The organism is Acinetobacter sp. YH12117, from assembly GCF_013418865.1.
Lineage (GTDB): Bacteria > Pseudomonadota > Gammaproteobacteria > Pseudomonadales > Moraxellaceae > Acinetobacter > Acinetobacter indicus.
The window spans coordinates 173,014-230,684 of the sequence record NZ_VPBF01000001.1 but is presented as its reverse complement, the minus strand read 5'-3'; the positions used below and the strand labels follow the sequence as shown (position 1 = coordinate 230,684).

Genomic DNA, 57,671 nt, shown 5'->3' with positions numbered 1-57,671 from the left:
AGATGGCGCAGAAAAAGGCAAAGGCTATAACCCGAAACGTGGTGAGAAAGTTATCGCATTCGCGAAAAACTTCCTGGATGAAACTTTCCCGTTGGCGCAAGGTTCACACGCAGATGCAACAAAATATGCGGTTGAAGGCAATGCACTGGTTGTTAGCCTGAAAGATGGCTCAACTACGACTGTTGCAGATGCTGCTAAATTTGTCGGTTATAACGGCGAAGCGGCTACACCAACTGAAGTTGTGCTGAAAAATAACGGCCTGCACGTCATCATCCAGATTGATGCCAACAGCCCAATTGGCCAAACTGATGCTGCTGGTGTTAAAGACGTAGTTCTTGAAGCTGCAGTAACAACAATCCAAGACTTGGAAGACTCTGTTGCAGCGGTTGATGCTGAAGAAAAAGTAGAAGGCTACCGTAACTGGTTAGGCCTGATGAAAGGTACACTGGAAGAGTCGATTGAGAAAAATGGTAAAACCATTACCCGTAAACTCAATGCTGACCGTACCTTCAAAAATGTTGAAGGCGGTGAAACCAAGGTTCATGGCCGTTCATTGATGCTGCTTCGTAACGTAGGTCACTTGATGACTAACCCGGCGATTCTGGTCGATGGTGAAGAAATTTATGAAGGCATCATGGATGCATTGGTAACACCTCTGCTTACCGTGGCTGACATCCGCGGTGAAAACACGATCAAGAACTCGCGTAAAGGTTCAATGTACATCGTGAAGCCAAAAATGCATGGTCCAGAAGAAGTGGCATTTGCAGTTGAGTTGTTTGAACGTGCTGAACAGGCGCTAGGCTTACCTGCGAAGACTTTAAAAATTGGTATCATGGATGAAGAACGTCGTACTTCTGTGAACCTGAAGAACTGTATTGCACAGGCGAAAGACCGTACCATCTTCATTAACACAGGCTTCATGGATCGTACTGGTGACGAAATCCATACCTTCATGGAAGCGGGTCCATTCGTTCGTAAAGGCGAAATCAAAGGCCAAAAATGGTTCCCAGCGTACGAAAACCGTAACGTGATGGTCGGTCTGCAAACCGGTTTACGTGGTAAAGCACAGATTGGTAAAGGCATGTGGCCTAAACCAGACATGCTGCTAGACATGTACAAAACCAAGACTGAACATCCAGAAGCGGGCGCAAGCTGTGCATGGGTTCCATCACCAACAGGTGCAGTGGTTCACGCGATTCACTACCATCAAATTAATGTCGCGAACCGTCAGCAGGAACTGCTTGCGACTGAAGCGCTGCCATTAGATGACCTGTTAACGCCACCACTGGCAACAGACACCAACTGGTCTGACGAAGAGAAACTGAAAGAGCTTGAAAATAACTGTCAGGGTATCCTAGGTTATGTGGTTCGTTGGGTTGACCTGGGTGTGGGCTGTTCGAAAGTTCCAGACATCAACGATGTTGGCCTTATGGAAGACCGCGCAACTTTACGTATTTCTTCTCAGCACGTTGCTAACTGGTTACGTCACGGTATCGTCACGCGTGCACAGGTTGAAGAAGTGATGCAACGTATGGCGAAAATTGTGGATGAGCAAAATGCCAACGATCCATTGTACACGCCAATGGCAGCAGACTTTGCCAACAACGTTGCATTCCAGGCAGCGTCTGACCTGATCTTCAAAGGTGGCGAGCAGCCAGCAGGTTATACCGAGCCGCTATTGCACGCAGCACGTTTAAAATTAAAAGGCTATACAGGTGACTAATCCTGAATTTGCCTGATCTAAAAAAGCCTTCTTCGGAAGGCTTTTTTTATGGCAATAATTACACACCGAATAGCACTAGAACTTTCTGTGCAGACCTTTTAGAGTGAGGGAAATCATCAAAATCTGGAAGATGTTATGGGCGCGTATCAATTTCTTGATCAACAGTTTATTGCTGGTGAATGGATCAAGGGCACTTCAACCCGAATCCTGGACAATCTGAATCCTTATACCCAAGAAAGCATTTTAAAATTACAAGGTGCCAGTATTGTCGATGTCGACAGTGCCTATGCGGCGGCTTTGGAGTATGCTGCAAGGTGGGCAGACAGTTCAGCTGAAGCACGAAAAAACCTGCTGCTGCGTGTGATTGAGATTATTCAGGCGCGTCGGGAGGAAATTATCGACTGGCTGATTCAGGAATCGGGCAGTACCCGTTTAAAAGCCAATATTGAAGTCGATGCAGCAATAGGCATTTTAAAAGAAAGCTCGACTTTCCCGGAGCGCATGTTAACTCAGGAACTACCATCTCCCGATCCGACCCGTCAAAGCTATGCGGTACGTAAACCGCTGGGTGTGGTGGCGGTAATTAGCCCATGGAATTTTCCTTTTCATTTAAGTATGCGTTCGGTGGCTGCAGCACTGGCGCTGGGCAACACTGTGGTACTGAAACCGGCCAGTGATACGCCAATTACCGGTGGCCTGCTACTGGCGAAACTGTTTGAAGAAGGCGGTGCACCAGTGGGCAGCCTCAGTGTGCTGGCGGGTGCAGGTAGTGAAATTGGTGATTATTTTGTTGAACATGAAGTGCCGAAACTGATTTCCTTTACTGGTTCTACCGAAGTGGGCAAGCGCGTAGGGCAATTGGCAGTGGGTAGCCCGAATTTAAAACGGCTGGCGCTGGAGCTGGGCGGAAACGCACCTTTGGTGGTGCTGGATGATGCCGATCTGGACTTGGCAGTAGAACTGGCGGTGATGGGGCGCTTTTTGCATCAGGGCCAGATTTGCATGAGTACCAACCGCATTATTGTCGATGCAAAAGTGCATGACAGTTTTGTTGGTAAATTGGTTGAACGCAGTAAAAGCATTCCTTTTGGTGATCCGAATGAAGATACTACAGTGATTGGCCCAATTATTAACCGCGATCAGGTGCAGAAGATTCAGCATATTATCCAGCAAGGACAAGAGGCTGGCGCGACGCTGGTACTGCAAGGTGCCACGCGCGGTCATGTGATTCCACCGCATATTTTTATTGATGTTGACCCGGCGTCGAGTCTGGCGCAAGAAGAAAGTTTTGGGCCGGTACTGCCCGTGATTAAAGCACAAAATGAGGCCGAAGCACTGATGCTGGCCAATGCCACACGTTTTGGCTTATCGAGCGCGGTCTGTAGCGCCAATATTGAACGTGCCAAAGCTTTTGCTTTAAAGATTGACGTCGGGATGACGCATATCAATGCCATTACCGTAGCCGATTATCCGAATGCACCTTTTGGTGGTGAGAAAAATTCAGGTCTGGGACGTTTTAATGGTCAATGGGTGTTGGAGGAGTTTTGTCGCACCCACTGGTTAACGCTACCTAGTTAAAGCGTAGGCGCAACTTAACCGCCTGAAGGCGTATAATAAAGCTGTCTAAACTGAGCAGCCATATTGCTATGTGTGCCAACTTTAAACCGCTTACGCCACAACAGCGACAGGATTTAAATCTCCCGGATATTCCTTTTGAATATGAAGATGAGGTCTATCCGGGCTATCACTTGCCGTTGCTGTTCAAATCTGAACAGGGACTGGAATGGCGTAAGGTGATGTTTGGTTTGGTACCCAAATGGGCGGAAGATAAGAGCATTGCCCATAAAACCTATAATGCCCGTAATGAAACCCTGTTACAGAAACCCAGCTTTCAGGAAGCGGTGCTGAAACGCAAGTTTGGGGTCATTCCGGTAACGGAGTTTTATGAGTCCAAATATATTGACAATAAACCGCAGCGCTGGGGCGTGCGCCGTAAAGATGGGCAGGCATTTTATATTGCGGCTTTATATGAAATTTGCAAAATTCAGGATGAGATTATTCGTTCCTGCACCATGATTACCATGGATGCAATTGACCATCCAATGATGAAAGACTTTCATGAGCCGGGCAATGTCAAACGTTCGGTAATTGTGATTCCACATGCACGTTTGCAGGAATGGCTTGGTCAAACTCAGCCGGATATTCAGCGTTTTGTCGAAGGTTTTCCGGTTGAAGAATTTGAATGCTCGCATGTACCAAAAATAAAAATCGAAAAAGTTAGTCCCCAACTGAACTTTTTCGATTCTTTGTCATAAGCAGTGTGCAGAATGCTGGATGATTAACGCGATAAGTTATTAAAAATATGACGCAAACTGTCCATCATTTTTTCAATCTGTAGGGGGGTTAAGCCTTCAAAGGACTGTTCCAGTACCACACCGGTCAGATCGTTAATTTTTTCGGTCATGGCATGGCCCTGATCGGTCAGAATAACCCGGGTGATGCGCGCATCATCTTCACAGGAGTAGGTCTCCACCAGGCCTTCTTCTTTTAGGCGATAGACAATTTTGGTGGTGGTCGACATCTTTGACACCACCATATCTGACAGGTCGGAAACGCTGGCATTCGGTTTGGCTTTTAGCGCAATCAGAATGCGGCGGCGTGAGTTATCCAGACCATATTTCTTGAGTGCATGATCGACATTTAACACATATTGAGCATGGACTTGGGTTACCCAGTAATAAGGAAACTGCTCAATATTGAAGTCTTCAGTAGAAGGCAGAAATTTGGAATATTTCTTGGTCATTTAGTTATTCCTTGCATTTTTAATTGTATTTGTGTGAAATCCCATCACATTTTATTTGAAATGTCATATGCTTAGCAAGTCGTTTTAATCGTATTCGTCAATAAAAGGCTCAGTCAAAGCGTTTTTATCGGGAGATCAGCTGGCTTAGACTGGGATAGTTAGGGAGAGATCATCCCTATTTTAGTCCTGATAAATGGTCACAATCTTCTGTGTAAACTTCAGTATTTCATCTTAAAGATGCGTATTTTTAAAGTGGTTTAGATGAGTAATGAGGATGAAGGTTTTATCCAGCAATCATTCAGCCTAAAACACCCCAAGGTCTTGTCTCCTAAAAAAACAACCATTTTCACTTGATCTTAATTGGCTGTTTTTTTCTGCTTGAAATAGCGACTGATAGGGCGTTACACCTTTCTCGCGAAGCACTTTGATAAACGTATATTTGTTGTATTGTCATATATTTTTATTCGTTATTTTTTGCATGAAAATGATCATGATGATGATGTTAAGAGTGAAGCATTGAGGTTAGGGACTTGCTTATCTTTCTTCAGGATTTACTTTCAAACCGTTTAAGTAAAAGTAACAAATTGAAAACTGGGCTACATTTATCTCAATACTAGAAATTTGAGTCTTTTAGATAGAAAAATAATATCTTGGAATTTATTTTTTAATAAAATAATAAAAATCATATATTTATATTTAAGTTGTGAAATCTAGCCCCGATTTTTGCTCTGATTGCAGTCATTTATCTCTCTTTGGAAGTTTTAATAAAACCTGAAATTTAATTACAAACTTGTACTTTTTTTAAGCAGAAAACTTGGCTTAATTTAACCAATACAGGAATTTACCAAAAAAATTCCGAAAAAATGATTACAAAAATAGAAGATTATGCATAATATTTTTATCTACAGTTGAAAAGGTTAAATTTATGGATCCGTCGCCGGGCCCAGGTCTACATTTCGAATTACACGCTAACCCTATCGGAGAGATGAACTAATGGAGTTTTTATTAGATCCGGGAATTTGGGTTGGTTTAATAACACTTATTATTTTAGAAATTGTTCTAGGTATTGATAACCTAGTCTTTATTGCCATTCTGGCAGAAAAATTACCTCCTGAGCAGCGTGATAAAGCCCGTGTGATTGGCTTGTCTTTGGCTTTGCTCATGCGTTTGGGGTTATTATTCGCAATCTCTTGGTTAGTCACCTTGACTCAACCGCTTATTTCGATATTTGATTTAACATTCTCAGGGCGGGATTTGATTCTCCTGTTCGGTGGTTTGTTCTTGGTCTATAAGGCCGTGACCGAATTGCACGAGAAGATGGAAGGCAAGCCGGAAGTTAAAGTGACCACCAATGTGGTTTATGCCAGCTTCACCGCAGTGGTTGCCCAGATCGTAATCCTGGATGCCGTATTCTCTTTAGACTCTGTTATTACCGCAATTGGTATGGTCGACAACATCTATGTGATGATGGCCGCCATGATTGTAGCAATGGCGGTCATGTTACTGGCGTCTAAACCGCTAACAGCCTTTGTTAACCGTCATCCAACCGTGGTAATCTTGTGTTTAAGCTTCCTGCTGTTGATTGGTATCAGCCTGATTGCAGAAGGTTTTGGTTTCCACATTCCGAAAGGTTATATCTATTCAGGTATTGGTGTAGCCATTGCCATTGAAGCCTTTAACCAGTTTGGGCAGCGTAATGCGGCAAAACATGAAGCGAAAATTCCGCTGCGTCACCGTACTGCAGATTCGATTCTGAAGTTAATGGGCGGCCGTATTGAAACTACGGACATGCATTCAAGCGAAGCACAAGAAACCTTTGCGCATGAAGAGCGTTATATGATTGGCGGCGTATTAACGCTGGCAGAACGTTCGGTTGCGTCGATTATGACGCCGCGTAACCAGATTTCCTGGGTGAACATTGAAGATACACAAGAACAGATTCGTGAGCAGGTATTGTCGGTACCGCACAGTTTATTCCCGGTGTGTCGTGGTAGCCTCGACAAAGTTATCAGTATTGTTCGTGCCAAAGAGCTACTGGATGTGCTGGATGATGAAGAAGCCTTTAAGGCGCTGGTGAAACGTCACCGTCCAATTTACATTTTTGAAAAAATGAAAGTCATTGATGCGATCAATACTTTGCGTACTTCAAAAGGTTCATTGGTATTGGTGAGTGACGAGTTTGGTAATGTGCAAGGTCTGATTTCGCCGCTGGATGTGTTTGAAGCGATTGCCGGTGAGTTCCCGGATGCCGATGAACAGCCAGATTTAATCCGTGTTAACGAGACCACCTGGAAAGCGACCGGTATGCTGGACGTTTATCAGCTTGAGCTGGAACTGGGTATGCTGGATCTGGTGGAAGAAGATGCAGGCTATATTAGTGTTGCCGGCTTAATCTTGGATAAAACCCAGGGCGATGTACAAGTCGGTACGCATCTGGACTATCAGGGCGTACACTTTGAAGTCACCGAGCTGGAAGGTAACCGCATTAAAACCGTGATGATTACCTACGCTTAATTGCCAAAAGTTGGTAAATCAAAAAAGCCTCACTGATGTGGGGCTTTTTCTGTTCTGGTGTTTATTTAAAGCTCATCTTTTTTCAAGAGAGTTGCAGTTTTAGATACGTAACTCGGCCGCAATCACCGGCCACAGGTTCTGGTGAGAGCGTTTAAACATCAGCATATGACCAATTGTTTTATGACCATACTGCTGTGGTTTTAGTTCAATCATCCGGGTAGGAGCATTGGGATAAAGGCGCAGTAAATCTTTGACGTTGGCTTCAGTGGCAATTTCGTCATCGGAACTCCAGAGTACGCTCATCGGGCTACGGATGTCAGCATGAAAATCTTCAAATACACTTTTACCAATAGCATTGATCACATAACCGGGTTTGCCGCAAAACTCTGCCCATTGCCGGGCCACATTTTTCGGTAAATTTTCACCCATACCAATAGCCTGGGTCGGGCCATATCCATGGGTGATACGAGCAATTGGGAAAATGACCTGAAACATCAGCGGCGCCAGTAATTTGGTGCGTCCCTTAAGACCTTTGACATGACCAGTCGAACCCGATACCGCTACAACTTTGGCTACCTTGGCATGGTTGGGGCAAATCCCCAGCAGCTGGCCGCCAGCACTATGTCCCAATAAAATCACCTGTTCGGCCTGGCTGAGTTGCAATACATGCTCGATACCGGCTGCAATATCCAGTTGTCCCCAATCGACAATACTGGCTTGCGAGTGCTTTAATTTCCCTTGTAAAGAGCCGCCAATACCGCGAAAATCAAAACTGAGCACGTCATAACCTTGCTGGCTTAACCACTCGGCAAAAGGATGATAAAACCCTTGAGTAATACCGGTGGCGGGACAAATTAGAACTGGGTAAGGCTGCTTTTCAGCCTGATGGGTATAGAAGCGGCCACTCAGCTGATAGCCATCTGCGCAGGTGATATGGACGGGATCAAACGAAGTCATAGGATGAATATTAAAAAAGTGAATGACTCTAATGTAAAGGAGTTTGCTGTGAATGCGGTTGCAATCTCTGACTTCGGGGTCATGCAGTAAGGCAATTCAAATAAGGACAAAACGAAATGAATGCAATGGATCTTGATGTTGCGGTGAAAGGGGCGATTCTGGCCAGCGGTATATTTTTATGGGTGGGCATGCTGACTGGGGTGTGGAAATATTGGCAGATTCGGCATTCACCGCAGGCGCGTGCTCATTATTATGTCGATATTGCGCATCGTAGCAGTTTGCTCTATGCGCCGGCCAGTCTGATTCTGGCGGCTATGGCTTATTTTTCGGTGTGGTCAACAGAGCTGAATTTATTGCTGGTGGCAATTAACCTGTTTTTCTTTGCTTTTTCAATCTTGAGCTATGCGCTGCATGGTTATTTAAAGGACACCACCAATCAGTTTAAAACTCCGCATCAGTTGGGCAAATGGCATCTGCCAAAAAGTTTAATGAGTCTGGCGATGTTACTGCTGGTACTGGGTGAAGTGCTGGCCACCTTGCTACTGGTGGTGGGTGCGGGATTATATTTATGGGCTTAAGGGTGTGTTGCCAAGCAGTATAAAAAGCTATTTTTCTCATTCTGAGCAGATGGATGAAGGCTCATCCATCTGGGTCGGTTAAAAATTAAGAGTTGTGCTGATCAATGGGAGCCGGCTGTCGATATTTTTCATCGACCACAGCCCAAATATAGAAGGCGATACAGACGATTAGTGCGTAGATAAAGTATGCCGGTTTCAGGTTACCCTGAATCAATCCTTGAAAGACCAGCGTCAGCAGCAGTGCAAAGGTGGTGCTGAGGAAAGTTACTAAATTGTTATTTGCCTTCAGAGCGTTAATGAAGACTTGCTTATTGAAATGTAATGATAACATCTCCATCCCTCCTGTATTTTGATCAAAAACAGACTATTTTGATCGGATTAGTTTGTTTAGTTGTACTGCGAATTGCAGTGTATTTCAAGCGCCTATCGCAATATTTTGAAAGAACATAGTGTGTATAAATAAATGCTCAAATTCAGTTCATTTATTTACGGAATATTAGGGCATCACTGTAAAGAAGTGAGTAAAGATGTAGCATTATTTATGCCAGCTTAACAATAGGGCAGCTATTAGGCTTTGGTAGAAGGTATGCAAAAAGAGGGTAAAGAGCAGCATTGCGCTGAATTGAAGGTTTCAGAGAATGAGGAGAAGCGAAAGTGGATGAGCTTACTTCAATTGACCTGGAAGTTGAGCAAGATTGAGCTAAACCAGACTGAAAGAAAGTGACACAATAAGAGTCAGTTTGGGTAAAACTTGACCATTATTGAGCAATTTAAAATCGGGTTTGGGTAAAACCAGACTTTAACGACTCGGGTTAAGGCTTAGTGTTTAACCTTGTCGATCACAATACAAATCAGCAGGACAATGGTAGATGGAATCAGCCAGGCCAGGTTTTGCGCGCTTAACGGTAAGTTCAGTAAAGCTTCTGGTAAAAAGCCATCTAACCCCGCCACTTTTAAGCCATCAATCACGCCAAAGAATAAGGCTACTGCGGTGACCGGACGAATTACACGCGCTGGAGAATGGAAGTTTTTCCAGAAAAAGCCCAGTAAGATCACTACAATCGCAGGCGGATAAATCGCACTTAATATCGGCACTGAGAGTGCAATCAGTTTGGTCAGACCGAGGTTGGAAATCACCAGCGAGAAACCGACTAATACAAATACCCAAGTACGATACCTAATGCGGGTAATTTGCGAGAAGTATTCTGCACAGGCACAGGTCAGGCCAATCGCGGTTACCATACAGGCAATGAAAATCATGGCACTTAAGAACAGGGAACCTAAGTCACCAAAAGCATGTTGCACATAGGCATGCAGGATCACTGCGCCATTGGTTGCATTCGGTGCTACTTCATGACTGCCCAAGCCCAGTTTGAACAGGCTTAAATACACCAGGGTTAAACCGATACCAGAGATCAGTCCGGCAATCATGGCGTATTTGGTCATCAGCTTTTTATCGCTGACCCCACGCGAACGCATGGCATTAATAATCACAATACCAAATACCAAGGCACCCAGGGTATCCATGGTTAAATAACCATTGACGAAACCTTCAGAGACTGGACTGTTGATATAGTTATTAATGGCTGGCGGAATATGACCCGCGGGAATGAACGTTGCTGCAACACCCAGAATAATTAACGATAAAATTTTCAGGGGCGACAGGAAATAACCCACCGTATCCAGAATCTTGTTGGGATACAGCGCAACAATAGTCACCACAATAAAGTAGATCAGACTGTAAATCAGCAAGCTGCTCGGAGCTGCACCAAAATAAGAAGAGAAACCAATTTCATAAGAAACGGTTGCGGTACGGGGAATGGCAAATAAAGGGCCTACCGCTAAATAACACACCACGGTCAAAATTAGACTGGCTGCTTTGCCCAGTGGCGAACTTAAAAGCTGGATCGAACCTTCTACACGAGACAGGGCAATAATGGTCAACACCGGCAAGCCCACGGCTGTAATTAAAAAGCCGAAAGCTGCTAACCAAACGTGTTCACCTGCCTGCTGTGCAACAATAGGCGGAAAGATAATATTGCCGGCACCGATAAATAGTGCAAAGGTCATTAAACCTAAGGCAATAATATCCCGTGTACGTAAACTCGTCATAAGGGAGATAGATCGGTTAAACAAAAGAAAGCGATTCTAGAACATGGCAACTGCTTTGGCTAATTTATTTTATAAATCTTATGAATTATTTTTATATCTTGGCGTGGGAAATTGATCGGGTTGTCAAAAATCAGTGAAACTATATCGTTGATTTAATTTTTAAAAGATGAAAACTGTTAAATATCAAAAGATAAATTTGAAAAAACAGTCAATAAATATAAAGGTTTTTAATTGTTGAATATTTAAGCAGTAGTGGGTTTGTGGCAGATGGAACCGCTTGTGATCAAACAAAAGTCACTGAAAAGGACTATACTAAGCAAATGTTTCATAGGGGATTTTAAGCATGAGAGCGTCTGCCGTATCGATTAAAACCGAGCAGGATTTAGAAAAATTACGTGTTTCAGGTCGTTTGGCTGCTCAGGTTTTGGCGATGATCGGGGAGCATATCAAGCCGGGTGTAACCACTGAATATCTAGATGACCTGTGCCATGACTATATTGTCAATACCTTGCAGGTGATTCCGGCCAATGTCGGCTATTGTGGTTATACCAAAACCACCTGTATTTCACCGAATGAAGTGGTTTGTCATGGTATTCCATCTGCGTCGGTTGTGCTCCAAGATGGTGATATTATCAATATTGATGTCGCGGTAATTAAAGACGGCTACTACGGCGATACCAGTCGCATGTATTACGTTGGCACGATCAAGCCAGAAGCGAAAAGACTGGTGGAAACCACCTATGCGGCAATGGTCGCAGGGATTCATGCGGTGAAACCGGGTGCGACTTTAGGCGATGTTGGTCATGCAATTCAAACTGTCGCGCAGCAGGCCGGCTATAAAGTGGTGCGTGAATATTGCGGGCATGGTATTGGTAAAATTTATCATGAACAGCCAAGTGTACTGCACTATGGCCAGCCGGGTCAGGGGCTACAACTCAAGCCAGGTATGGTGTTCACGATTGAACCGATGGTCAATGCCGGCGGCTCCAGAGTCAAAGAGCTCAATGATGGCTGGACCGTCGTGACCACCGATAAATCACTTTCTGCACAGTGGGAACATATGATTGCCGTGACTGAAACCGGCTTTGAAGTGCTGTCGCCGTGGCCGGAAGGTACTGGAGAATACCCGGAAATCTAGCTATAAAACGGCTTATTTATACTTTAAAAGTATTAAGTGATATAAATTAGCTATTTGTTAATGCTGTCTTTTGTACATATTATGTATTTATAGATTCCTGCTGTAGTTTCTAGTTTTTATAGCTTATCCATCCCTGGATAAGCTTTTTTTTGCCTGAAATTTGAGAGTTGGCTTTAACGCTATGACAGTTTTTCCACCAGAAAATCAATAAACACCCGTACTGCCGGTAATAGCCCGCGACGGGATGGATACACGGCATGAAAAACCCCGTGCGGCGCACGCCAGTTCGGTAACACACGTACCAGTTCGCCTGACTGAATATAGGGCTCCACAATATTGTCCGGGAGCAGGGCAATCCCACAGTCCTGACGGGCCAGTTGTGCCTGTAGCATCAGATCCGAACCCATTACGGTCGGGTTGACTTTAATTTTCTTCTGCCGCTGATGTTCATCATAGACCACAATATGCTGATCGACATGATCATCAGCCATACTGAGAATATGATGCTTGGCCAGATCTTCCGGCTGTTTCAGGTCGCCGTGCTGGTTTAAATAGGCCTGACTGGCAAAGAGATGCTGTTCAATGGTTTCAAAGGTACGAATCACCAGATTCGGATCATCATCCAGATTGCTGCGTACACGCAAGGCCAGATCAATCCCTTCATTAATCAGATCAACCCGGCGGTTACTGACCAGAAGCTGGACTTTAATTTCCGGATAGGTCTTTAAAAATTCCGGCAGAATTCTGGACATTTCATTCTGGGCAATGGAGACCGGCACGCTAACTTTAATCAGGCCGCGCGGCTGAATACTCAGATGATCAACCAGATCATGCGCTGCCTGTGCTGCATTGGCCATCACCTGTGCATGTCGATACACGTTCATGCCAATATCGGTTACGGCAAAATGGCGGGAATTGCGCTGAATCAGGCGCACGCCCAAACGTTCTTCCAGATTGTGCACACGGCGGCTCAGTTTGGATTTGGGGATATCGGTTGCACGTTCTGCGGCGCTAAAACCGCCATGCTCAACCACCTGGGCAAAGCAGTAAAAATCATCGAGGTCCGAAAGCATGTGTAGTTATTCCATTTATGCAACGATAAGCAGATTAAATTATGATTGTTCTGGGCTGTCAATTTGATTTGTGCGGTTTTTGCAGCGTCTCTTTTCGCCTTTGTGATGCGTGGCGAGCTTAAGTTATGGCTACAAATCCTTTACACTAAGGATAAAGTCCATGAGATGATCAATACATGTCTTATCAACTGATTCAACAGCCCGATGCCGATGCCAACGTGATTTGTCCTTGCTGCCAGCAGGCGATTATTGACTGGTCACAAGAGCAGTATATTCAGCCCTGTGAGCATACGCTGTTTGTGGCGCTGGATTTGGGTTTTGAATATATTGCCGATGTATTTGAAGCAACCATGGCGCGTAGTGTCGATGAAATTCACGCACATGATGATCAGCTCAATATGTTTCAGGAACTGACCACAGCCAGCTTTCCGCATTATCTGATCATTCGCACCGATTTGGGCGTGCAGGATTTATCACGTTATATCGGCATTGCTGTGCCGGAATCCAATTAAAAAAACAAGCTCCCGAAGGAGCTTATTTTTTATCATAAAGATCAGGCTGGTTTAGCCTTCAATTTCTTCCTCGACATCATCATCAGCACTGTCCATGCCCAGTTCTTTCAGCTTGCGGGTCAGGGTATTACGTCCCCAGCCCAGCAGTTCAGCGGCATGGCGTTTGCGGCCACGGGTCTGTTGCAGCGCGGCATTAATCAGGGTGCGTTCAAACATCGGTGTGGCGATGTCCAGAATTTTCATTTCGCCGTTTTTCAGTTTCTGTACGGCCCATTGACCTAGCAGCTCATCCCAGTGATGGATCGAGACGCGGTCTAAATGCAGATTGGACGGTACATCGCCTGATTTTTCAATTGGAATCTGTTTCAGTTCCGAAGGTAAATCTTCCGGATAGACTTCACGGCCGGTAATCATGACAGTTAACCAGCGGCAGGTGTTTTCCAGCTGGCGCACGTTGCCTTGCCAAGGCAGTTGCTGCATATACTCCTGGGTTTCCGGACGCAAGATTTTCGGACTCACGCCTAGCTCTTTACCGGCACGCGCCAGGAAGTGCTGCGCCAGCATTGGAATATCTTCACTACGATGCGCCAGTTTGGGAATATGAATCCGGATCACGTTCAGACGGTGATACAAGTCTTCACGGAAACGGCCTTCGTGTACCAGCTTTTCCAGATCTTGGTGCGTTGCAGCAACAATACGCACATCTACCTTCACCGGAATATGGCCACCAACACGGTAGAATTCACCATCGGCTAAAACACGTAATAAACGGGTCTGGGTTTCAAATGGCATATCGCCAATTTCATCCAGGAACAAGGTGCCGCCATTGGCTTGTTCAAAACGGCCCTGACGCTGGGTGTTGGCGCCGGTAAAGGCACCTTTTTCATGACCAAATAATTCGGTTTCAATCAGGTCTTTCGGAATGGCGGCCATGTTGAGCGCAATAAACGGTTTGCTGCTACGCGGTGAATGGCGATGCAGGGCATGTGCCACCAGTTCTTTACCGGTACCCGATTCACCATTAATCAGTACGGTAATATGCGATTGCGATAAACGGCCAATGGCACGGAATACTTCCTGCATTGCCGGTGATTCACCAATAATTTCGGTCGACTGAATGGGCTGTGCGGTTTTGGCTGATTCCTGTTGCTGTAATTTGGTGATATGCAAAATGGCACGATTCACCAGCGCTAGCGCTTCATCAATATCAAACGGTTTTGGCAAATATTCAAAGGCACCAGTTTGATAGCTCGACACTGCAGATTCCAGATCCGAATGTGCAGTCATGATAATCACCGGTAAATCTGGATAGCTGGCTTTGACTTTACCGAGGAAGGTCAGGCCATCAATACCCGGCATACGGATATCGGTCAGGATTACATCCGGTGCATCGACACCCAGTTGCTCCAGGGCAGATTGGGCTTCTTCAAAACTGGTGACGTCAAAACCTTCTTCCTTGAAGGTTTTTTCCAGTACCCAGCGCATGGCACGATCATCATCAATTACCCAAATTTTATTTCGCGACATGGTTAGACTCCCAAGGTATATATAAGCTAAATATTGTTTTTCCTGGAACAGATTGGCACTCAATCATTCCGTTGTGTTGATGCATAATATTCTGTGCGATGCTCAGGCCCAGTCCGGTGCCTTTGGCGCGCGCCGTAACCAGCGGATAGAACACCGATTCAATAATTTCTTCCGGCACACCGGGGCCGTTGTCTTCAATATCAATCCGTACCACCGAGCGATGAATCACGCCATTAATGGTGACCAGGCGCTGAATACGGGTTCTTAAAATCAGTTCGGGCTGATGTTCTGCAAAGAATTCCTTGTTTTCCATCATGGCCTGTACCGCATTGACGCTAATATTCAGCATGACCTGAATCAGCTGGTCACGATCCGCCATGACTTCCGGCAACGACAGGTCATAATCTCGAATGATTTTGACTTTTTTCTTGGTCTGGTTGGCAATTAGCGAGCGCACGCGTTCCAATGGTTCATGAATATTGACCAGTTCATAGCTTGGTAACTGACGTGAACCGAGCATGGTATCGGCCAGATTTCTGAGCCGATCGACTTCATTAATAATAATGTCGGTAAACTCTGCATATTGAGAGTCATTCAGACTGCGCGCCAGTAGCTGGGTTGCACCGCGAATGCCGGCCAGCGGGTTTTTAATTTCATGCGCCACGCCGCGCACCAGCTGCCGCGCCACCTGATGCTGTTGAATCAGATTTTCTTCTTTGGAAATTTTCAGCATCCGGTCAATCGGATTCAGTTCAATCAGCAATAAAGGATGATAGCTTTTGCCGGCATTCAGCTGCGAAGCGGTGTAATCGACATGAATGTCTTTAAAGTTGACATTAATGGTAGCTTCACGGCGGGTATAAGGCTGTCCGGTGCTTAAGGTATTTTGTAGCGCTTCGTAGGTATTAAATTCATCGGTCGGGAGATGCAGTAAATTCATTACCGGCTGTCCGGCAGCACGCAATAAACTGATATCAAACAGCGCCTCACAAGAGGAATTGAGGTAAAAAATATTCAGGTTGCTGTCAACCAGTAAAATGGCAGTGGTCAAATTGTCCACTAAAAGGCGATAGTCGATAGCCGGGCTTTGATCCATTAGCGGTGGCATCCTGTATTAAAATAGCGCAATGGCATCTTCATAAAGCAATAGGTTTCTGAATTAAGAACGTTAATGATGCAAATTAAGCAAAATGCACGCCAACTTTGTTCAAATTCCTGTAAATCAAGCCAATTTATGAGAAAAATGCGCTGAAATGGACGGGTTGATTCAGGTATAGCGGATAACGCCAGTGCTGTAAACCAAAAGTGAATCAAAATGGTGCAATATTGTGTATAAGCCGGCTTTAGTGGTTGTATTTTGGTGCATTATGCAAAGAGTGGGCTATTTCTCTATTTTTATGGCCAGAAAAGTCATACAATACGCGCATTCTAGTGGAGCGCAGATTCATGAAGTCCCCCAAAGTCGGTTTTGTTTCTTTAGGTTGTCCTAAGGCATTGGTAGATTCTGAACGAATTTTAACTCAGTTAAAGACTGAAGGTTATGATGTCGCATCGGATTATGACGGTGCTGATTTAGTCGTGGTTAACACCTGTGGTTTTATTGAATCTGCAGTACAAGAGTCTTTAGACGCCATTGGCGAAGCCATGAATGCCAATGGTCGCGTCATTGTGACTGGCTGTTTAGGTAAAGACGAAGACAAGATTCGTCAAATGCATCCGAATGTCTTAAAAGTGACTGGTGCAGCAGCCTATGAAGAAGTTATGGATGCCGTGCATCAGTATGTGCCGGAGCCACCAAAGCACAATCCGTTTATTGATCTGGTGCCAGAACAGGGGATCCGTTTAACCCCGAAACATTATGCTTACCTGAAAATATCAGAAGGCTGTAACCACCGTTGTACTTTTTGTATCATCCCGAGCATGCGTGGTGATTTAGTTTCCCGTCCGGTCGGTTCTGTTCTGGAAGAAGCCGCAGCGCTGAAACGTGCTGGTGTAAAAGAAGTTCTGGTCATTTCTCAAGATACTTCAGCTTATGGTGTGGATACCAAATACAAGCTAGATTTCTGGAACGGCCAGCCGGTTAAAACCAAATTCTATGACATGTGTGAAGCCCTGGGCCAGCTGGGTATCTGGGTCCGTTTGCATTATGTCTATCCTTATCCGCACGTCGATGCTGTGATTGACCTGATGGCGCAAGGTAAAATCTTGCCGTATCTGGATATTCCATTCCAGCATGCCAGTCCGAAAATCCTGAAACTGATGAAACGTCCGGCGCACAGTGAAAATACACTAGAGCGCTTAAATGTATGGCGTGAAAAATGTCCGGATCTGGTGATTCGTTCCACCTTCGTGGTTGGCTTCCCGGGTGAAACTGAAGAAGACTTCCAGATGTTGCTGGACTGGTTGAAAGAAGCGCAGCTGGATCGTGTCGGTTGCTTCACTTATTCACCGGTTGAAGGTGCAACCGCGAATGATCTGCCAGACCATGTGCCGGAAGAAATCAAGCAGGAACGTTATGAACGTTTCATGCAGGTGCAGCAGGAAATTTCAGCCGCAAAACTGCAAAAACGTATTGGTCAGACCATGACTGTGCTGGTGGATGATCTGGAAGAAGAATTCCCGGTTGCCGTTGCGCGTTCTTATGCAGATGCACCTGAAATTGATGGTAACGTGTTTGTTGAAGATATCGACAAGTCAAAAATTAAAGCAGGCGATTTGCTTGAAGTCGAAATTACCGATGCAGATGAATACGATTTATTTGCCAAGCTGATTGCGATCAAATCTGCTTAAGTACTGATATACAGAAAAAATTTAAATTAAATACTTTGGAGTTTGATGATGTTGGATTCTAAAAAGCCACGTTATGAACGTATTTTGCTGAAGCTTTCAGGCGAGGCACTGGCGGGTAACAAGGATATGGGGATTGATGCCCAAATCCTTGATCAGATGTCTTTGGCAATTGCGCACCTAGTCGGTCTGGGTGTGCAAGTGGGTATCGTGGTTGGTGGCGGTAACCTGTACCGTGGCAGCCAGTTACAAAAAGACGGTCTGGTCGGTCGTGTGACTGGTGACCAGATGGGTATGCTGGCGACTGTGATGAACGGTCTGGCCATGCGTGATGCTTTAGTACGCCGTAACATTAAAACACGTCTGCTTTCAGCACTGCCAATTGGTACCGTTGTAGAATCTTATTCAAGCCGTGATGCAATTCGCCACTTAACTCAAGGTGAAGTGTGCGTATTCGTTGCCGGTACAGGTAACCCGTTCTTTACCACAGATACGGCAGCCTGCTTGCGTGGTATTGAAATTGAAGCCAATCTGATTCTGAAAGCCACCAAGGTAGATGGCGTTTATAACAAAGATCCTAGCAAATACGAAGATGCGGTGAAATATGACACCCTGACGTTCGATCAGGTGTTAGATGAAAAGCTCGGCGTGATGGATTTAACCGCAATCTGCTTATGCCGTGACCACAATGTACCGTTACAGGTATTCGATATGAATAAAGCCGGTGCTTTACTTTCAGTGGTTATGGGTGAAAAAGAAGGAACTCACGTTACGAACTAATGTACGTGGGCCTGAAAGCTCTTTATACTACACGCTATTTTAGTAATTACATCTTTAAGAATTAAGTAAGGAAGATCATATGATTAACGATCTTAAAAAAGACAGCGAACAGCGTATGCAAAAGACTTTGGAGTCTTTGGAGCAAGGTTTTGCCAAAGTTCGTACCGGCCGTGCCCATCCATCAATCTTAAACGGTGTGATGGTTCCTTACTATGGCTCAGATGTGCCGTTAAACCAGGTGGCGAACGTGGGTGTTGAAGATTCACGTACTCTAATCGTACAGCCATTTGAACGTACCATGGTGTCTGCAATTGACAAGGCGATTCGTGAGTCTGACCTCGGTCTGAACCCGATTACCGCTGATTCGATTCGTGTGCCGCTACCAGCTTTAACCGAAGAAACCCGTAAAGACATGCAGAAAGTTGCGCGTTCTGAAGCGGAAAATGCCAAAGTGGCGATTCGTAACATCCGTCGTGACGTCTTGGGCGATATCAAAGCATTGTTGAAAGAAAAAGAAATTTCTGAAGATGATGAACGTCGTGCAGGTGATGATATCCAGAAAATCACCGACAAATATGTTGCTGAAGTCGACAAGCGTTTGGCTGCTAAAGAAGCTGAGTTGATGAAGGTCTAATTGTCGATGACCACATCTGAAGACTGTCAGACGCTTCCAAAACATGTTGCCATCATCATGGATGGCAACAACCGTTTTGCCAAGAAAAATCAATTGCAAAAAGGCGACGGTCACCGTGAAGGTAAAAATATTCTAGATCCGATTGTTGACTATTGTCGCAGCAAACACATTCAGGCACTCACCGTTTTTGCATTTTCAAGTGAAAACTGGAATCGTCCGCAATATGAAGTTGATTTACTCATGCAATTGCTGGAAGACACGATTCATGAGCAAATGCCGCGCATGGAAAAATACCAGATTGCCTTGCGTTTTATTGGTGATCGCAGCCGTTTATCCCCACATCTACGTGACTTGATGTTGCATGCTGAACAAAGGACTGCTAAGTTCAGTAGCATGACTTTAACCATTGCCATCAGTTATGGTGGCATGTGGGATATGGCAGAAGCAGCCAAACAGATTGCGGCTGATGTGCTGGCCAATAAAGTCGCGCTGGAACAGATTGATAGCACGCTGTTCGGTCAATATGTGTGCCTGGGCGATTTACCGCCTGTGGACCTGTTGATTCGTACGGGTGGTGATTATCGGCTGTCCAATTTCTTGCTTTGGCAGGCCGCGTATGCCGAACTGTACTTTACTCCGACCTTGTGGCCAGAGTTTAGTGTGGAAGAGCTGGATGATGCGTTTCATGTGTTTGCAGGACGCGAACGTCGCTTTGGAAAAACTTCAGAGCAAATCCAACAAGAGAAACTTGAGAATTAATACATGTTAGAGCGGATAATTACCGCATTGGTATTGGTCGCTGTGGTGCTGAGCTGTATGTTTGCAACTCAGTCCCATTATCCAATGTTTGTGCTGATGATTTTTGCAGCAGGGGTTGCGGGCTATGAGTGGTTCAAACTCATGCCAAGAACAACAAAATATGTCATCAAGCCCATGGCTTGGGGTTATGGTCTGGTGACCGCCGCTCTTTCCGCGCTTGCTTTATATTTTAGTGATATTGCGTTATTGCTGTGGTCAGCCTCGATTTTAACCTGGCTGCTCAGCCTGTATTGGGTGAAATCCTATCCTGAATATGATGGCTGGTACAATCCAAGCCTGAACTTTATTGGCTTTGTGCTCATTTCTGCCGCCGTGACTGCCATTTATGTGGTCTGGACCCATTCACCGTGGTGGCTGATGTATCTGTTCCTGCTGGTTTGGGGTGCAGATTCTGGCGCTTATTTTGTCGGACGCAAGTTTGGTAAAAAGAAACTGGCACCACATGTCAGTCCAAACAAATCGGTGGAAGGTTTATATGGTGGCGTGTTTACCGCCATCCTGATTGTGCTGTTTGTAGAAATTGTCTATCTGGACTTAAGCCTGACCCAACATATTTTATTCCTGATTCTGTCCATGATAACCGTGTTTAGTTCGGTACTGGGCGATCTGTTTGAATCCATGATCAAACGCCGTGCCGGAATTAAAGACTCTGGTCGTATTCTGCCAGGACATGGTGGAGTGCTGGACCGCATTGACTCCTTGCTCGCAGCGGCTCCAATCTTTGCTGCAAGCATGTATGTACTGAAACTTATTGGCGTAGATTTATAGATGTTACAAGCTGTTTGTATATTGGGTGTTACAGGTTCAATTGGTCAAAGCACCTTAAAAATACTGCAACAACATCCTGAAAAATATTCGGTATATGCCGTAACGGCTCACAGTCGTATTGCTGAGCTGGTTGAAATATGCAAACAGTTTCATCCCAAAGTGGCCGTGGTACCTGCTGCACAGGTCGATTCCTTAAGACAGCTGTTACAGCAGGCCAATCTTGCCGATATTGAAATCCTCTGTGATGAAGCTGGTTTAATAGCTGTGGCTTCACATCCTGAAGTGGATGTGGTGATGGCGGCAATTGTTGGTGCCGCAGGTTTAATGCCAACGTTGGCCGCAGTGCAGGCCGGTAAGCGCGTGCTACTGGCCAATAAAGAAGCTCTGGTGATGTCCGGTGACCTGATGATGCAGGCAGCGCGTGATCATGGCGCTTTATTATTGCCGGTCGATTCCGAACACAATGCAATTTTCCAGTGCCTGCCGCAAAACTATTTTGAGGTCGAGCGTAATGGTCAACCAAAACTGGGTGTGCAGCAGATTCTGCTGACCGCATCGGGTGGGCCATTTTTAAATCATAGTCTGGAACAGTTACACAGTGTGACCCCGGCGCAAGCCTGTAAACATCCCAATTGGTCTATGGGTCAAAAAATTTCCGTCGATTCCGCCACCCTGATGAACAAGGGTCTGGAGCTGATTGAAGCCTGCCATTTGTTCGCAGTAAAAGAACAATTTGTTACAGTGGTGGTGCATCCACAGAGTATTATTCACTCCATGGTTCAATATGTCGATGGAACAACTTTGGCGCAAATGGGTAATCCGGATATGTGTACGCCAATTGCGCATGCGTTGGCTTGGCCGGAACGTCTGCAGACGCATGTTCCGCCGCTGGATTTATTTATCCATTCACAGCTGAATTTTCAGGCACCGGACACCACGCGTTTCCCGGCCTTAAAGCTGGCGCGTCAGGCCATGCAGGCAGGTGGTATTGCACCGACCTTGCTAAATGCGGCCAATGAAATTGCAGTGGCATCTTTCTTGCAAAACCAGCTTGGGTTTACCCAGATTCCAGAAATTGTTGAACAGACCCTGAATCATCTGGCCAATCGCGCCGCAGATTCAATTGAAACCATTCTTCAGGCAGACCAGAATGCCCGTGCTTTTGCACAGCAGTGTGTGATTCAGACAGGAAGCTAAGACATGAGTGCCTTATTTATTATTGTTGCGGCCATTCTTTTGTTGGGGCCGTTAATTGCAATTCATGAATTTGGGCACTACTTTGTTGCACGCAAACTGGGGGTCAAAGTCCTGGTTTATTCTATTGGTTTTGGCCCGACAGTGCTGAAATGGACCTCGAAGAAATCCGGTATTCAATATCAGCTCTCGGCTTTGCCTTTGGGCGGCTATGTCAAAATGCTGGATGAACGTGAGGGCAATGTGGCAGAAGAAGATCTGCCTTTTGCTTTTAACCGTCAGCATCCGTGGAAACGGATCGCGATTGTCGCGGCAGGTCCTTTAATTAATCTGGTTTTTGCGATTGTACTGTTCTGGATTCTGTTTTTACCGTCTCAGGAACAGCTGAATACCCGTGTTGGGAAAGTCTTGCCACAAACGCCTGCGGCTGAAGTGAATATGCAGCCGGGTGACCGGATTACCGCAGTCGATGGTACCCAGGTTAGCACCTGGGAAAAACTGAATTTTGCTTTGGTCGATCGTGCCGGTGAAACAGGCACCATTCATATTCAGGCCAACCGTGATGGCCAGCTCCAAAACTTTCAATTACCGATTCAAGATTTCTTGAAAGATCAATCTCAGTCACCGCTTGAGGTACTGGGTTTCACGCCATATCGTCCGAATATTCCAGCGGTGGTCAGCAAACTGAGTGAAGATGGTGCGGCCATTCGTCAAGGGATGAAAGAAGGTGACCAGATTTTGGCGATTGACGGTGTTGTCATGAAAGACTGGTACGATGTGGTACAAGTGGTACAGGCATCGCCAGAGAAATTATTAAAGATTGATGTGTTGCGCCAAGATCAGCGGGTACAGCTGGAAATTATGCCGCAGGCCAAACGCGACAATATGGGCAACACCACCGGTATGTTAGGTGTACAAAGTGACCCTGGAAAAATAACAATTCCTGAAGAATATAAACAAACCATTCAATATAGTCCTACAGAAGCCTTAATGATGGCGGTCGATAAAACCGGTCAAATCTCCTCGATGATTTTGAACTCCATCGTCAAAATGGTGCGTGGTCTGATTGGTTTAGATAACCTATCTGGCCCGATTACCATTGCCAAGGTGGCAGGACAAAGCGCTGAAATGGGCTGGCAAACTTTTATTTCGTTTATGGCCCTAATGAGTGTAAGCTTGGGTATTCTAAATTTACTGCCAATTCCAATGCTGGATGGTGGACATTTGGTTTATTATTTTATAGAACTAATTCGTGGTAAACCTGTTTCTGAACAAATACAATTAGTTGGTTTAAAAATTGGTATGGTATTGCTCGGTAGCATGATGCTTCTGGCATTATTTAATGATTTTATGCGTTTATAACAACGTGGATAGGCAATAAATTTAACATTGGAAAAGACTGGCATGCAGCACACACATTTATTTATGCCTCTGGCACTGGTTAGTGCTATGGCAGCAGTACAACAAGTATATGCAGCAGATGAATTTATCGTAAGAGATATACAAATTGACGGACTTGTTCGTTTAACGCCAGCCAATGTTTATGGAATGATTCCTGTAAATAGTGGTGATCGTGTCAACGATGCCACCATTGCAAATGCAATTCGCAGCCTGTATGCCACAGGTTTATTCGATGATATTAAAGCTGCCCAGCAAGGCGATACCTTGGTATTTCAGGTGGTGGAACGTCCGATCATTTCGAAAGTCGAATTTAAAGGCAATAAATTAATTCCAAAAGAAGCCCTTGAAGAAGGCTTAAAGAAAATGGGCGTGGCTGAAGGTGAAGTGCTGAAAAAGTCTGCTTTGCAAACACTAGAATCGGAACTTGAACAGCAATACATGCAGCAAGGCCGTTATGATGCCGATGTCAAAGTCATTACCACAGCACGTCCGAATAACCGCGTCGACCTGACCATCGAGTTTATTGAAGGTAAAGCGGCCAAAGTTTTTGATATTAATATCATTGGCAATACCGTCTTTAAAGACAGCGAAATTAAACAGGCCTTTGCAGTCAAAGAAAGTGGCTGGGCTTCTGTGATTTCACGTAATGACCGTTATGCGCGTGAGAAAATGGCAGCAAGCTTGGAAGCTTTACGTGCGCTGTATTTAAACCGTGGTTATATCAACTTTAATATCAATAACTCCAGCCTGAACTTAAGTGAAGACAAGCAGCACATCTTCATTGAAGTGTCGATTGATGAAGGCGAACAGTTCAAATTTGGTCAAACCAAATTCTTGGGTGATGCTTTATATGCACCAGAAGAATTAAAAGCGCTGCAAATCTATAAAGATGGTGAAACCTATTCGCAAGAAAAGGTCAATGCGGTTAAGCAGCTGCTGCTTCGCAAGTATGGTAATGCCGGTTATTACTATGCAGAAGTGAATGTGGTGCCACAAATTAATGAAGAAACCAAACAGGTTGATCTGAACTATTACATCAACCCGGGTCAGCAAGTCACAGTACGCCGCATTAACTTCAGTGGTAACACCAAAACTGCCGATGAAGTGCTACGTCGTGAAATGCGCCAGATGGAAGGTGCATTGGCCAGTAACGAAAAAATTGATCTGTCTAAAGTCCGTTTAGAACGTACTGGTTTCTTTAAAACCGTGGATATTAAACCGGTGCGTGTTCCGAATGTACCGGATCAGGTTGATCTTAACGTTGCGGTGGAAGAACAGCATTCAGGTACCAGTACCTTGGCGGTGGGTTTCTCGCAAAGTGGCGGTGTAACTTTCCAGGCCGGTTTAAGCCAGACCAACTTCCTGGGTACCGGTAATGCCGTGTCGATTGACTTGTCGCGTTCTGAAACACAGGACTACTATAACCTAAGCGTAACCGATCCGTACTTTACCATTGATGGTGTGCGTCGCGGTTATAATATGTACTACCGTAAAACCAAACTGGATGATGACTATAACGTTAACAACTATGTGACCGACAGTTTTGGTGGCGGAATTAACTTTGGTTATCCAATTGATGAAAACCAGAGCATTAGTGCGGGCTTAAATATTGATAATACTGAAGTGACAACTGGTCCTTATGTATCGACTTATGTGGCAGATTATTTAGAAAGCCATGGTGGTCGAGAAACACAAAGAGGCGATCATTGTCCAGCAAATATCAATGCAGATGGGGAGTGTGTGGATGAAAATGGAACTCTAGTTCAAACCATCCCATATGGTCGAGAGTTTAAGGGTGACTTCCTGACTTATAACCTAAATTTAGGTTGGTCATATAATACCCTTAACCGTCCGATTTTCCCAACAATGGGGATGTCGCATCGGGTGAATGCAGAAATTGCTTTACCGGGCAGTGATGTGGAATATCAAAAAGTTACCTATGATGCACAGGCCTATTATCCGCTGGGCAAAGATTTTGTGCTGCGTGGCTATGGTAAGGTGGGTTATGGTAATGACTTACCATTCTATAAGAACTTCTATGCCGGTGGTTATGGTTCGGTACGTGGTTATGACAACAGTACCTTAGGACCAAAATATCCAGGTGTTTATTTCTCTGATATTGGAAAGACTGATCCATCTCCAGAAGAAGTGGGTGGTAATGCTTTAGTACAGTTTGGTACTGAACTGGCTTTGCCGGTACCATTTAAAGGGGACTGGGCACGTCAGGTTCGTCCGGTGATTTTTGCTGAAGGTGCACAAGTATTCGATACTCAATGTAATGTTTCTAATAACGATATTTTCGTAAATGGGGATTCAGTAAGTAGTAAACAGTACTGTGAAGATAACTTTGGCTTTGACTTTGGCAATATGCGTTATAGCGTCGGTGTAGGCTTTACCTGGATTACCATGATTGGCCCATTGTCCTTAAGTTATGCATATCCGCTGAATGAAAAACCAGGTGATGAAACCAAGAATATCCAGTTTGAAATTGGCCGTACGTTCTAAGTACGGTCTGTTCATGGATGCTTGAAATAGGGATAGATCAAGATGAAGAAGATACAACTGGCTGTTTTAGGTTTTACACTGTCCTGTGCCGCAGCGGCACAGGCGGCAGGTTATGGTGTGGTCAGCTTAGAGCGTGTGGTTGAAAGCAGCAGCTATTTAAAACAGCAAAATAGTGCATTGCAACAATCGCTTAAACCTCAAACCACTAAACTTGAACAGCTGGGTAAAGAGCTGGAAACATTACAGCAACGTGCTCAGCAGTCAGCAAATTTATCTGAAGCCGATAAACAGAAATTATCGGCGCAGTATCAGGCCAAGTTAAAAGAATTTAATACTTTACAGCAAGGTTTGCAGACCAAAGTGCAGGCTGATCTGCAAAAAATGAATGACAATTTTGAGCAGCGTATCAAGCAGGCAGCAGAACAATTGCGTAAAGAAAATAATTTAGATGTGGTTTTGAACAAAAACTCAGCACTTGCCTATGACCCTAAGTATGATTTAACTGATAAAATGATTCAAAAGGTTAATGCAATCAAGTAATCAATGAGTTATCAACATTATCGCTTAGAAGAACTTGCTCGTCTGGTCCAGGGCGAGCTGGTCGGTCAGGCCGATTTAGGTCTCCAGGGTTTAGCGAGCTTGGAGCTTGCTGAACCGCAGCACATTGCTTTTGTCAATGCTGACAAGTATGTGGAGCAGGCAAAAGTGTCTAAAGCGGGTGCTTTAATTGTCACGCCCGAGTTACAGCAGCAGCTTGATACGCATCAGAACTTTATTGTGGTGGCAAATCCCTATTTGGCGTTTGCAATTTTAACCCATGTCTTTGAGCGTAAGCACACTCAAACCGGTATTGAAAGTACCGCACAAATTCATCCCTCAGCGATCATTTCCGAAAGTGCTTATATTGGCCATTATGTGGTGGTGGGTGAAAATTGTGTGGTGGGTGATAAAACCATTATCCAATCGCATAGCAAAATTGATGATTTTGTTGAAATTGGTAAAGAATGTTTTATTGATTCGCATGTCACCATCACTGGTGAAGCCAAAATTGCTGACCGGGTCCGCATTCATGCCAATACCGTGATCGGGAGTGAAGGCTTTGGTTTTGCTCCGTATCAGGGCAAATGGCACCGCATTGTACAGTTAGGTTCAGTACAGATTGGTAATGATGTACGAATTGGTTCGAATTGTAGTATTGACCGTGGTGCGCTGGATGACACCATTTTGGAACATGGTGTCATAATTGATAACCTTGTGCAAATCGCGCATAACGTGAAAGTGGGGGCCAATACTGCTATCGCTGCAAAATGCGGTATTGCCGGCAGTACCATCATTGGCAAAAACTGTATTCTGGCAGGCGCATGTGGGGTCTCTGGTCATCTTTCTATTGCCGACAATGTGACTTTAACCGGAATGTCAATGGTCACAAAGAGTATTTCTGAACCAGGAACCTATTCTTCGGGCACCGGTGCATTACCAAATGCGCAATGGAAACGCGCGGTGATTCGCTTCAGACAATTAGCAGATGTGCCATTGACCCAATTGCAGAAAAGACTCGATCATATGCAGACTCAAATTGAGTCCCTTGAATCAACTTTAAAATTGCGTAAATAATTATGATGACTGAGTCGAATACCCCAACATTTACGAAACCTGAATTGCCAATGCATATTCAAACCATCCGTGAATATTTGCCACATCGTTATCCATTCTTATTGGTAGATCGAATCGTTGATGTAACTGACAACGGGATTGTGGGTTATAAGAACGTTTCGATTAATGAAGAGTTTTTACAAGGACATTTCCCTGAATATCCAATTATGCCAGGGGTGTTGATTGTAGAAGCGCTGGCACAGGTTTCAGGCGTGCTTGGCTTTATTATGAATAATCAGAAACCGACTGCGGGTGCATTATTCCTATTTGCCGGTGCCGAAAAAGTTAGATTTAAAAAACAAGTGGTTGCAGGCGACCAACTTGTATTAAAATCAGAATTAGTAATGCAGAAACGTGGTATTTACAAATATAATTGTATCGCCACGGTCGATGGCATTGTTGCAGCAACCGCGGAAATTATGATTTCGCATCAGAAAACAGAGCAAGCATGAGCAATAACCCCCTCATTCACCCCACCGCTATAATTGACTCCTCTGCAGTCATTGCGCCTGATGTGCAAATTGGACCTTATAGTATTATTGGTCCGAATGTCAGCATTGGTGCGGGTACAAAGCTGCATTCACACGTGGTGGTGGGTGGCTATACCCGTATTGGTGAGCATAATGAGATTTTCCAGTTCGCAAGTGTCGGCGAAGTCTGTCAGGACCTGAAATATCAGGGTGAAGAAACTTGGCTGGAAATTGGTGACTATAACCTGATTCGTGAACATTCCAGCTTGCATCGCGGGACGGTTCAGGACAAAGGCATCACTAAAATTGGTAGCCACAACCTGTTGATGGTCAATACACATATTGCACATGATTGTATCGTGGGTGATCACAATATTTTTGCTAATAATGTTGGTGTCGCAGGGCACGTGCATGTCGGTGATTATGTGGTGGTGGGTGGAAACTCGGGTATTCATCAGTTCTGTAAAATTGACTCTTACAGCATGATTGGCGGCGCATCTTTAATTCTGAAAGATGTACCGGCCTATGTGATGGTTTCGGGTAATCCTGCGCATGCTTTTGCTATGAATATTGAAGGTATGCGTCGTAAAGGCTGGTCGAAAAATGTGATTCAAGGATTACGGGACGCCTTTAAACTGATTTACAAATCAGGATTAACCACTGAAGAAGCCATTCAGAAAATCCGTGCAGAGATTCTGCCAGAAGTGCCAGAAGCACAGCGTTTAATTGATTCACTAGAACAGTCTAAACGCGGGATTGTACGCTAACACGCTGTTTGAAGCTGATTCAAAAAACTGCTCCAATTGGGGCAGTTTTTTTATATCCAGATTTTGAGGTTTCTTGAACATCAGATACAAATTTCTACTCGTGCTTGGCCCGGATTTTGCTCATATTCAAGCTATACAATAAAAATTATTGCGGGAGAGCGGCACTTGGTGCTCGCCGAAGGAGCAACGACCCCGGAAACTCTCAGGCAAAAGGACCGTAATAATTCAAAAATCTGGAGAGAAGCACGCGCAGTGCTCACCGAAGGGGATGGTTGGGCTGAACATCAGTTCAATCGAAGCTCTCAGGTACCCTGACAGATGGGGCATCACGTCTGGAACAGCTGTTCCAAGGAGCGTTTTATGCCGCATGTTGTTGTCATTGGTGCAGGAATTACCGGGGTCACTTCAGCCTATGAGCTGATGCGTTTGGGCTATCAAGTCACGGTGATTGACCGGCATTTATACCCGGCGATGGAAACATCGTATGCCAATGGTGGCCAGTTATCAGCCAGTAATGCAGAAGTCTGGAATCAGAAAGCCACTGTACTGAAAGGCCTGAAATGGATGTCGCAAAAGTCGGCGCCGCTCTTATTAAATCCTGCATTTGATCTGCATAAGTATGGCTGGCTGATCGAGTTCTTAAGCAATATTCGCCATTATGAACACAATACCCAGGAAACAGTGCGCCTGGCACTTCTGGCACGCAAACGTTTATTTGAAATTGCAGAACAGGAACAGATTGATTTCAATTTGGAAAAACGTGGAATTTTGCATTTTTATCATAATAAAGCGGATTTTGACTTTGCAATTCGGGTCAATGATTTGCTCTGTCAGGGCGGGCTGGAGCGTTATCAGGTCAGTCTGGATGAAATCCGCCAGATTGAACCAAGTTTAACCGGACAGTATTATGCGGGTTTTTATTGCCCGGGAGATGCCACCGGCGATATTCATAAATTCACGGTGGGGCTGGCTCAAGTCACCATGCAGCAGGGTGTACGTTATATTTTTGGCCGGGATGTTCAGGATATTGAGCTAAACGCCCAGCAGGTACAGCTGAGTTATCGGCCAGCCATTGAAGATCCTCTGGCAGATCAGCCGATGGTAGAAACCTTACATGCCGATGCCGTGCTGATTTGCGGCGGTGTGAGTAGTTATCAATTGGCGCGACAGGTAGGTGATCGGGTCAATATTTATCCGGTCAAAGGCTATTCCATTACCGTCAATTTACAGGATGAGCAGAGCCAGAAGCAGGCGCCTTGGGTCAGTCTGCTAGATGAAAGTGCCAAAATTGTGACCTCTCGTTTAGGCGCAGATCGGCTGCGGATTGCCGGAACAGCCGAATTTAATGGCTATAACCGCGATATTCGCCATGACCGGATTCAGCCACTGGTGCGCTGGGTACAGCGGAATTTTGATATTTCAACTGAAAGCGTGGTGCCGTGGGCAGGTTTACGCCCGATGATGCCAAATATGATGCCGGTGATTCGGCAGGGCCAGCATCCACGGGTATTTTATAATACCGGCCATGGGCATCTGGGCTGGACCTTATCTGCGGCGACAGCACTGATGATTAGTCAGGAAATTGCGCAGCATTATCCGGTGACCGGGTAATGAGAACATTCAGTTGAGCTCTGTTTTAAAGTAACAGGGCTTTAGGAGAGATGCTGATCATCTGCCGGGTTCTGGCAAAATAAATTCATCAAAATAACGCAAATCGCTGTCAATTCAATGAGCTATTTGGCTTATACTCAGGCTTTAAATAAAATATTTTCGTTTTAAGATTTTGAACTGCCATTAAAAAATGGATTGAGATGCTGCCCTCCTGGGCAGACCGCGATATGTATGGATAAACGATGGCAAATATAATTCTGGTTGCGCTATTTCCTTTAATCTTTCTGATTGCGTTGGGCTATGTACTCAAGCGCTTTAGGTTTCTGGAAGATAAATTCTGGCACGGTGCAGAAAAGCTCAACTACTATCTACTATTCCCGGTGATGCTGTTTTTGGGCTTGGCGCATGCTGAAATTCAGGCCAGTGAGATTCGCCACATGATGCTGGGAGCAGGTCTGACCCTGCTGATTGCGGTTTGTTTGTTATATATTTTAAAGGCGCTGTATGGCACTGCAGCGGCGCGTTTCGGTGTGTATATGCAAGGGATGGTGCGTTTTAATACCTATATCGGCTTAGCACTGTCGGCGTCTTTGTTTTATCAGCAAGGTATGGCGCTGTTTGCTATTCTGCTGGTGTTTTGCATTCCTCTGGTCAATGTGCTTTCGGTTTTGGCTCTGACCAATTCAGAAGGGATGCGCTTGCAATCCATCCTGTTATCATTGTTGAAAAATCCCTTAATTTTAGGCTGTATTGCAGGCGGGGTGTTTAATCTGCTGAATTTACGCTTATGGATTGGCTTTGAAAATTATTTAAAACAGATTGCCATTTCCAGTTTGCCATTGGGCTTGATGTGTATTGGTGCAGCATTACAGTTTCAGGGGCTGCGTAAAGATCTGCGGACCTTGTTATTAAACACTTTTGGACGCTTGCTGTTGATGCCGATGATTGCGTTGGCGACCTGTCTGGCATTGAATCTGCCGGCCCTACATACCCAGATTCTGGTGATGTTTTTTGCCTTACCGACGGCCTCATCGGCTTATATTCTGACCAAAGTTTTGGGGGGAGATAGCCAGCTGATGGCCAGTGTGATTAGCCTGCAGACTGTGTGTGCGGCGTTCAGTTTGCCATTGATTTTGTGGTGGGTGATGTAAAGCGCTGTCAGGTTTTAATCATACAGACGATAAATACCGCTAAAACGCTCGCAGCCTTTTTGTTCAGTACGCACGGCTAAATAAGCCTTCTGGAAGTCGAGCTGGTAATTGCAGTCATGTTCATTATCAATAATATGCTGCTTTTGCTGCGGTGAGGTATAGGCCAGTAAGGAAATGGTTTGGGTGTCTAGCTTGTTGTTTGGACTGCGATAGGCCACACCTTCAATTTTAATACTGTCTTTATTTAGTTGATGAATCTGCAAATGTACCGGCTGCTTGGCCAGTTGTCCCTGTTCAAATTTCAGATAATGCTGGGTCATGCTCTGGTTCATCGAGCTAAAGAAATTTAACTGATCCAGACGCGCTTCAAACTGCTGTTTAAAACACTCGGTCGTTTTACACTGCTGCGCACGTTTAAACCAGAGCTGATGGGTATCTTGCAGAATACGCAGCGGGGCATCAGTCACCAGAAAAGCCGTCAGAAACTGATCATTGAGCTGCTCACGAATCTCCTGTAAATCGGCATGGCAGATTTTATTGAAAGCAGGCGTGTTGGCCTGCTCGCAATTGATTTTCTGTGCATGCGACAGCGGGGTGCCCGCGGCGCCCAAAAACAACAGGGTTCCAATGATTTTTATAAGATTCATCTCGGTTTTCAACAGCATGATCGCTTATACTTTCATTAGCTTGCGTAAGCTAACTATAGCGAAAGAGAAACTGTGAATACAAGATTTCAATCGTTTATTTCTGAAGGAGTTGAATATGGTTGCACAAATACGAATTGGGCAGGGAATAGACGTACATGCCTTTGAAGAAGGCGATTTTGTGACATTGGCCGGGGTTAAAATTCCACATACCCATGCTCTGAAAGCCCACTCAGATGGGGATGTGATTTTGCATGCACTGTGCGATGCCTTATTGGGTGCATTGGCACTGGGCGATATTGGGCAGCATTTTCCCGACACCGATCCTGAATTTAAGGGCGCTGACAGTAGGGTGTTGCTGAAATATGTTTATCAGCTGATTTTAGACCGCGGTTATTTGCTGAATAATGCCGACATTACCGTGGCCTGTGAACGCCCGAAACTGGCCAAGCACAATCTGGAAATGCGCCAGAGTATTGCTGATGTGCTGGATGTGGATGTGACTCAAATCAGCATTAAAGCCACCACCACGGAAAAATTAGGCTTTACCGGACGTCAGGAAGGAATTCTGGCTACAGCTACGGTGTTAATTTGTCACGCAAAGTGATCGGTTTTCATTAAGGAAATTTGCAGTTCCTGGGTTGCTTTACGGCCCTGAAGTTGTAAGGCAACAGCGTGAATCAGACCGGTCCAGGTTTCATTCGGTTCCCAGATCTGGTGCAACATTTCTTGCGCGGTTGGCATGTCCATATTCATATAATACTGACGATACAAATACATCAGGCTGCTGACATGCTGATTGGTGCCGCAGTGTAGCCAGACCATCTGATCCTGTACCAGATGATCAATCAGGTCTAAAACCAGCAGACACTGGGCGTCAGATGGGGTTTCCCAAGAAATCGGTAATTGTACATAGTTCAGGCCCAGTTCCAGACAGATTTTATCTTCATTGGCTAGATGCTGCTCGGCATCACTCAGTGCGACATTAACCACAGTGGTAATGCCATATTCTTTAATCTGACGTAACTGTTCCGCATTCGGCTGGCCGGATGTGTACAGGTGTTCATGCACAAACTGAAAGTGATCAATTTGGCTTAAAGCGGTTTCAATTTCATTCATCAGATAAAATTTCCTGCAACTGAAATGGAAACGCCATCTTGACGATGGCGTTTTTGAGTCAGTTTTAGCGGCTGGCTAAAACCTCTTTCAATGCTTCATGCATCTCAAGCAGGGATTTTTCAGTGGTTTCCCAGTCGATGCATCCATCGGTAACAGACTTACCATACTCCAAATCGCAAAGATTTGCAGGAATATCTTGACGACCGCCTTTCAAATGACTTTCGACCATAATCCCGACAATTGATTTATTGCCATCTAAAATCTGTTCGGTGATGTTTTTTAAGACCAGTGGTTGCAGGTACGGGTCTTTGTTGGAGTTGGCATGACTGGTGTCAATCATGATTTTGGTGCTGACTTTGGCTTTAATTAGCGCTGCTTCTGCATCGGCGACTGAACCGGCATCATAGTTTGGCTTGCCATTACCACCACGCAATACCACGTGCGCATAGTTGTTACCGCTGGTACGAATTACCGACACCTGACCATGTTCGTTCAGCCCCAGGAAGCTGTGACCATGTTTTACAGACTGCATTGCGTTGGTCGCAACAGTTAAGCCGCCATCGGTACCATTTTTAAAGCCAACCGGTGAAGACAGGCCAGAAGACATTTCACGGTGAGTCTGACTTTCTGTGGTACGCGCACCAATCGCTGACCAGGAAATCAGATCCTGATAATACTGTGGAGAGTTCGGGTCCAGTGCTTCAGTGGCACAAGGCAGACCTTTTTCATTCAGTTCCAGCAGCAGTTTACGGCCAATACGCAGACCTTTTTCAATATTGAAAGAGTCATTCATGTCCGGGTCGTTAATCAGACCTTTCCAGCCCACGGTCGTACGCGGTTTTTCAAAGTACACCCGCATTACGATGTATAAGGTATCTTTTACTTTTTCGCTCAGCACTTTCAGGCGGTCTGCATAATCATGTGCTGCCACAGGATCATGAATCGAGCAAGGCCCAATGACCACAAACAGACGTTTGTCTTTACCATCAAGAATATTGCGGATGGTTTCACGACCTTTCAGTACGGTGTGATAAGCAGAGTCAGTCAGTGGAAGTTCTGCTTTGAGTTCAGCAGGGGTCACAAGTGGCTGGATGCTTTTAATATTCACATCATCGATATCTGAAGGTGTAATAGGGTTAGACTGTAAAGTGTTCATTGCCGTCACTGGTTTAATCGTATACAAGATTGTTTAATAGCCTGAATATAACACGAATATAGCAGCCTATTGTTATAAAAAAGATCAATAGATTACTGAAAAAAAAGTGATGAATCGCAGAGATAAATTAAACTGGCGATGTTTTTTCAGCGCTCACCACCATCGCCGCTTCAACTGGTTGTGCCGGTTTGGATTTGACCGGGTTCAGCATAAAGTTCACCCCAAGCGCGAACAGGGTAATGCCCAGCACTTTACGGATAATTTTTTCAGGCAGGCGTGAGCTGACTAAAGTACCGACCACAATTGCCGGAATAGAACCGACCAGTAACCACATCAGCAGTTCAAAATCGACATTGCCCGAGGTCATGTGCCCCATACCGGCGACAAAGGTCAGTAAGACTGCGTGGACCACATCGGAGCCGATAATGCGGATCATTGGCAAGTTCGGGAACATTAGCACCAGCGCCATAATGCCGAAGGCACCTGCACCCACCGAAGATAGGGTGACGAACACACCCAGGACAATTCCCATCACCACAATCATCGCGCGCTTGTTGGTGGCCTTCAGGTCGACCTTTTCCAGGTCTTGAGTCATATCTGGCAATTCATGTTTGCGATATTTGTTGAAAAATTTTTCAATCTGGCTGCGGAAAATAATAGATATGCCGGTTAGGGTCAGCATAAAGCCCAAGACCATGGTCAGCACAGCTTTATAATGCGTGGACTGGCTTAAATAGTTGTCGAGTACCCAATGCGTTGCAAAAGACGCCGGGATACTGCCGACAGACAGCCAGATGACAATTGGCCAGACGATATTCATTTTTTTGGCATGGACCAGTGAACCACAGAATTTGGAAATTGCGGCATAGAGCAGATCGGTACCAATGGCAATGTGCGGTTCAATCTTAAACAGGCTGATTAAAATCGGGGTCATTAACGAACCACCGCCTACACCGGTCACACCTACACAGAAGCCAACCAAAACACCTGCCAAAATAAACTCAACTGCACCAAACATGGGGATATGCCATACATCAAAAAACGTGCTTATCTTATGACTTTCGGATATAAGTCGTTGGCATGATTAATGATTTGCTTATTCTAAAAAATGCTAAAGATGAGAAAAAGATCAACATTTATAGTGAAACAGCGTGGAGTAGATCTATCTGAAATCTGCTGGATTTAAAGCTGAAAAAAAGGGGATTTTTTAGTAAAAAGATCAGGATGTGCAGGGCCGAATAGACGGATTTTGTGATGACAGCGCAGCAAAATGGAAAGATAAAAAGATTAAAAATAGCAGGAAATTTCACTTTAAAATTATTATTTGTGTATTCAGTATCATTACATAGGGATGACATGTGTTGGGGTTTTGGATTTTATTTGATCAATCTTTCAGCATGATAAAAAGCAGTTAATGGTCATGAAACTGCAAGTCAGGTGGAATAGAGTGAAATAAAGCGGTGAAAGCGTAATAAATGAATGAGCCCAGCACAGCATCATCAATCAAACCTGATAGTCATGCTGTATAAAAACAAAGCAGTTAAAATATAGAAAAACCTGAATTTTTTCTCGGCTCAGAACAAACAGTCGTTACAGTCACTTCAAGCAGAATATGTTAAAATTCCACGCAGCAATTGAAGGAGCAAGGTCTTGCAAAAACGAAAACTGAAAATAGGCATTGTGGTGGGAGAAGTTTCTGGGGATACCTTGGGTGCCAGACTGATCCGCCGTTTTCGTGAGCAAGGCATTGAGGCTGAATTTGAAGGTATTGGCGGCCCGCAAATGATTGCTGAAGGCTTTAAAAGCTATTATCCGATGGATATTTTGTCGGTCATGGGCATTGTTGAAGTCTTAAAAGACATTAAAAAGCTGTTTGCCGTGCGTGATGGATTGGTTGAACAGTGGGTCAAGGAGCCGGTCGATGTTTTTATTGGGATTGATGCGCCGGACTTTAACCTGCGTTTATCGAAAAGCCTGAAGCAGAAAAGTCCAAGCATTAAAACCGTGCAGTATGTTAGTCCTTCGGTCTGGGCGTGGCGTCAGGGTCGTGTTCATGGCATTAAAGCCAATATTGATCTGGTGCTGTGTTTATTTCCATTTGAAAAAGCCTTTTATCAAAAATGGCAGGTTCCGGCTGCCTTTGTCGGGCATCCATTAGCGAGTCAGTTGCCTGTCGATAATAATCTGGCCGATGCCAAACTGGAACTGGGGCTGGAAGCTTCGCAAAAGCATATTGCCTTATTGCCCGGTAGTCGTCGTGGTGAAATTGAGCGTTTAGGGCCATTGGTTCTGGCAGCCGCTGAAATTCTGGCTGCGAAATATCCAAACTATCACTTCTTAATTCCCGCCATTAACGATGCGCGTAAACAGCAGATTGAAAGTTTATTACAGCATTGTGCTGCTGATCTGAGATCACGGGTTAGTCTGCTGGAAAATACCGATACAGAATCAAAAATTGGCCGTCAGGTCATGAATGCAGCGGATATTGTTGCGCTGGCTTCAGGTACTGCAACGTTGGAAGCGATGTTATTGCATCGTCCAATGGTGACTTTTTATAAGCTCAACCGGATTACCTACTGGATTGCCAAACTGCTGGTTAAAATTCCGTATTACTCGCTACCGAATATTATTGCCGGCAAAAAAGTCATTGAAGAGCTGATTCAAGAAGAGGCTACACCAGAGCGTCTGGCGCATGAAATTGAAAAGCTGATGCATATCGAAGCTGCACAAATTCAGGTGATGCAACATCGTACCATGCATAAACAGCTGCTATCCGGCAATTGTGAAGACCCGGTAGCGGCGATTCTGGCTATTTTATAAGAGCCTGCTGAAACTGCTGCCGGTACTGGCTTGGGGTCAGGGCAAACTGTTTTTTAAAAGTCTGGCTAAAGGCGGTTTCAGAAGAATAGCCAACTTTATAGGCAATTTGCTGGATTGAGAGCTGGCCATGACGTAAATATTGAGCCGCCAGTCTTAAGCGATGCTGCTGCAAATAGGCCAGTGGCGATTCGCCAACAATCTGGGCAAACAGATTGGCAAATTTTGAGCGCGACATGCAGCATTGTTCGGCTAGGGTTTCGACGGTCCAGCTTTTTTCCGGTTGTCCATGAATGGCGGTTAAAGCATTGGACAGTTCCGGATGGGTCAGGGCACTGAGCCAGTTATTAGAATCATTCAGCTGGGCAATATAATCACGCACACATTCAATAAATAAAATACTGATCAGATGATCAAGAATTTTATCGCGGCCGGGCCGGATCTGATGGCTTTCTACTGCCAGAAACTGTAAGCCAATTTGCAACCATTCCGGGGCGGTGCTGCTCATAATATGATGAATATGCATATAGTCCGGCAAGGCATTTAACAGCGGCTTGGCCATAATGCTGTCCATTGTGCCGTGCATGGCTAAAATAAATGATTTTTCACCGGATGCTTCACCAAACTCGATGGTCTGCTGGCGTTTCTGCTGAAACAGGTCACTAATATCCAGGGCATCTAGCCACTCCAGTTGCGTGCTACTTTTGCCAACATGGCTACCGCCGGAAGGAATCAGCACAATATCACCGGCCTGCGCATAGACCTGACGCTGGGTCGATAATTCCAGATATAATTCACCACTTAGTACCACATAGGCAATAATGGCGCTGTGATCCTGATATTGAAATGCCCAGTTTCCCTGTGGATTCAAATAGATAAATTCAGATTTGTTGAGATGAATATCATCAAAAATTTTACTTAAAGCATCCATACCGGGTTGATATCTTCTTATTTCGAGCTTAGCTATTTGGTCATTAAGCCTGAATTTATCGTGTGATGAAAGGCCAATTTCAGGCAATGTGGGCCAAAGACGTTTACATAGCTTTTTTGGACGTTTGCAACTGTTCTCTGTGGCTTGTTTGCTGAAATATATAGATAAGTTAAGCAGGATGGAAGTGCAGGCAATGAATGCTCCGCTACAGCTCACAGAACAACAACAGCAATTTTTACTTGGAAAATCCGGTCTGGCTTTAGATAAAAAACGTTATTTATGGCTGATTAGCCCATTTTTACCGGTTTTGGGTATTGGGATTCTGGCCGGTTACCAGTTTGCACCGAAACCATTTAAAACTGTATTTGCTCTAGGTGGACCACTGTTAATTCATGTGATTATTCCCAGCATTGATACTCTGGTTGGTAAAGATGAGCACAATCCAAGCCCGGAAGAGGTCAAGCTCTTGGAGCAGGACCCGTATTATTCCCGTCTGGTAAAAAGTTTTATTCCTTTGCAGTATATCGCCAATATTTATGCGGCCTATCTGGTCTCACGTAAAGAGACTTCGCTGCTGGATAAAATTTTTCTGGGTGCGTCGATGGGACTGGTTAATGGGGTGGCGATTAATACTGCACATGAACTGAGCCATAAATCCTCCAAACTGGAGCATTATCTGTCGCATCTGGCGCTGGTGCCGTCGGGTTATAACCATTTCCGGATTGAACATCCGTATGGGCATCATAAACGCGCTGCAACCCCAGAAGATCCGGCGTCTTCCCGTATGGGCGAAACCTTTTATGAGTTCTGGCCACGTACGGTGAAAGGCTCGTTTAAATCGGCAATTGAAATTGAAACCCAGCGTTTAAAACGCAAAGGCAAGAATTTCTGGTCCAAAGACAATGAATTGCTACAAGGTTGGGGCATGAGTGCGCTGTTTCATGCCGGAATGCTGGCCAGCTTTGGGAAAGGCATTGTGCCGTATTTAAGCACGCAGGCCTTTTATGCCATCAGCCTGTTTGAACTGGTCAATTATATTGAGCATTATGGCTTGCTTCGACAAAAAGATGCGCAGGGCAAATATGAGCGTACCCAGCCGGAACATAGCTGGAACAACAATAATATTGTCACCAATCTGTTTTTATATCAGTTACAGCGTCATTCCGATCATCATGCCTATCCGACCCGTCCATTTCAGGCCTTGCGACATTTTGATGAAGCGCCTGAATTGCCAAGCGGTTATGCCAGTATGTTGCTGCCGGCGCTGATTCCACCGCTATGGTTTAAAATGATGGATAAACGCGTGTTCAAGCATTATAAAGGTGATTTAAACAAAGCCAATATCCAGCCGAAACGCCGTTTAAGCCTGTTTAAAAAGTTCGGCCTGAAGGCAGATTAAGTATAGAAAAATCCATTCGACTGTTTTAGTCAGCCCTATGGTGAGTAGGGCTTTTTTGTACGCAGGCGGTTGATGTTACCCAGATTCATGTTCATTTAACGCTCTTTTCCATCCAGATTTCACAGGCATGACTATGACCGGTCTGGCCTTGTGGGGCAGACAAATGTACAAAACCGAGCTTTTCATAGAGTTTCACTGCCTGCCACAGTGATGCTGTGGTTTCCAGATAGCAGGACTGAAAACCGGCCTGCTGGGCAAAGTCAAAAGCGTGTTCCAGAATCTGTTTGGCAAATCCGTAGCCACGTACTGCTGGCAGAAAATACATTTTCTGGATTTCCAGGCGGCTTGGATCACCCTGCAAAGGCGCAGCACCGCCACCACCAAAAATGTCGCCTTGATTATTGGTAACGACCCAATACTGTGCGTGTGGCTGTGAATACACCGCATATAAATCATCGACCGCAGCATCGGCCACGGCAAAACCGGATTCCGGCGCCAGTCCAAATTCTTTGGAAACCTCACGAATAATACGGGCCAGTGCAGGATTATCTTGGGCTTGAATCGGGCGTAAAAAATACATAAGCGCAGTGCTAAAAGATAAAGAGATGAATTTTATCACTAAATATTCATCTCTTGAGCAGATTTGAGGTACATCTATTGGACTTTAAATGTCGCTTGATGCTGTACTCGGTATCTTATTTAAGTTCACTGGAACTTTTGCCCAGTTCACGTCGGGCAATAATCAGTTGCTGAATTTGCTGGGTGCCTTCAAAAATATCCAGGATTTTGGAATCGCGCGCCCATTTTTCCAGCAGTTCATCTTCGTTATAGCCCACAGCGGCGGCCAGTTCTACACACTTCAGGGTAATTTCATTCCCGACACGGCCAGCTTTGGCTTTGGCAATTGAGGCTTCTTTGGAATTAGGCTGCTTGTTATCGGCCATCCAGGCAGCTTTAAGCATTAATAAACGCGCTGCTTCCCATTCGGCTTCCATGCGATAAATCTGCGCGGCTATCTGGGAGCTGTGTAAATAGGTGGTCTGATAATGCTCATCTAGCTCATGTTTAAAAATCTGCTTGATCCGTTCCAGGGATGCTTTGGCACAGCCAATGGCCATGGCCGCGACCAAAGGACGGGTGTTGTCAAAGGTTTCCATCACCCCGGCAAAGCCTTTGGAGACATCAATCTCGGCATTGCCAAGTAGGTTGCTGGCCGGCACCCGGCAATCGACAAAGCTGATGGCTGCAGTATCCGAGGCTTTAATCCCGAGTTTATGTTCCAGTCGTTCTACGGTCATGCCGGGTGTACCTTTCGGTACCACAAAAGACTTGATGGCCGCACGGCCAAGCTTTTTATCCAGTGTGGCCCAGACCACCACGGCATCGGCGCGTTCACCCGAGGTCACAAAGATTTTCTCGCCATTCAGAATATAATCATCGCCATCTGCGACCGCTGTGGTGCGAATTGCCGCTGAATCGGAGCCGCAGCCGGGTTCGGTAATGGCCATGGCGGCCCAGGTGTCGTGAAAACGCTGTAACTGTTCGTCATTGGCCACTGCGGCAATGGCAGAGTTCCCCAGTCCCTGACGCGGCATACTCAGCAACAGGCCGGTATCGCCATAACACATTTCGACAATACTTAAAGCGGTGGACATATTGACGCCGTTTTTATTGCCACTGGCGGTATCACCGCGTTTATTCACTGCAGCGCCGGCGTTCATGCCATCACCACCGGCATTCATGCCATCGACCACTGAGGCTAGCATATCCAGTTCTTTCGGGTAGGCATGTTCTGCCTTGTCGTATTTACGTGAAATTGGACGCAGGACATTTAGGGCGACTTCATGTGCCTGATCAATCAGCAGTTTAAATTTTTTCGGGTTCTGTAAATTCATGGGCTGTTCCTTATTTTTATGGTTATTTAGGCATGCAGGCCAGACTGGACAATCGCGGTCGCGCGCAGATCACGATACCAGCGCTCGACCGGATGTTCTTTGGTAAAGCCGTGACCGCCCAGAATCTGCACGCCATTTGTGCCAATTTGCATGGATTTTTCTGCACATAATAAGCGTGCCAGATAGGCTTCCCGATGAAAGTCCTGTCCAGCTTCGGCCAGACTGGCAGCATTCAGCACTAGCATGCGCATCGCATCAATTTCAATCGCCATATCGGCAATCATAAAAGCCACACTTTGACGATGTGAGATGGGCTCGCCAAAGGCCGTGCGCTGGTTGGCATAGTCAATACAATAGGCTTTCACGGCTTCGCAGCACCCAACCGCCATGGCACACCAGACTAAATTACCCAAATCAATAAAAGCACTATAGTCAAAATCATCATCGCCCAGACGTTCGGCTGGGGTATGCTGAAAACTGAGGGTGACTGTTTCTGTGGCCTTCAGCCCCATTGCCGGGCTTTTTTGTGCACGAATGCTGCTGTCGCGTTTCACCACAAATACTTCTGGCTGGCCATTGAATTCAGCACTTACCAGATACAAGTCCGCCGTTTCACCCAGCATTACCAGAGTTTTTTCACCCTGAATCCAGTACTGGCCCTGGCTAAAAGTGGCTTGTGTATTTAAACGCAGCGGATCAAAAGCCGGTGTAGCTTCCTGCACGGCAAAGCTGGCGCGCAGTTCCGAATCTTCTGCAAAACTGGTCAGATAACGTGACTGGATGCTTTCAGAACCCCAGCGGATCAGGGCATTGATTACCCCAAAGGTCGATAATAAACCTGCGGTCAGGCTGAAATCACCCCGGGCCAAATGCTCGGCCATCAGAATATTAGTGACAATATTCTGCTCGCTGGCCACGCCACCCAAAGCCTCCGGCAGTGCATAATCATTCAGGCCCAAATCCTGACTGTGTCGCCATAACACTTCGGGAAACTGTTCCAGATGATCGGCCTGATGCGCCAGTGGATAAAGCACCTCTGTGGCAAACTGCTGCATGGTATCTACCGTCATTTGCTGTTCTTCGCTCAGGCTTAAATCAAACAGGGATTTTTGCTGATGGGGTAAACGCTGTCTGGGTACATCATCGTGCTTTTGAAAAGCTTTCTGGGTCACGCTTAAGGTTTTAAAGCCGGCTTTGGCCCCCTGATATAAAGATTTTTCTACAAATTTACGCAGTTTGAGCTGGTCTAAAACCTCGCTGCTGGCAAGCCGAGTGAGCAGCGACAGTCCAAATCCTTGGGCCTTGTTTACCATATTGGTCATTGTTGTTGTTCCATCATGCGGGTGATTATTTTTATGCTGACACGCGGCTGTTTAAAAAACCATGTCAGAACTGACATACTCAATTGTCAAAGATAAACGGTTGTTGTAAGATGAAACAGGAATCTAAATAGTTGCTTCTGTTTATATTTTTAATTTTTGGAAAGAGCGGGGAAGGGAGAGGATTGACCCGAATGACATTAGCTGCATTCGGGTCGGGTGTGGCTTTACTGGAATTTTTTGATCATGTCGCGCACATTGGTTTTGGCATCAATCACGGTCATAAAGGTATAAGCCCCAATAAATTTACGGCTAATAAACATAAACTCTTTCGGCGGAACACTGAAATAACGTGAAGCCATGGATTTAGAGGCCTGTTGCATCACCCGGCTATGCAGCTGGCTTTTTTTCCAGTCATAACGATGCTGATCATCCATCACACCGGCTGGTAAATCCGGGTTGTTTTCAGGACTGCTAAAGGCTTCGGTGGCCAGTAAAAAGACTTTGGCCATATCCGGCTTAATGCTTTGCGGAATGGAGTCAAAAAACTCATAACCGGTCATGGCTTTCACCATCATCTCCGCGTCATGCTGATAGCCGGCCTGAATCAGGTTACGTGCGACCGAGAGCAGGTTGTCATCAAACTGGCGAATGGCACCGAAATCCAGCAGCACAATTTTATCCTGTACATCTGCGCCATTGCCCAGACGTACTAGATAGTTACCGAAGTTTGGGTCGGTCTGCATTTCGCCCCATTCAAAAATTTCCCGCACAGCCACTTCTAAAGAGGCTTCACCAAGCAGGTTACGACGTTCTTGTGGTAAAGACAGCATCACCGGACTGTTGATTGGTACGCCACGTTCAAAGGTCATGCACAGCACCTGATCGGTACAGTAATCTTCAATAATGGTTGGAACGATATAGCGCGGGTCCTGCTTTAAACGCTCGGCAAAACGGCGTGTGGTGGCTGCCTCAATCCGATAATTGACCTCGCGGTGCATCATTTCGCGGACTTCATCAAACCACTGATCAAATTCGCGGGTTTGCGGCACCATGCGGGTCAGTTTCAGCATGTTTTTAAACAGACTCATATCCGAATCAATGGCATCGGCCACACCCGGATACTGGATTTTTAATACCAGTTCCATACCATCAGATTTACGGGTGGCGCGGTGTACCTGAGCTAAAGAGGCAGTACCTAAAGGCTCATGGTCAATGGTGAGATCATTAAGTTTGGAACCTAACTGGTCCTGTAACTGGGTTTTAATCGCAGGCCAGGCCAGGGCAACAGTCTGGTTATTCAGGGTATTCAGGGCTTGGGTGATTTCTTCAGGCAGGAAATGTTCGCCGTAAAGCGCCATCATCTGGCCAATTTTAACGATAGAGCCTTTCAGTTTGCCAATTTCTGCGACCAGATAATCGGCCTGTTCTTTCATGGCTTTTTTGCGTTTCTTTTCTTTTTCTTCTTCACTGGAAAAGATTGAACCGGCGCTGGAGGCGGCCCAACGTGTCCCGGCCAGCAACGATGCCTTCGCGATCGATAAGCGTCGATCCATAGAGGAAGTTTTCAATTGTTTAAGCTTATCGTTCTGATCTGACATGTAAATTTAATCCTTCAATCAGCAATTCGCAGAAAGGTCATAGTTTAACGAATATTAACGGGTCTTAACGTATTAAAAAAGTTCAAGTTGCTGAATGTCGAGTTAAGTTTTGCATTCTCTATGAAATAGCCTAAGCAAAATCTATAAAGATGCAATTTCGCTCACTCACATCCGGAATTTAATCTTGAGGGTACTTTTTTGTTGCAGCATCTGCTTGTTTTCATCAATGTATTTTAAAATCAGGCTTTGTACCGATTCATGCAGAAAACCATGCGCATAGCCTTTGACAATAATAATGCTGGGCAGGTTAAAGAACAGATATTTGGCATCATCCAAAGTCGCATCCTGAAAAATGCCGCGTTCCACCAGCATCTGCTGTAAAAACTGTTTTTCCTGCAAGACACGCGGTGAATCGTTGTCATTCCAGTAGTTTTGACGCATGGCCAGCAGGTTATTGTGTTTGTAACTCATATCAACAGGTTCACGGGAGTCTCATAGTCAATATAAGGTCTATTTTTGCAGATTCAATCGCAAAATGGCAGGAAATTGTGAAGATCTGGAAATTCTATCCTGTTCATCGCTATAGGTTTTTTGCTTGAAGTTCAGTAATATGCTTTACATAAATTAAAACAAAGATGATCGCTGTGTTTGGCAGCAAGGGGAATATGATGCGTTTAGCATTCATCGGGGGAATGGCCTGGGCGCTGCTGGCGGGTTCGGCCTATGCGCAGGAAAGTTATTCAAAACAGTATATTCAATGTAGCAATCATGCTTATGGGCAAACATCGGTCTTGCAAAAATGTGTCAATAAAGAACTGAAACAGCAGCAAAAACGCTTAAAGAAAAGCTATAAGTCTTACTATCGGGCCAGTGGGGCACATCAGGCCAATATTACCCAGCAACATGCGCTGTGGGAGCAGCGTTTAAAGCAGCAATGCTATCGGGGCATGAACGGTGATGTTGCCAAATTGCAGCAATCGCGTTGTACGCTGGCACAGGTGATTGATCAGGCCAATTATTATCAGAGCAAATTTATTGCCCGTTAATCCTGTACTTACCATTTCAGGGCTTTATTCCAAATCTGGCTAAGGCCGTAAAAGTTGAGATCAATTTATCAGATTGAAATCCGGCTTTTACGCACAGAGACATTATAAAAGCGCACAAAACAAGGTATCATAAGGCGTTTTAAAAAATTGACTCTGGAGAGACCTTAGGTGGATCGACCGACTATTAGCCCTGAACATTTGCAGGAAGCCGCTGAAACATTAGTCACCATTCGTGATTTTATCCGTTTTGGTGTAACAGCATTACGTCAATATGATGCACATCTAGGTCAAGGTACAGAAGATTATTTTGCTGAAAGTTCCGCGTTGGTATTACAAACCCTGTCGCTGGACTGGAATGCCGATGCAGAAATTCTGGATGCCAAATTACTGCCGAGCGAAAAGCAGGAATTTTTAAGTCTGCTGGAGCGTCGTATTAATGAACGCACGCCAACCTCTTATCTGCTCAATCTGGCCTATTTCTATGGCAAGCCGTTTTATGTCGATGAGCGTGTACTGATTCCACGTTCGCCAATTGCTGAACTTATCGAAAACCGTTTTGCGCCATATTGTCTGGATGAAAATGGCCAGATGGGTGAAGCCAATAATAACTTGCCAGCCAACCCAAATCCGCAAATGCCACGTCGTATTCTGGATATGTGTACCGGTTCAGGCTGTATCGCAATTGCATTGGCTTATGCTTTCCCGGATGCAGAAGTGGATGCGACCGATATTTCTAAAGATGCTTTAGAAGTTGCGGCCATTAACACCGAACATCACAACATGCAGTATCAGGTGGCGCTGCTTGAGTCGGATTTGTTCTCTAAAATTCCAGCAGAAAATCAGTATGATCTGATTGTATCGAATCCACCATATGTCGATGCCGAAGACATGGCCGACCTGCCAGATGAATTCCGTCATGAGCCAGAGCTGGCGTTGGCTGCCGGTCAGGATGGTCTGGACTTGGTGCGTAAAATGCTGGCCCAAGCCGCAGACTATTTAACCGAAGATGGTCTGATTGTGATTGAAGTCGGTAACTCTGAATGGGCCATGAAACAGAACTTTAATACCGTCGATTTCCACTGGCTACAATTCCAGAAAGGTGGTTCAGGCATTTTTGCCCTAACCGCAGCACAGTGCCGTCAATACCGCGATTTATTCATTCAATCTGTTAATTCATAAAGGAGTCGTTGCACATGGCAGGTAATAGTATTGGACAACTCTTCCGTGTCACGACTTGTGGTGAATCGCATGGTGTAGGCCTGATGGCCATTGTTGATGGTGTACCGCCGGGCCTGGAACTGACTGAAGCCGATTTACAGCACGATTTGGACCGCCGTAAGCCGGGGACTTCCAAATTTGCAACCCAGCGTAAAGAGCCGGATCAGGTTGAAATTATTTCTGGGGTATTTGAAGGTAAAACCACCGGTACCCCAATTGGCTTGCTGATTCGCAATACCGACCAGAAATCCAAGGATTATGGCAACATTGCCCAGACTTTCCGTCCGGGTCATGCCGACTATACTTATACGCAAAAGTACGGTTTCCGTGATTATCGTGGTGGTGGTCGTTCCAGTGCCCGTGAAACTGCGATGCGTGTAGCTGCCGGTGCGATTGCCAAAAAATATCTGGCAGAAAAATTCGGGATTCTGATTCGTGGTCATGTGACCCAAATTGGTACAGAAAAAGCGGAAAAGCTGGACTGGAATGAAGTGCCGAATAACCCGTTTTTCTGTGGCGATGCCGATGCTGTGCCACGTTTTGAAGCGTTGGTGACTTCATTACGTGAACAAGGCACCAGCTGTGGCGCCAAACTGGAAATTCTGGCCGAAAAAGTGCCTGTGGGCTGGGGCGAGCCGGTATTTGACCGTTTAGATGCCGATATTGCCCATGCCATGATGTCGATTAACGCGGTTAAAGGCGTAGAAATTGGCGATGGTTTTGCCGTGGCGGAACAGTTCGGTCATGAAACCCGTGATGAACTGACCACACAAGGCTTCCTGGCCAATCATGCTGGCGGTATTTTGGGTGGTATTTCCAGTGGTCAAACCATTCGTGTGGCGATTGCGCTTAAACCAACGGCGTCTATTACCACACCGGGTAAAACCATTACCATTGACCGTGAAGATACCGATGTACTGACCAAAGGCCGTCACGATCCATGTGTGGGTGTGCGTGCTGCACCAATTGCGGAAGCGATGCTGGCGATTGTGCTGATGGATCATTTCTTACGTCACCGTGCACAAAATGCCGATGTGGTGGCGCCATTTGCACCGATTGAGCCTTAATTATCCCAGATTAAAGAAGCCGGACTGAATGTCCGGCTTTTTTTATGGCGATAGGTTGTATCAGTTTGAAATTTCCTAAGAAAATACCACGATCAATGAGATAAATACAGAAGTTGATTGAGCTTGAATCTAAATATTGGTTGCTTTATCACCACCTTAAATTAAGCATCCATATAGACATCAATTCAGATATAAATAAAAAGCGGGGTTGGATAAAAATAGATTTTAATTTTTAAAAGAGATCGGGCTGATCTTTTTTAAAGGATGTGGGAAATCATCTTGTGATGAAATTGTGCTGATCCCATTTTGTATCAGAATGGATCTCCCAGAAATTAAAAAGCTCCCCGAAGGGAGCTTGTTTCATCAAGAAAAGAACCAGGTGTAATAGCCCCAGATCATTAATGGCCAGGCCACAAATGGACTAAACAGCCATTTCCACAGCCAGAAACGTGGGACAAAACCAACACCATGGATAAATCCGCCGGAAATGCCAATCATTATATACATCATGGCACTGTGGCTGTAATTGCCATCGGCATCCAACATGGCAGCTGGATGAAGTAATAACACGGCTGCCAATGGAAAGGCCAATAAGCAAGAAATGACCATCGCAAGTTTATTCGGTTTTTTTTCGATTACTGGAGTTTCCATTACAACCTCTGTCATGACTTATTCCTCATCCAGGTCTTGATGATGCTCGATATAGAGCGCACTCAGTACACCTGCAAAACAGGCCATCAAAATACCGAGAATCCAAGCAAAATACCACATAATCTTTACTCCTTTAGCGCATAGCCTTAGTACAGGCTATGCGAATTCTCTTTGATGTGTTTGTTGGTAATCACGCCCCACATCTTGTAGTAACACCAGGTGGTGTACAGCAAAATGATTGGCACAAAAATACAGGCTGCAACAGTCATTACCGTTAAAGTATTTTGACTAGATACCGCATCCCACATGGTCAAGCTAGATACAGGATCTATGCTCGATGGCATCAGGAATGGGAACAGGGCAAAACCTGCAGTCAGAATCGCACCTGTTACTGCCAGTGCAGAACCAGTGAAGCTTAAACCTGCTTTACCTTTAGAGGCTGCCAGAATCACAATGATACCGCCAAGAATACCCATAATTGGTGCAATCATGGTGATCGGGTAAGCCGAGTAGTTGTTCATCCAGCCCGGGTTGGCATTGGTCATCACTTCTTTGGCTAACGGGTTTGCAACGCTACCGGTGTCATATGGTGTAACCAGGGTATAACCTTGGATGCCACCAAAGTATAACCATGCACCTGCCAGCAGGAAGCAGACCAGGAACACGATACCGCTGATTTTGGTGGCTTTGGCAGAACGCTCGCGTAAAGCACCATCGGTACGTAACATTAACCATGCACCACCATGCGCACACAGCATGGCCAGACTCACGATACCGCAGACCAAAGCAAACGGGTTAAGCAGGGCAAAGAAGCTGCCGGTGTAGTTGGATCGTACAGTCTCATCCAGTTCAAAAGGTACACCTAAGAACATGTTACCGAACGCTACGCCAAATACCAGCGCAGGTACTGCACCACCGATACATAGACCCCAGTCCCAGGCAGTACGCCATTTAGTGTTTTCCAGCTTGGAGCGGTAGTCAAAGCCGACCGGACGCAGGAATAGCGCAAACAGGACTAAAAGCAGCGCCCAGTACATGCCCGAGAAGGCAGTTGCATACACCATTGGCCATGCAGCAAATAGTGCACCACCAGCAGTAATGAACCAGACCTGGTTACCGTCCCAGTGTGGGGCAATCGTGTTGATTGCCGCACGACGTTCTTCATCATTTTTTCCAACGAATGGCATGATCGCCATAGAGCCCATATCGAAACCATCGGTGAGGGCGAAACCGATGAGCAGTACGCCCACCAGTACCCACCAGATGATTTTGAGTAATTCATATTCGATCATGCTTGAGTCTCCTCAGATGCTTTTTTGGCAGCTTCCAATTTTTCGAAATGGTATTTGCCGGTATGTAACGAGCTTGGACCAAGACGAGAGAATTTAATCATCAGGTACATTTCAATGATCAGCAGTACGGTATAGAACGATGCTAATGCAATGATTGAACCCCATACATCGCCAGTACTTAAGCTAGATGCAGAGAGATATGTTGGTAGAACTTCACCAATAGTCCAAGGTTGACGACCTACTTCAGCCACATACCAGCCAGTTTGTGCAGCAATCCATGGCAATGGTAGGGCAATCAGGGCGAATTTTAATAACCAAGGTTTGTTTTCTGCATTACGTTTTGCTACAGCCAGTGTTGCCAGAACGAACAGGAGTAGCATTAAGAAGCCAGAAGCCACCATGGCACGGAAGGCCCAGAACAAGCTTGGAACGTGTGGAATAGTGTCTGCTGCAGCAAGTTTGATTTGCTCATCAGTCGCATCTACCACGTTAGGTGTATATTTTTTCAGTAACAGGCCATAACCTAGGTCTTTTTGAGATTCATCAAATGCCGCTTTGAGTTCTGGTGAGCTGTCACCTGCACGCAGTTGTTCAAGTTGCTGATAAGCCACCATACCGTTACGGATACGCACTTCATGCTGGGCAATCAGGTCTTTGATCCCGGTCACTTCTTCAGTGGTTGAACGTGTGGCAATCAGACCCATCACATACGGAATTTTAATCGCGTAATCGGTAGTCTGGGTTTCCTGATTTGGAATACCAAACAGGGTAAATGCAGCCGGTGCGGGGTGAGTTTCCCATTCTGCTTCAATCGCAGCCAGTTTGGTTTTTTGGACATCGCCCAGTTCATAACCAGACTCATCACCTAGTAAGATTACAGACAGGGTAGATGCCAGACCGAAGATAGCCGCAATCGCGAAAGAACGACGCGCAAATGGCAGGTCACGTTTTTTCAGCAGGTAGTAGCTCGAAATCGCCAGAACGAAAATCGCACCTGTAACATAACCGGCAGAAACGGTATGGACGAATTTAACCTGTGCCACCGGGTTGAAAATTAGCGCACCGAAATCAATCATTTCCATACGCATGGTTTCATAGTTAAACGCAGAGCCGACCGGGTTTTGCATCCAGCCGTTAGCCACCAGAATCCACAGTGCCGACATGTTTGAGCCCAAGGCCACCAGCCAGGTTACACACAAGTGCTGTACCTTGGACAGACGATCCCAGCCGAAGAAGAACAGACCAATAAAGGTCGATTCAAGGAAGAAAGCCATCAAGCCTTCAATGGCCAGCGGAGCACCAAAAATATCACCCACGTAGTGCGAGTAATACGCCCAGTTTGTACCGAACTGGAACTCCATGGTCAGGCCGGTAGTTACCCCTAAAGCAAAGTTAATACCGAACAGTTTTCCCCAGAATTTGGTCATGTCCTTATAAATTTCTTTGCCGGAAATCACATAGGTGGTTTCCATAATGGCCAGAATAAAAGCAAGACCAAGTGTCAGTGGAACAAAAATAAAATGATACATCGCGGTCATTGCGAACTGGAACCGCGAGAGATCGACCACGCTTTCAGAAATCATCAACGTGTCTCCTTGATTTGGGAAGGATTGCTGGCAATACGCTCAGCAACTTGAGAGTCAAAATTTTCAGGAATGGTAGGGGCATCGAACCAGATATTTTTAATCGCCATTAAAATAACAACCTTAATTATTAAAATGGCTGCTATTTCTCGGGTTACGCGACGGTTCAAATCTTTCGGGACTAAGCTCATAGAAACAAGCCTGTTTTTTAAACTGTGTCTTATATTATTAAACAAAATAATACAAAAAATAAATAGTCTGCACAGTTAAAATAAAAATATATTGTTTATGTATTAAAATACAGTAGCTTATAAAAAGTTTTTTTAATTTTTAATCAAAAATATTCCGGTTAAAAACCTGACTAAAACGCTTGTATTTATAATAATGATTATTCTGACTAAAATGGTGTGAATTAAAATTTAATTCTGACTAAAATAGTTATATTTAAAAATTTTGACGATTTTATTAAAAATTCCAGCTTTTAATTTTTAACTTTTATTCAATAATCGGGTGTTAAAAAATGGCTGTAAGGGTTGAGGTGTAAGCATTTGCACAGAAAACAGTCAAGCACCAAAATGAAGCAATTTGTAGCAAATATGCACAATGAAGTACGATAAAAGTGCAGTAAGCAGCAACACGGAAAATTTTTTAGTCTTCAACGTGGAGGGCAGAGTGAACAACTACAACGAACAACCATAGAGATAGTCATAATGCACAGAACAGCTGATCTTGAGGCCAAGAGAAAGTGAATCGAGCAGCTTAAACGGAAAGAACGAATGTACACGGCAAGGAAGAAGGGAAAGCTGCGAGATACACGGCGTTGTAGCTTTATCTTGGACAAAGTAAGGATGGAATTGCTGCTGAAAGAGGAGCGAGCTTAAATCAGCTGCTACTTTCGCCATAGAACAGATTGTTCGAGGCGGAAATTTTCTTGGCAATGTAATAGGATTTTTTTTGCCGGATTAAAATCACTTGCGCCTGAAATTCTAGTTCACCAAATTCCGGCTCGACCTGCACGTAATGCAGCTGGCCGTATTCATCACGAACCCGGGCCTGAGCCGAAAAACCGGGACGGGCATTGCCACTGGAAATGGTGGCCAGTCGGCCCAGCAAATTGACATGCTGAATGGTTTTTTGTGGTTTAATCACCTGATCCAGACAGTGAATCATAAACACGGTAAAAAACAGGGCAATGATAAGCGCTGGTAAAATCAGATAATACGATGGAACAAAACTTTGCTGCTGTGAATAGAGCGCAAACTGCAGGAAATAGCCTGCAACACTAAAATTCAGGAGCAGAAACACGAAAATCAGCAGTTTGGAGAATTTAACATTGAGTAAGGGCGAGTCTAGCAGCCGCTGCGGAAACAGCTGCTTGAATATCGCGCTGGGCTTGAGATTAAAATAATGCCCCACAATTTCCGCCAGGCTGAGCAAGACAAGTGCAATCAGACTTAAATGAAAAGGAATTAAGTCGATGTCTAATACAAACTCAAGCATGGCGTAACCTGCAGATGGGGCTTAAAATTATTCTGTTAAGTAAATTCCGCCATCAGAATGCACGGTAATCTTTACTTTTTCAAGTGCTTGACCTTGGCATGGGCCAGAAATACATTCCCCGGTTTCAACCACAAACAGCGCACCGTGGGTCGAACATTCAATAAATTCCTGATCCCGGTCTAAAAACTGGTTTTCCAGAAATTCAAGCTCAACCTGCAAATGCGGGCACAGGTTCTGATAGGCATAGAACATGCCATCACGTTGGGTAATAAAAATGGTATCGCCATCTGGAAGCTCGAACGAGCGTGCTTCACGTTCAGGGATATCTTCGGTCATGCAGATTTTATGCATTAGGCACATTCCTTGTTATAGCTCTGAAGAAGGGTTGCGTACTGTTCAACCTCTAGACGTGGACCAAATTGTGACACCACTTCACTGGAAATTAAAATGGCCAGCTCGGCAGCGGCTTTAAAGCCAAGGTTGGCATTTAAGGCATACAGGAACGCACCGGCAAAAGCATCACCCGCACCATTGGCATCAATGGCATGTACCTGACGGCCTGCAACGCTAAAGGTATGTTGACCATCAAAAATCATTGCGCCTTGTGCACTCATTGTAATGACAACGTATTTGCTTTTTTGTTTTAGCTGTTCCAAAGCGGCCTCAGCCGTGTCGGTACCGGTATACATCATGGCTTCCTGCTGGTTACAGAACAGCAGGTCCACGCCATCATCGAGTAATTCATCCAAACCTTGACGTGCATATTGCACCATCGCCGGGTCAGATAAGGTTAAGGCAATTTGGGTCTGGTGAGCTTTGGCAATTTCACGTGCCTGTTTTACCGCCTGACGGGCGCTGTCCGAAGTCGATAAATAACCTTCGATATACAGCCATTTCGCGGTTTTTAAGGGTTCAAAGTCAATTTGTGCATCGGTGAGTTCTGCAGTAATACCCAAATAGGTATGCATGGTGCGCTCAGAATCCGGGCTGACTAATACCATACAGGTTCCGGTTACGCCTTCACTGACCGATTTTGCGGTGGTGCGAATGCCCGCATCATTCAGGCCGTTCAGGTAAATTTCACCCAAGTTATCATTGCCCACGCGGCAGGCATAAAAGGCAGAACCGCCCAATGCGCTAAAGGCAACTGTTGTATTTGCAGCCGAACCGCCTGAAGCTTGACCTTTATAGCTTTGCGTTTGCTGTAAGTTGTTGTATAAATTTGCTTGGGTTTCGCCATCGGTCAGCTGCATGGTGCCTTTTTGCAAATTTTGTTGAGTAAGGAAGTCATCAGAGACTTGAAATTCCTGGTCAATGAGTGCATTACCAATTGCAAAGAGGTCAACAGTTGCCATGTCGTTCAATCACATCAAAAAATAAATGCTAAGTTTACACCAATGCTCAGGATTGCTGTAGATTTGTGAATAAAATTCATTTTTTAGACGGTTTTATTCATTGAGGAAAGTTAGTAAAGCAGATCAGGATAGTGAAATGAATATCGAGATAAAAGAAGCGCAAGGATTACCAGAGCAAATTGTCGAGCTTGAAAAACAGGCATCGAAAGAGGGTTTTGCTTTTGTACAGCGTTTAATTGATGAGTATCAGAGTGCCAAGAATCGTTTCGATCAGCCTGGGGAGTTTTTACTTTTTGCTTATGATCAGGACAAGCTGATTGCCTGTGGCGGCCTGAACCAGCAGTGGAATGATCAGGAAGTGGAACAGGGAATTGGCCGGGTGCGCCGTTTCTATGTATTGCCTGAATATCGTAAACATGGCGTGGGCAAGCTGTTATTGCAATACTTAGAGAAAAAGGCACGTCCTCATTTTTCGGCCCTATGTCTGGATACCGAAACCAAATCTGCGGCGCATTTTTACCAGAAGCAGAATTATGTCTATGTCGAAAACCATCCCAATTATAATTATTTTAAATATTTGGTTTAAACGGCAGCATGAGCTTCGGACTGGGGTTTGAAAATTGCCAGGGTTGCAAATTTCTATAATTTTAGTCGGGATTTAAGCGTGAATTATATCAAGAACTAAAGCTATAATGGCTTTAGTTTTTTTATTTTGATGATTAGGAGATCGCATGACTGTAGATGTCACTGAAACCATTTCTCAAACCGTTCATCCTGCGTTTCAGTTGGTACGTCAACACCATGTTGAAGCCTTAGACATTTTAGTGTCTGAATATAAGCATCGGGTTACCGGTGCGGTGCATTATCATTTGGCCACCAATCATGATGAAAATGTATTTCTGGTGGCATTTCGTACCCAGCCCATGGATTCCAAGGGCGAAGCGCATATTCTGGAACATACTGCACTGTGTGGCTCTGAAAAATTCCCGGTACGCGACCCGTTTTTCCTGATGATTCGCCGTTCATTAAACACCTTTATGAACGCCTTTACCGCAGCCGACTGGACGGCCTATCCATTTGCCACCCAAAACCAGAAAGATTTCCAGAACCTGCTGGAGGTGTATCTGGATGCAGCCTTTGCAGCCAACCTGAATCCACTGGATTTTGCCCAGGAAGGGATTCGTATCGAGCTGGAAAATGGTGAGCCTGTATATAAAGGCGTGGTCTTTAATGAAATGAAAGGCGCGATGAGTTCGCCTTCAGATCAGCTGTATCACCAGTTGGCACATCATTTGTTCCCGGAAACCACCTACCATTACAATTCCGGTGGTGACCCGAAAGATATTCCAGACTTAACTTACCAAGAGTTAGTGGATTTCTATAAATCCCATTATCACCCAAGTAATGCGGTATTTATGACTTTTGGTAATCAGTCAGCGTATGACTTGCAAGAACAGTTCCAGAGCTTGGCTTTAGCCAAGTTTGAACAAGGCGAAACCCTGTATTCAAAACCTGAGCGCCGTTTGGCTGCGCCAGTGACCGTAACTGAAAGCTATGCGGTCGATGCTGAAGATTTAAAAGACAAAACTTACCATGTTCTAAGCTGGTTATTGCCAGAAGCCAGTGATATTAAACTGCGTTTGGGCATGCGTCTGGTCGAAGGTGTGTTACTGGAAAACTCGGCTTCACCACTGCGTCATTATTTAGAAACCTGTGGTTATGCGCAATCAACCGGGCCATTTATGGGCGTGGATGATTCCAACTTTGAAATGACTTTCTTCTGTGCCATTCAAGGTTCTAATCCTGAGCATGCAGCAACCTTTAAAGAGGGCGTCTTCAAGGTACTGCAAGAAGTGGCGTCTAAACCGGTCGACAGCGATACCGTCAATGCCATTTTACACCAGATCGAGCTGCATCAGCGTGAAATTAACGGCGATGGTATGCCATACGGTTTAAGCCTGATTCTAAACGGCTTGAGCAGCGCGATTCACCATAGTGATCCGGTGCATGTCTGGGATGTTGACAGTGCCATTGAACAGGTTAAAGAAGAACTGAAAGATCCAATGTGGCTGTCTCAGTTGATTCAGCAGCACTTGATTGGTAATCCGCATCGCGTCCAAATGACCCTGGTCCCAGATGCCAGCAAATCAGCCAAAGATGCCGAAGCTGAAAAAGCCCGTCTGGCTGAAATTGGTGCGCAGCTGACCGAAGCACAAAAAGCAGAAATTATCGCCCAGACCGAAGCGCTAAAAGTGCGTCAGGATACCCCGGATGATTTAAACCTGCTGCCAAAAGTCGGCCTCGAAGATGTGCCGGCAGAATTGCAAATTGTACAAGGGCAGCTACGTGAGATTATCTGCAACCGCATTGATACACCATTAAACCTGTATCATGCCGGTACCAACGGTATTTATTACCAGCAGGTCTTGGTGCGTATTCCCGATGAGATCGTGAAATCGCCTTATTTTAATCTGCTGTCGATTTTAATGGGTGAAGTCGGTGCCGGTGAATATGATTATCTGGAACTGCAACAGCTGCAAACTGCAGTGAGTGGCGGTCTGGGTATGGGGGCATCCTTACGCTCTAAGGTCGATGACAAAAACCGGATTAGTGCCTGGCTGACCTTAACCACCAAATCACTGGTGAATAATTTTGATGCCATCCGCCTGCTAAAAATTGCCTTTGAGCAACTGCGTTTTGATGAAAAAGACCGGATTATCGAGCTATTACAGCAACGTAAAACGCGCTGGCAGTCCCGGGTATCGGGTGCAGGACATAGCTATGCCATGCAGGCCGCTTCACGTAACCACAGTGCTTTAGCGCTGCGTGACTATCACAATACTGGTCTGGGTGCATTGAACTGGTTAAGCGAGCTGGTCAGCAAAATTGAACAGGATGATGCTGCTTTTGATGCGCTGATGGATGAGCTTAAGCTGATTCACAGTATGTTGCTGCAAGCGCCAAAACAGTTCCTGCTGGTCTGTGAAGAGCCACAATCAGACCGTTTGATTGAAGAAATCCAGACCGTGTGGGACAAGCTGGCAATTGAACCGCACGAGGCAGCTTTAACTCAAGTGCCTGTTGAAAATAACAATGCAGATGAAGCCTGGCTGATTCAGGCCAATGTACAGTTCTGTGCGGCAGCGTATCCTGCGGTGGAAGTATCGCATCCAGATGCAGCACCATTGATGGTCTTGGCGGCGTATTTGCGCAATGGCTTCCTGCACAGTGCCATCCGTGAAAAAGGCGGCGCCTATGGTGGCGGTGCCAGCTATGATGGCAATGCCTGCTCGTTCCGTTTCTATAGCTACCGTGACCCGCGTCTGGCTGAAACCTTTAAGGATTTTGACGCCAGTGTGGACTGGTTGCTGAATACCGAGCAGTTACCGCATCAGCTGGAAGAAGCCATTCTAGGTTTGATTGCCAGCATGGATAAACCAGGCTCTCCAGCCGGTGAAGCAATTACCGCATGTTATGCCTTATTGCATGCGCGCACCCCGGCCTTTAGAACCAAACTGCGTGAGCGTTTACTGGCGGTTACTTTAGATGATCTGAAACGTGTGGCCGACGTTTATTTACGTCAGCAAACCCCGGTGAAATC

The 57,671-nt window shown here is 45.3% G+C and carries 54 protein-coding genes and 1 riboswitch (2 of these 55 only partly in view); of the genes, 29 read left to right on the top strand and 25 right to left on the bottom strand.

The features are described from left to right. The 3 genes from FTU55_RS01125 to FTU55_RS01115 all read left to right on the top strand — a co-directional run. Positions 1 to 1,723, top strand: the 3' portion of a protein-coding gene (locus FTU55_RS01125) for a malate synthase G (protein WP_180045894.1). It extends 443 nt beyond the left edge of the window; only the last 1,723 of its 2,166 coding nucleotides appear in the window; the start codon falls outside the window, past its left edge; its stop codon occupies positions 1,721 to 1,723. Positions 1,724 to 1,858: 135 nt separating this feature from the next. Continuing rightward, positions 1,859 to 3,301 carry an aldehyde dehydrogenase family protein gene (locus FTU55_RS01120; protein ID WP_180045892.1) on the top strand — a complete coding sequence of 481 codons (1,443 nt, stop codon included), beginning with the start codon at positions 1,859 to 1,861 and terminating at the stop codon, positions 3,299 to 3,301. A 68-nt stretch (positions 3,302 to 3,369) separates the two neighbouring features. Further along, positions 3,370 to 4,038 (top strand): SOS response-associated peptidase, encoded by a 669-nt coding sequence (locus tag FTU55_RS01115; RefSeq protein WP_005177558.1) that lies wholly within the window; start codon positions 3,370 to 3,372, stop codon positions 4,036 to 4,038. Between the two features lie 23 nt (positions 4,039 to 4,061). On the opposite strand, the gene FTU55_RS01110 is transcribed toward FTU55_RS01115, so the two are convergent. Continuing rightward, positions 4,062 to 4,526 (bottom strand): MarR family winged helix-turn-helix transcriptional regulator, encoded by a 465-nt coding sequence (locus FTU55_RS01110; RefSeq protein ID WP_005177561.1) that lies wholly within the window; start codon positions 4,524 to 4,526, stop codon positions 4,062 to 4,064. A 993-nt stretch (positions 4,527 to 5,519) separates the two neighbouring features. Here FTU55_RS01110 and FTU55_RS01105 point away from each other — a divergent pair. Then, on the top strand, positions 5,520 to 7,040 hold the full coding sequence (locus FTU55_RS01105) for a transporter associated domain-containing protein (RefSeq protein ID WP_180045890.1): 1,521 nt from the start codon (positions 5,520 to 5,522) through the stop codon (positions 7,038 to 7,040). Positions 7,041 to 7,139: 99 nt separating this feature from the next. Here the strand turns inward: FTU55_RS01105 and FTU55_RS01100 are convergent, their stop codons facing one another. After that, a complete protein-coding gene (locus FTU55_RS01100; protein ID WP_168416415.1) occupies positions 7,140 to 7,997 on the bottom strand; it encodes an alpha/beta fold hydrolase in 858 nt (285 codons plus the stop codon). A gap of 116 nt (positions 7,998 to 8,113) precedes the next feature. Here FTU55_RS01100 and FTU55_RS01095 point away from each other — a divergent pair, with 116 nt between their 5' ends. Next, positions 8,114 to 8,575: a hypothetical protein gene (locus tag FTU55_RS01095; protein WP_005177567.1), complete on the top strand. Its 462-nt coding sequence runs from the start codon at positions 8,114 to 8,116 to the stop codon at positions 8,573 to 8,575. Between the two features lie 85 nt (positions 8,576 to 8,660). Here the strand turns inward: FTU55_RS01095 and FTU55_RS01090 are convergent, their stop codons facing one another. Beyond that, positions 8,661 to 8,906 (bottom strand): hypothetical protein, encoded by a 246-nt coding sequence (locus FTU55_RS01090; protein ID WP_016658209.1) that lies wholly within the window; start codon positions 8,904 to 8,906, stop codon positions 8,661 to 8,663. 488 nt (positions 8,907 to 9,394) lie between these two features. Beyond that, a complete protein-coding gene (brnQ, locus tag FTU55_RS01085; protein ID WP_180045888.1) occupies positions 9,395 to 10,687 on the bottom strand; it encodes a branched-chain amino acid transport system II carrier protein in 1,293 nt (430 codons plus the stop codon). A gap of 343 nt (positions 10,688 to 11,030) precedes the next feature. Here brnQ and map point away from each other — a divergent pair, with 343 nt between their 5' ends. After that, on the top strand, positions 11,031 to 11,825 hold the full coding sequence (gene map / locus FTU55_RS01080) for a type I methionyl aminopeptidase (protein WP_016658207.1): 795 nt from the start codon (positions 11,031 to 11,033) through the stop codon (positions 11,823 to 11,825). Positions 11,826 to 12,004: 179 nt separating this feature from the next. On the opposite strand, the gene FTU55_RS01075 is transcribed toward map, so the two are convergent. Next, positions 12,005 to 12,898, bottom strand: coding sequence for a LysR family transcriptional regulator (locus tag FTU55_RS01075; RefSeq protein WP_180045886.1), 894 nt, complete (start codon positions 12,896 to 12,898; stop codon positions 12,005 to 12,007). Positions 12,899 to 13,074: 176 nt separating this feature from the next. Here FTU55_RS01075 and FTU55_RS01070 point away from each other — a divergent pair, with 176 nt between their 5' ends. After that, a complete protein-coding gene (locus FTU55_RS01070; RefSeq protein ID WP_005177579.1) occupies positions 13,075 to 13,410 on the top strand; it encodes a hypothetical protein in 336 nt (111 codons plus the stop codon). 51 nt (positions 13,411 to 13,461) lie between these two features. Here the strand turns inward: FTU55_RS01070 and glnG are convergent, their stop codons facing one another. After that, the gene (gene glnG, locus FTU55_RS01065) at positions 13,462 to 14,937 is read right to left on the bottom strand and encodes a nitrogen regulation protein NR(I) (protein ID WP_005177581.1); all 1,476 of its coding nucleotides are present in this window, start codon (positions 14,935 to 14,937) and stop codon (positions 13,462 to 13,464) included. Continuing rightward, positions 14,924 to 16,033, bottom strand: coding sequence for a nitrogen regulation protein NR(II) (glnL, locus tag FTU55_RS01060; protein ID WP_016658204.1), 1,110 nt, complete (start codon positions 16,031 to 16,033; stop codon positions 14,924 to 14,926). Before glnL ends, glnG begins: the two co-directional genes overlap by 14 nt. 350 nt (positions 16,034 to 16,383) lie before the next feature. Between glnL and rimO the strand changes: the two genes are divergently transcribed. From rimO to FTU55_RS00990, 14 genes are all read left to right on the top strand, one after another. After that, positions 16,384 to 17,727, top strand: coding sequence for a 30S ribosomal protein S12 methylthiotransferase RimO (gene rimO, locus FTU55_RS01055; RefSeq protein ID WP_005177586.1), 1,344 nt, complete (start codon positions 16,384 to 16,386; stop codon positions 17,725 to 17,727). A gap of 48 nt (positions 17,728 to 17,775) precedes the next feature. Continuing rightward, positions 17,776 to 18,504: a UMP kinase gene (gene pyrH / locus FTU55_RS01050; RefSeq protein ID WP_005177594.1), complete on the top strand. Its 729-nt coding sequence runs from the start codon at positions 17,776 to 17,778 to the stop codon at positions 18,502 to 18,504. Between the two features lie 79 nt (positions 18,505 to 18,583). After that, positions 18,584 to 19,138 carry a ribosome recycling factor gene (gene frr, locus FTU55_RS01045; RefSeq protein ID WP_005177597.1) on the top strand — a complete coding sequence of 185 codons (555 nt, stop codon included), beginning with the start codon at positions 18,584 to 18,586 and terminating at the stop codon, positions 19,136 to 19,138. A gap of 6 nt (positions 19,139 to 19,144) precedes the next feature. Then, the gene (gene uppS, locus FTU55_RS01040) at positions 19,145 to 19,897 is read left to right on the top strand and encodes a polyprenyl diphosphate synthase (protein WP_005177599.1); all 753 of its coding nucleotides are present in this window, start codon (positions 19,145 to 19,147) and stop codon (positions 19,895 to 19,897) included. A gap of 3 nt (positions 19,898 to 19,900) precedes the next feature. Beyond that, positions 19,901 to 20,725 carry a phosphatidate cytidylyltransferase gene (locus FTU55_RS01035; RefSeq protein ID WP_016658203.1) on the top strand — a complete coding sequence of 275 codons (825 nt, stop codon included), beginning with the start codon at positions 19,901 to 19,903 and terminating at the stop codon, positions 20,723 to 20,725. Further along, positions 20,726 to 21,922: a 1-deoxy-D-xylulose-5-phosphate reductoisomerase gene (gene ispC / locus FTU55_RS01030; RefSeq protein ID WP_005177604.1), complete on the top strand. Its 1,197-nt coding sequence runs from the start codon at positions 20,726 to 20,728 to the stop codon at positions 21,920 to 21,922. A gap of 3 nt (positions 21,923 to 21,925) precedes the next feature. After that, positions 21,926 to 23,281, top strand: coding sequence for an RIP metalloprotease RseP (gene rseP / locus FTU55_RS01025; RefSeq protein WP_075168194.1), 1,356 nt, complete (start codon positions 21,926 to 21,928; stop codon positions 23,279 to 23,281). 42 nt (positions 23,282 to 23,323) lie between these two features. Beyond that, positions 23,324 to 25,825 carry an outer membrane protein assembly factor BamA gene (gene bamA, locus FTU55_RS01020; RefSeq protein ID WP_180045884.1) on the top strand — a complete coding sequence of 834 codons (2,502 nt, stop codon included), beginning with the start codon at positions 23,324 to 23,326 and terminating at the stop codon, positions 25,823 to 25,825. A 42-nt stretch (positions 25,826 to 25,867) separates the two neighbouring features. Beyond that, a complete protein-coding gene (locus FTU55_RS01015) occupies positions 25,868 to 26,365 on the top strand; it encodes an OmpH family outer membrane protein (RefSeq protein ID WP_180045882.1) in 498 nt (165 codons plus the stop codon). Between the two features lie 3 nt (positions 26,366 to 26,368). Further along, the gene (lpxD, locus tag FTU55_RS01010; RefSeq protein ID WP_180045880.1) at positions 26,369 to 27,439 is read left to right on the top strand and encodes a UDP-3-O-(3-hydroxymyristoyl)glucosamine N-acyltransferase; all 1,071 of its coding nucleotides are present in this window, start codon (positions 26,369 to 26,371) and stop codon (positions 27,437 to 27,439) included. Positions 27,440 to 27,444: 5 nt separating this feature from the next. Beyond that, on the top strand, positions 27,445 to 27,930 hold the full coding sequence (gene fabZ / locus FTU55_RS01005; RefSeq protein ID WP_087662207.1) for a 3-hydroxyacyl-ACP dehydratase FabZ: 486 nt from the start codon (positions 27,445 to 27,447) through the stop codon (positions 27,928 to 27,930). Then, positions 27,927 to 28,715: an acyl-ACP--UDP-N-acetylglucosamine O-acyltransferase gene (lpxA, locus tag FTU55_RS01000; RefSeq protein WP_016658197.1), complete on the top strand. Its 789-nt coding sequence runs from the start codon at positions 27,927 to 27,929 to the stop codon at positions 28,713 to 28,715. The genes fabZ and lpxA overlap by 4 nt, the downstream gene beginning before the upstream one ends. 141 nt (positions 28,716 to 28,856) lie before the next feature. Continuing rightward, positions 28,857 to 28,943: riboswitch (glycine riboswitch) on the top strand. Positions 28,944 to 29,075: 132 nt separating this feature from the next. Beyond that, positions 29,076 to 30,326 (top strand): D-amino acid dehydrogenase, encoded by a 1,251-nt coding sequence (locus FTU55_RS00995; RefSeq protein WP_180045878.1) that lies wholly within the window; start codon positions 29,076 to 29,078, stop codon positions 30,324 to 30,326. Between the two features lie 242 nt (positions 30,327 to 30,568). Beyond that, positions 30,569 to 31,477, top strand: coding sequence for an AEC family transporter (locus tag FTU55_RS00990; protein ID WP_104488970.1), 909 nt, complete (start codon positions 30,569 to 30,571; stop codon positions 31,475 to 31,477). A 14-nt stretch (positions 31,478 to 31,491) separates the two neighbouring features. Here FTU55_RS00990 and FTU55_RS00985 read toward each other — a convergent pair whose 3' ends face one another. Then, entirely contained in the window at positions 31,492 to 32,142 is a 651-nt protein-coding gene (locus FTU55_RS00985) for a hypothetical protein (protein ID WP_005177627.1), read from the bottom strand. A 97-nt stretch (positions 32,143 to 32,239) separates the two neighbouring features. Between FTU55_RS00985 and ispF the strand changes: the two genes are divergently transcribed. Continuing rightward, on the top strand, positions 32,240 to 32,728 hold the full coding sequence (gene ispF, locus FTU55_RS00980; protein ID WP_180045876.1) for a 2-C-methyl-D-erythritol 2,4-cyclodiphosphate synthase: 489 nt from the start codon (positions 32,240 to 32,242) through the stop codon (positions 32,726 to 32,728). Here the strand turns inward: ispF and FTU55_RS00975 are convergent. The 3 genes from FTU55_RS00975 to FTU55_RS00965 form a co-directional block, all read right to left on the bottom strand. Beyond that, on the bottom strand, positions 32,716 to 33,240 hold the full coding sequence (locus FTU55_RS00975; RefSeq protein ID WP_016658194.1) for a protein tyrosine phosphatase family protein: 525 nt from the start codon (positions 33,238 to 33,240) through the stop codon (positions 32,716 to 32,718). The genes ispF and FTU55_RS00975 overlap by 13 nt on opposite strands. Before the next feature lie 64 nt (positions 33,241 to 33,304). Then, positions 33,305 to 34,396, bottom strand: a complete 1,092-nt coding sequence (locus tag FTU55_RS00970; protein ID WP_005177632.1) for a 3-deoxy-7-phosphoheptulonate synthase — start codon at positions 34,394 to 34,396, stop codon at positions 33,305 to 33,307. Positions 34,397 to 34,523: 127 nt separating this feature from the next. Further along, on the bottom strand, positions 34,524 to 35,414 hold the full coding sequence (locus tag FTU55_RS00965) for a sulfite exporter TauE/SafE family protein (protein ID WP_016658193.1): 891 nt from the start codon (positions 35,412 to 35,414) through the stop codon (positions 34,524 to 34,526). 632 nt (positions 35,415 to 36,046) lie between these two features. On the opposite strand from FTU55_RS00965, the gene lpxB reads away from it, so the two are divergent. After that, on the top strand, positions 36,047 to 37,216 hold the full coding sequence (lpxB, locus tag FTU55_RS00960) for a lipid-A-disaccharide synthase (RefSeq protein ID WP_168370481.1): 1,170 nt from the start codon (positions 36,047 to 36,049) through the stop codon (positions 37,214 to 37,216). Here the strand turns inward: lpxB and FTU55_RS00955 are convergent. Continuing rightward, complete coding sequence (locus FTU55_RS00955) at positions 37,206 to 38,144, bottom strand: AraC family transcriptional regulator (RefSeq protein ID WP_016658191.1); 939 nt, start codon at positions 38,142 to 38,144, stop codon at positions 37,206 to 37,208. The genes lpxB and FTU55_RS00955 overlap by 11 nt on opposite strands. A 193-nt stretch (positions 38,145 to 38,337) precedes the next feature. Between FTU55_RS00955 and FTU55_RS00950 the strand changes: the two genes are divergently transcribed. Then, a complete protein-coding gene (locus FTU55_RS00950; protein ID WP_168381374.1) occupies positions 38,338 to 39,543 on the top strand; it encodes an alkane 1-monooxygenase in 1,206 nt (401 codons plus the stop codon). A 91-nt stretch (positions 39,544 to 39,634) separates the two neighbouring features. Here the strand turns inward: FTU55_RS00950 and FTU55_RS00945 are convergent, their stop codons facing one another. The 5 genes from FTU55_RS00945 to FTU55_RS00925 all read right to left on the bottom strand — a co-directional run bounded on the left by FTU55_RS00945 (position 39,635) and on the right by FTU55_RS00925 (position 44,829). Further along, positions 39,635 to 40,123 carry a GNAT family N-acetyltransferase gene (locus FTU55_RS00945; RefSeq protein WP_104513276.1) on the bottom strand — a complete coding sequence of 163 codons (489 nt, stop codon included), beginning with the start codon at positions 40,121 to 40,123 and terminating at the stop codon, positions 39,635 to 39,637. Positions 40,124 to 40,238: 115 nt separating this feature from the next. Then, complete coding sequence (locus FTU55_RS00940; RefSeq protein ID WP_180045874.1) at positions 40,239 to 41,438, bottom strand: acyl-CoA dehydrogenase family protein; 1,200 nt, start codon at positions 41,436 to 41,438, stop codon at positions 40,239 to 40,241. A 26-nt stretch (positions 41,439 to 41,464) separates the two neighbouring features. Next, the gene (locus FTU55_RS00935; RefSeq protein WP_180045872.1) at positions 41,465 to 42,760 is read right to left on the bottom strand and encodes an acyl-CoA dehydrogenase family protein; all 1,296 of its coding nucleotides are present in this window, start codon (positions 42,758 to 42,760) and stop codon (positions 41,465 to 41,467) included. Between the two features lie 224 nt (positions 42,761 to 42,984). Next, positions 42,985 to 44,358 carry an AarF/ABC1/UbiB kinase family protein gene (locus tag FTU55_RS00930; RefSeq protein ID WP_005177645.1) on the bottom strand — a complete coding sequence of 458 codons (1,374 nt, stop codon included), beginning with the start codon at positions 44,356 to 44,358 and terminating at the stop codon, positions 42,985 to 42,987. 165 nt (positions 44,359 to 44,523) lie between these two features. Next, positions 44,524 to 44,829, bottom strand: coding sequence for a hypothetical protein (locus tag FTU55_RS00925; protein WP_005177647.1), 306 nt, complete (start codon positions 44,827 to 44,829; stop codon positions 44,524 to 44,526). 197 nt (positions 44,830 to 45,026) lie between these two features. Here FTU55_RS00925 and FTU55_RS00920 point away from each other — a divergent pair, with 197 nt between their 5' ends. The 3 genes from FTU55_RS00920 (at position 45,027) to aroC (ending at position 47,689) form a co-directional block, all read left to right on the top strand. Next, entirely contained in the window at positions 45,027 to 45,404 is a 378-nt protein-coding gene (locus FTU55_RS00920) for a lysozyme inhibitor LprI family protein (RefSeq protein ID WP_257223312.1), read from the top strand. Positions 45,405 to 45,572: 168 nt separating this feature from the next. Continuing rightward, positions 45,573 to 46,583: a 50S ribosomal protein L3 N(5)-glutamine methyltransferase gene (gene prmB / locus FTU55_RS00915; protein ID WP_045795711.1), complete on the top strand. Its 1,011-nt coding sequence runs from the start codon at positions 45,573 to 45,575 to the stop codon at positions 46,581 to 46,583. Between the two features lie 14 nt (positions 46,584 to 46,597). Then, the gene (gene aroC, locus FTU55_RS00910) at positions 46,598 to 47,689 is read left to right on the top strand and encodes a chorismate synthase (protein WP_016658184.1); all 1,092 of its coding nucleotides are present in this window, start codon (positions 46,598 to 46,600) and stop codon (positions 47,687 to 47,689) included. 363 nt (positions 47,690 to 48,052) lie between these two features. Here aroC and FTU55_RS00905 read toward each other — a convergent pair whose 3' ends face one another. From FTU55_RS00905 to FTU55_RS00870, 8 genes are all read right to left on the bottom strand, one after another. Beyond that, positions 48,053 to 48,355, bottom strand: coding sequence for a cyd operon YbgE family protein (locus FTU55_RS00905; RefSeq protein WP_005177656.1), 303 nt, complete (start codon positions 48,353 to 48,355; stop codon positions 48,053 to 48,055). Between the two features lie 3 nt (positions 48,356 to 48,358). Then, a complete protein-coding gene (gene cydX / locus FTU55_RS00900; protein WP_002120988.1) occupies positions 48,359 to 48,460 on the bottom strand; it encodes a cytochrome bd-I oxidase subunit CydX in 102 nt (33 codons plus the stop codon). Positions 48,461 to 48,486: 26 nt separating this feature from the next. Then, a complete protein-coding gene (gene cydB / locus FTU55_RS00895; protein ID WP_160241340.1) occupies positions 48,487 to 49,632 on the bottom strand; it encodes a cytochrome d ubiquinol oxidase subunit II in 1,146 nt (381 codons plus the stop codon). Continuing rightward, positions 49,629 to 51,215 carry a cytochrome ubiquinol oxidase subunit I gene (locus FTU55_RS00890; RefSeq protein ID WP_127799519.1) on the bottom strand — a complete coding sequence of 529 codons (1,587 nt, stop codon included), beginning with the start codon at positions 51,213 to 51,215 and terminating at the stop codon, positions 49,629 to 49,631. Before FTU55_RS00890 ends, cydB begins: the two co-directional genes overlap by 4 nt. Continuing rightward, a complete protein-coding gene (gene cydP, locus FTU55_RS00885) occupies positions 51,215 to 51,406 on the bottom strand; it encodes a cytochrome oxidase putative small subunit CydP (protein ID WP_005177663.1) in 192 nt (63 codons plus the stop codon). Before cydP ends, FTU55_RS00890 begins: the two co-directional genes overlap by 1 nt. Before the next feature lie 691 nt (positions 51,407 to 52,097). Then, positions 52,098 to 52,715, bottom strand: coding sequence for an OB-fold-containig protein (locus tag FTU55_RS00880; RefSeq protein WP_104489428.1), 618 nt, complete (start codon positions 52,713 to 52,715; stop codon positions 52,098 to 52,100). Positions 52,716 to 52,742: 27 nt separating this feature from the next. After that, positions 52,743 to 53,051: a Rieske (2Fe-2S) protein gene (locus tag FTU55_RS00875; RefSeq protein WP_180045899.1), complete on the bottom strand. Its 309-nt coding sequence runs from the start codon at positions 53,049 to 53,051 to the stop codon at positions 52,743 to 52,745. A gap of 14 nt (positions 53,052 to 53,065) precedes the next feature. Beyond that, positions 53,066 to 54,070: an adenosine kinase gene (locus FTU55_RS00870; RefSeq protein ID WP_160243235.1), complete on the bottom strand. Its 1,005-nt coding sequence runs from the start codon at positions 54,068 to 54,070 to the stop codon at positions 53,066 to 53,068. Positions 54,071 to 54,206: 136 nt separating this feature from the next. Between FTU55_RS00870 and FTU55_RS00865 the strand changes: the two genes are divergently transcribed. Further along, positions 54,207 to 54,656: a GNAT family N-acetyltransferase gene (locus FTU55_RS00865; RefSeq protein WP_005177673.1), complete on the top strand. Its 450-nt coding sequence runs from the start codon at positions 54,207 to 54,209 to the stop codon at positions 54,654 to 54,656. Positions 54,657 to 54,801: 145 nt separating this feature from the next. Then, positions 54,802 to 57,671, top strand: partial view of an insulinase family protein gene (locus FTU55_RS00860; protein ID WP_180045868.1) — the 5' portion only. 70 nt of this gene lie beyond the right edge of the window; only the first 2,870 of its 2,940 coding nucleotides appear in the window; its start codon is at positions 54,802 to 54,804; its stop codon lies off the right edge, out of view.

What these genes read in the sequence shown, in the direction of transcription:
- glnL (WP_016658204.1), bottom strand. Translation starts at nt 16,033, where the DNA reads ATGGATCAAAGCCCGGCTATCGACTATCGCCTTTTAGTGGACAATTTG.
- FTU55_RS01075 (WP_180045886.1), bottom strand. Translation starts at nt 12,898, where the DNA reads ATGCTTTCGGACCTCGATGATTTTTACTGCTTTGCCCAGGTGGTTGAG.
- FTU55_RS00875 (WP_180045899.1), bottom strand. Translation starts at nt 53,051, where the DNA reads ATGACCGAAGATATCCCTGAACGTGAAGCACGCTCGTTCGAGCTTCCA.
- FTU55_RS00995 (WP_180045878.1), top strand. Translation starts at nt 29,076, where the DNA reads ATGCCGCATGTTGTTGTCATTGGTGCAGGAATTACCGGGGTCACTTCA.
- rseP (WP_075168194.1), top strand. Translation starts at nt 21,926, where the DNA reads ATGAGTGCCTTATTTATTATTGTTGCGGCCATTCTTTTGTTGGGGCCG.
- ispC (WP_005177604.1), top strand. Translation starts at nt 20,726, where the DNA reads ATGTTACAAGCTGTTTGTATATTGGGTGTTACAGGTTCAATTGGTCAA.
- FTU55_RS00880 (WP_104489428.1), bottom strand. Translation starts at nt 52,715, where the DNA reads ATGCTTGAGTTTGTATTAGACATCGACTTAATTCCTTTTCATTTAAGT.
- FTU55_RS01070 (WP_005177579.1), top strand. Translation starts at nt 13,075, where the DNA reads ATGTCTTATCAACTGATTCAACAGCCCGATGCCGATGCCAACGTGATT.
- FTU55_RS00925 (WP_005177647.1), bottom strand. Translation starts at nt 44,829, where the DNA reads ATGAGTTACAAACACAATAACCTGCTGGCCATGCGTCAAAACTACTGG.
- FTU55_RS01015 (WP_180045882.1), top strand. Translation starts at nt 25,868, where the DNA reads ATGAAGAAGATACAACTGGCTGTTTTAGGTTTTACACTGTCCTGTGCC.
- bamA (WP_180045884.1), top strand. Translation starts at nt 23,324, where the DNA reads ATGCAGCACACACATTTATTTATGCCTCTGGCACTGGTTAGTGCTATG.
- cydB (WP_160241340.1), bottom strand. Translation starts at nt 49,632, where the DNA reads ATGATCGAATATGAATTACTCAAAATCATCTGGTGGGTACTGGTGGGC.
- FTU55_RS00970 (WP_005177632.1), bottom strand. Translation starts at nt 34,396, where the DNA reads ATGAACACTTTACAGTCTAACCCTATTACACCTTCAGATATCGATGAT.
- FTU55_RS00945 (WP_104513276.1), bottom strand. Translation starts at nt 40,123, where the DNA reads ATGTATTTTTTACGCCCGATTCAAGCCCAAGATAATCCTGCACTGGCC.
- FTU55_RS00950 (WP_168381374.1), top strand. Translation starts at nt 38,338, where the DNA reads ATGAATGCTCCGCTACAGCTCACAGAACAACAACAGCAATTTTTACTT.
- FTU55_RS01120 (WP_180045892.1), top strand. Translation starts at nt 1,859, where the DNA reads ATGGGCGCGTATCAATTTCTTGATCAACAGTTTATTGCTGGTGAATGG.
- pyrH (WP_005177594.1), top strand. Translation starts at nt 17,776, where the DNA reads ATGTTGGATTCTAAAAAGCCACGTTATGAACGTATTTTGCTGAAGCTT.
- cydP (WP_005177663.1), bottom strand. Translation starts at nt 51,406, where the DNA reads ATGAGCTTAGTCCCGAAAGATTTGAACCGTCGCGTAACCCGAGAAATA.
- FTU55_RS00870 (WP_160243235.1), bottom strand. Translation starts at nt 54,070, where the DNA reads ATGGCAACTGTTGACCTCTTTGCAATTGGTAATGCACTCATTGACCAG.
- brnQ (WP_180045888.1), bottom strand. Translation starts at nt 10,687, where the DNA reads ATGACGAGTTTACGTACACGGGATATTATTGCCTTAGGTTTAATGACC.
- FTU55_RS01095 (WP_005177567.1), top strand. Translation starts at nt 8,114, where the DNA reads ATGAATGCAATGGATCTTGATGTTGCGGTGAAAGGGGCGATTCTGGCC.
- FTU55_RS01090 (WP_016658209.1), bottom strand. Translation starts at nt 8,906, where the DNA reads ATGTTATCATTACATTTCAATAAGCAAGTCTTCATTAACGCTCTGAAG.
- FTU55_RS00965 (WP_016658193.1), bottom strand. Translation starts at nt 35,414, where the DNA reads ATGTTTGGTGCAGTTGAGTTTATTTTGGCAGGTGTTTTGGTTGGCTTC.
- FTU55_RS00955 (WP_016658191.1), bottom strand. Translation starts at nt 38,144, where the DNA reads ATGGATGCTTTAAGTAAAATTTTTGATGATATTCATCTCAACAAATCT.
- lpxA (WP_016658197.1), top strand. Translation starts at nt 27,927, where the DNA reads ATGAGCAATAACCCCCTCATTCACCCCACCGCTATAATTGACTCCTCT.
- FTU55_RS00930 (WP_005177645.1), bottom strand. Translation starts at nt 44,358, where the DNA reads ATGTCAGATCAGAACGATAAGCTTAAACAATTGAAAACTTCCTCTATG.
- FTU55_RS01115 (WP_005177558.1), top strand. Translation starts at nt 3,370, where the DNA reads ATGTGTGCCAACTTTAAACCGCTTACGCCACAACAGCGACAGGATTTA.
- FTU55_RS00990 (WP_104488970.1), top strand. Translation starts at nt 30,569, where the DNA reads ATGGCAAATATAATTCTGGTTGCGCTATTTCCTTTAATCTTTCTGATT.
- frr (WP_005177597.1), top strand. Translation starts at nt 18,584, where the DNA reads ATGATTAACGATCTTAAAAAAGACAGCGAACAGCGTATGCAAAAGACT.
- FTU55_RS00890 (WP_127799519.1), bottom strand. Translation starts at nt 51,215, where the DNA reads ATGATTTCTGAAAGCGTGGTCGATCTCTCGCGGTTCCAGTTCGCAATG.
- FTU55_RS01105 (WP_180045890.1), top strand. Translation starts at nt 5,520, where the DNA reads ATGGAGTTTTTATTAGATCCGGGAATTTGGGTTGGTTTAATAACACTT.
- FTU55_RS00935 (WP_180045872.1), bottom strand. Translation starts at nt 42,760, where the DNA reads ATGACCAATATGGTAAACAAGGCCCAAGGATTTGGACTGTCGCTGCTC.
- FTU55_RS01035 (WP_016658203.1), top strand. Translation starts at nt 19,901, where the DNA reads ATGTTAGAGCGGATAATTACCGCATTGGTATTGGTCGCTGTGGTGCTG.
- FTU55_RS01110 (WP_005177561.1), bottom strand. Translation starts at nt 4,526, where the DNA reads ATGACCAAGAAATATTCCAAATTTCTGCCTTCTACTGAAGACTTCAAT.
- uppS (WP_005177599.1), top strand. Translation starts at nt 19,145, where the DNA reads ATGACCACATCTGAAGACTGTCAGACGCTTCCAAAACATGTTGCCATC.
- FTU55_RS01100 (WP_168416415.1), bottom strand. Translation starts at nt 7,997, where the DNA reads ATGACTTCGTTTGATCCCGTCCATATCACCTGCGCAGATGGCTATCAG.
- map (WP_016658207.1), top strand. Translation starts at nt 11,031, where the DNA reads ATGAGAGCGTCTGCCGTATCGATTAAAACCGAGCAGGATTTAGAAAAA.
- aroC (WP_016658184.1), top strand. Translation starts at nt 46,598, where the DNA reads ATGGCAGGTAATAGTATTGGACAACTCTTCCGTGTCACGACTTGTGGT.
- FTU55_RS00920 (WP_257223312.1), top strand. Translation starts at nt 45,027, where the DNA reads ATGCGTTTAGCATTCATCGGGGGAATGGCCTGGGCGCTGCTGGCGGGT.
- glnG (WP_005177581.1), bottom strand. Translation starts at nt 14,937, where the DNA reads ATGTCGCGAAATAAAATTTGGGTAATTGATGATGATCGTGCCATGCGC.
- FTU55_RS00975 (WP_016658194.1), bottom strand. Translation starts at nt 33,240, where the DNA reads ATGAATGAAATTGAAACCGCTTTAAGCCAAATTGATCACTTTCAGTTT.
- rimO (WP_005177586.1), top strand. Translation starts at nt 16,384, where the DNA reads ATGAAGTCCCCCAAAGTCGGTTTTGTTTCTTTAGGTTGTCCTAAGGCA.
- lpxD (WP_180045880.1), top strand. Translation starts at nt 26,369, where the DNA reads ATGAGTTATCAACATTATCGCTTAGAAGAACTTGCTCGTCTGGTCCAG.
- cydX (WP_002120988.1), bottom strand. Translation starts at nt 48,460, where the DNA reads ATGTGGTATTTTGCTTGGATTCTCGGTATTTTGATGGCCTGTTTTGCA.
- FTU55_RS00905 (WP_005177656.1), bottom strand. Translation starts at nt 48,355, where the DNA reads ATGACAGAGGTTGTAATGGAAACTCCAGTAATCGAAAAAAAACCGAAT.
- FTU55_RS00865 (WP_005177673.1), top strand. Translation starts at nt 54,207, where the DNA reads ATGAATATCGAGATAAAAGAAGCGCAAGGATTACCAGAGCAAATTGTC.
- FTU55_RS00940 (WP_180045874.1), bottom strand. Translation starts at nt 41,438, where the DNA reads ATGAATTTACAGAACCCGAAAAAATTTAAACTGCTGATTGATCAGGCA.
- fabZ (WP_087662207.1), top strand. Translation starts at nt 27,445, where the DNA reads ATGACTGAGTCGAATACCCCAACATTTACGAAACCTGAATTGCCAATG.
- FTU55_RS00985 (WP_005177627.1), bottom strand. Translation starts at nt 32,142, where the DNA reads ATGCTGTTGAAAACCGAGATGAATCTTATAAAAATCATTGGAACCCTG.
- ispF (WP_180045876.1), top strand. Translation starts at nt 32,240, where the DNA reads ATGGTTGCACAAATACGAATTGGGCAGGGAATAGACGTACATGCCTTT.